Genomic DNA, 56,352 nt, shown 5'->3' on the forward strand with positions numbered 1-56,352 from the left:
CCGGTCAGACCCTGGGCTGTGGCGGCGCCCGCCAGCCAGGCGGCGGTGCCCGCCAGTGCGCTACGACGTGAAATAAGCTTGAAGGGCATGGGTTCAGGTAAGAAAAAAGCCTGGGGCAAGACTAACAGCTGTTGGACGCAAGGTGATGAAGGCATCAGCAATGTTCGCTTGCGCTCAAAGCGATTCAGTCCTACAAAGGCGTTCTGGCCGCCCTCTTAAATTCGCTTATTACAAAAACAGCTGACGAACCACAAAGAAGAACATCTTGAACCTCCCCATCGACTTCTCTACCCTGGCGATTGCCCTGCCACCGGCCTCCCCCCAGTTCATCAATCTTTATGACGAGAGCTCCACGGGCCAGCAACCCAGCGTTGCACGGGAGCTGAGCGACGGCCTCCTCGTCGCAGCCGCCAGCCTCAGCCCCAAGTTTTTGTACAACGAGCTGGGTTCCAGACTGTTTGAAGCCATCACCCAGCTCGACGAGTATTACCCCACACGCACCGAGGCCGCCATTTTTGAGGCCTCTTCACCGCAGATTGCCCAAACACTGACCAGCGTGGGCATACGCAATGCGTGCCTGATCGACCTGGGCGCCGGCAACTGCGCCAAGGCATCAAAGCTGATCCCGCACCTGCAGCCGCGCCAGTATGTGCCTGTCGATATCTCGGTCGATTTTTTACGCAGCGCCGCCAACCAGGTGCAAAACACCTTCCCCGCGCTGGACATCGTCGGCCTGGGCATGGATTTTTCAAGCGGGCTGGTGCTGCCGCAAGAAATACAAGGCCAGGATCGCGTGTTCTTCTACCCCGGCTCCAGCCTGGGCAACTTCCACCCGCATGAAGCGCTGGAGTTCTTGAAACACATCGCCGACCCGGCGCAGGGCAAGGCGCGCGGCCTGCTGCTGGGCATAGACCTGGTCAAGGACACCGCCACGCTCGAAGCCGCCTACGACGACGCGCTGGGCGTGACTGCTTCGTTCAACAAAAACATGCTGCTCAACGTGAACGACATCATCGGCTCTGACTTTGATGTGCGGCAGTGGCAGCACATCGGGCTCTTCAATGTCGAAAAATCCCGCATCGAAATGCACCTGCAGGCAGCGCAAGACCTGACCGTCACCTGGCACGGCCAGACCCGCGCCTTCAGGGCCGGTGAGCGTATACACACCGAGTGCTCATACAAATACACGCTTGAAAGCATGACCGCGATGCTGCAGCAGGCGGGCTTTCGCCACATTGAGCACTGGACAGACCCCAAAGGCTGGTTTGCGGTGTTCTGGGCGGCGGTCTAGGCTCGCATGCGCATGGGATTTGCTATTAATTCAGTAGCTGCTCAAGTGCGTTTTTAAAGGGCTGCAGCCGTTTTATGCCTCAAAAATGGCCTTTTTCAGGCCATTTTTCGGCTAAAAATTGCCCAGTCGATGCTTCAAGCGACCAATGTTAATACCCATATTAACTTTTGCATTTTTTAACGTCTACATTAAATTTTTCTCGTAGGCGTTAAAAACCAGGAGGGCGCCCCGTGACCTGTCATTTGCTGGCCCGATCTGCAATCCCCGTGGTGGCGGAGCGGTGATGGATCCCGGATCGGATCCGGGATGATACCCAACGAGTCGGTGCCGTGCCCTTCACTTCTGCCAGGCCAGACGCAAAAAAAGCCGGGCAGGCAAACAACACCAACCCGGCCTGTATTTTGAGAGAAACGCTTCAAGGCCGCAAATAAGCCCAGCCCTCGGTCTGCTTCTTCATGATCTCGGTGACCCCCGCCGGCACGTAGCTGATCGCCGGCAGCATGTCGTCTTTGGTGAGCTTCTGGCCGCGCATGGTGTTCTCGCAGGCAATCACTTTCACGTTGGCTTTCATCGCATCAGCAATGCGGGAGCCGGTGGGCGATTCAAGCTTGAGCATGCCGATGCCGGGGCCATAGGCGACGATTTCGATGTCGACATTCGCGGCGCCCACGTCCTCCTGCAGGTTTTTGGCATTGTTCAGCGCCAGGTTCCATTTGGCCGGGTCGTTGTCGCTGACTTGGATGACGATGCGGTTGCGTTTGGCTGCGGCCGTTTGCGCCATCAGCATGGGCGCTGCTGCGGCCAGTGAGGCCAGGGTGGCTACCTGCATGAAGAGTCTGCGGTTCATGGTGGGGTCCTGTGAGAGTTACTGTTGAGAGAGTTCTGCGCGATTTTCGGTACTTTTTTGACGCTTTGGGATCAAGTGAGAGCATAGCCTGCTGGCATTGACCTCGCCCGGGGCGGACCCAGAGCCAAAACTATAATCAAAGGTTTAGACAAACCAGGCTTTTAGTCCCTGAAAGCCGCGCCTGGCACCAAGTTGTATTGGCTGCGGGCGGCCCCAACTGGCAGAACATGAGCACATCCACCCCCACGTCCACCGCCCCCATCATGTCTGTTGCAGACATCCGCAAGACCTTTCTGGACTTTTTTGCGTCCAAAGGCCACACGGTGGTGCCTTCCAGCTCGCTGGTGCCGGGCAATGACCCGACACTGATGTTCACCAACTCGGGCATGGTGCAGTTCAAGGACGTGTTCCTCGGCACCGACAAGCGCCCCTATGTGCGCGCAGCCTCCGTACAGGCCTGCCTGCGCGCCGGCGGCAAGCACAACGACCTTGAAAACGTGGGCTACACCGCGCGCCACCACACCTTTTTTGAAATGCTGGGCAACTGGAGCTTTGGCGACTACTTCAAGCGCGAATCGCTCAAGTGGGCGTGGGAGTTGCTGACCGAGGTCTACAAGCTGCCGGCTGACCGCCTGCTGGCCACCGTCTATGAAGAGGACGACGAGGCCTACGACATCTGGACGAAAGAAATCGGCCTGCCACCATCGCGCGTGATCCGCATCGGCGACAACAAGGGCGGCCGCTACAAGTCTGACAACTTCTGGATGATGGCTGACACCGGCCCCTGCGGCCCCTGCAGCGAAATTTTCTATGACCACGGTGCCCACATCCCCGGCGGCCCGCCCGGCAGCCCCGATGAAGACGGCGACCGCTTCATCGAGATCTGGAACAACGTGTTCATGCAGTTCGACATGGCCGCCGACGGCAGCGTCACAAAACTGCCTGCGCAATGCGTGGACACCGGCATGGGCCTGGAGCGCCTGGCCGCCATCCTGCAGCATGTGCACAGCAACTATGAGATCGACATCTTTGCCGAACTCATCAAGGCCGCATCGCGTGAAACGGGCGAAAAAGACCTGGGCAACAAGAGCCTGTTTGTGATTGCCGACCACATTCGCGCCACGTCTTTCCTCGTCGCCGATGGCGTGAACCCGTCGAATGAAGGCCGCGGTTATGTGCAGCGCCGCATCATCCGCCGCGCGATTCGCCATGGCTACAAGCTGGGCAAGAAGACGCCGTTCTTCCACAAGCTGGTGGCCGACCTGGCGCGCCTGATGGGCGACGCCTACCCCAAGCTCAGGACTGACGAAGCGCGTATCACGTCAGTGCTCAAGGCTGAAGAAGAGCGCTTCTTCGAGACGCTGGAAATCGGCATGACGATTCTCGATACGGCCCTGGCCGGCGGTGCGAAAGTGCTGCCGGGTGAAGTCGCCTTCAAGCTGCACGACACCTACGGTTTCCCGCTGGATCTGTCGGCCGACGTTTGCCGCGAGCGCGGTGTCGAGGTCGACGAAGCCGGCTTCAAGGCGGCGATGGACAAGCAGAAAAACCAGGCCCGCGCGGCAGGCAAGTTCAAGATGGACCGCGCGCTGGAGTACTCGGGCGAAGGCCATGCGTTTACCGGCTACGAGCTGCTGGAAGAGCCCGCCAAAGTCATCGCGCTGTATGCCGATGGCGTGTCGGTGCAGTCGCTCAACGCAGGGCAGAGCGGCGTTGTCGTTTTGAGCACCACTCCGTTTTACGCCGAAAGCGGCGGCCAGGTGGGCGATCAGGGCCGTTTGACCGCTGCCGGTTCGACCTTCACGGTCGATGACACGCTGAAAATCAAGGCCGATGTCTTCGGCCACCACGGCACGCAGACCGAAGGCATGCTTAAGGTCGGCGACAGCATCACGGCGCAGGTCAACACGGCTTTGCGCGCCTCCACCGTGCGCAACCACAGTGCCACCCATTTGATGCACAAGGCCTTGCGCGAGGTGCTGGGTGAGCATGTGCAGCAAAAGGGTTCACTCGTGAATGCAGAGCGCACCCGTTTCGACTTCGCGCACAACGCGCCGGTGACGGACGCTCAGATCCGCGAGATCGAGGCGCGCGTGAATGCCGAAATTTTGTCCAACGTGGCCACCGATGCCAGCGTGATGGCGATGGAAGACGCACAGAAATCCGGCGCGATGATGCTTTTCGGCGAAAAGTATGGCGATACCGTGCGCGTGCTGACGATTGGCTCCAGCAAGGAGCTCTGCGGCGGTGTGCACGTGAAGCGCACAGGCGACATCGGCCTGTTCAAGATCGTGGCCGAGAGCGGTGTGGCCGCAGGCGTGCGCCGCGTGGAAGCCGTGACCGGCGAGAACGCGCTGGCTTACCTGCAGGGCCTGGAGGCCACGGTCGAAGCGGCTGCCGGTTCGCTCAAGGCCAGCCCGAGCGAGTTGCAGGGACGCATCGGCCAGGTGCTGGAGCAGGTCAAGTCGCTTGAGAAAGAAATCGCCGCGCTCAAGGGCAAGCTGGCTTCTTCGCAAGGCGACGAGCTGATGGCACAAGCCATTGACATCAAGGGCCTCAAGGTGCTGGCCGCAAAGCTCGAAGGCGCAGACGCCAAGACCCTGCGCGACACCATGGACAAGCTCAAAGACAAGCTCAAGACGGCCGTGATCGTGCTGGCCGCCGTCGATGGCGACAAGGTTCAGATCGCAGCCGGCGTGACCGCGGACAGCACCGGCAAGGTCAAGGCCGGCGAGCTGGTCAACTTTGTGGCCCAGCAGGTGGGCGGCAAGGGCGGCGGCAAGGCCGACATGGCTATGGCCGGCGGAACGGATGCGAGCAAGCTGGGGGATGCGCTGAAGTCGGTTCAGGCCTGGGTGGCTGAACGGGCTTGATCGCGCTGGTACGGCCGGGCTGGCTATTTATGTCATCCCGGACTTGATCCGGGATCCATCCCCGCTTTGTTAAAGGTGGATTGCGGTTCAAGCCCGCAATGACAAACCCCGGAAAGACTTTCACTCGGCGCGAATCCCCGCCTGCTTCACGATCGCACCCAGGCGTTGTGCATCGCGGTTGATCGTTGCACCGAAAGACTCCGCCGTGCCACCTACAGGCTCGAAATACTGCGCTGCCATGGTCTTTTTCATCTCTGGCGATCGCAGGGCCTTGTTGATTTCCGCGTTCAATTTGTTGACCACGTCGGCAGGCGTGCCTTTGGCGGCGATGATGCCAAACCAGGCTTCGACATCAAACTGCGGATAGCCGGATTCGGCAATCGTCGGCACATCAGGCAGCAGGGGTGAACGCTTCTTGCCGGTCACGGCAATCGGCAGAATACGGCCAGACTTTGCATTGTTGATCAGGTGCGGAATGCTGGCAAAAAACAGCGGCACTTCATGCGACAAGACATCGGGCAAGGCCGCGCCGCACCCCTTGTACGGAATGTGCACAAGCTCTATCTGCGCCACCGACTTGAGGTATTCAGCCGCAATATGCTGCGGCGAAGCGATGCCACAGGAGGCATAGCTCACGCTGTTTTTCTTCGCGTAGGCAAGAAGCTCCCTGATATTCTTCACGGGCAGTTTGTTTGCAACTGAACCGCCGGAAGCAACCGAAATACCCACAGGTGATGAGCCGACGTTGGCCACAGGCACAAAGTCCTTCAGCGGGTCAAACGGCAGCTTTTCATACAGCGCGCTCATGACCGACAGGTTGGCCGGCATCATGACCAGGTTGTAGCCGTCCTTCGGCAGGCGTGCGACCTCGCCCATGCCAATGCTGCCGCCTGCACCGGGTTTGTTTTCGACGATGAACTGCTGCCCCATCTGGGTTGACAGCTGCTGCGCCAGCACACGCGCCATGATGTCTGTGACGCCACCTGCGGCGTACGGAACAACGATGCGCACAACCTTGTTGGGGAACGGCACCTGGGCGTGAGCCAAAGTCATTCCGAGTGACAGCGCGGCGAGAAGCCGGCAGGAAGTTTTTAAAAATTTTCTGTACATGGTTGCTCCTGAATAGTTCTTCATTTCCACATTGACGTGACTTGCCCCTGCCCCTTCATACAAGGTTCAGTTGCGATTTCGTTACATGAGGCGCGGCGCTGCACGCGCCTGCTTTTTTACCCGCCCGGCGGAGCGAGCCACTCTTCGTAAAGCGCTGCCCGGCTGACCTGCTGCATCAGGGCCTGCGGCGCAAGGCTGTCCGCAGGCAACTCCACACCATCGCGCAATGCACGGTAGGTTGAATGCAGCGCCTGCACTACAGCCGCCATGCTTTGATGGCCCTGCAGGCAGATGGGTACGCCAAGCCCACCCAGGCGCTCACGGTCCATCAACACCTGGGCTGCATTACCCAGCAACACGGGCACCTTGAGGGCAGCCCGAATTTCAGCGAGTTGCTCCCAGGTTTTGACACCGACCAGAAAGACGGCATCGACACCTGCTGCCTCATAAGCCTTCGTACGCGCAAGGGTGTCGGCCATATCAGTGATTTGGGGTGCGCTGGTGCGGCCGATGATGGTGAGCAAGGGGTCTGTGCGCGCAGCGAGTGCGGCACGCATCTTGGCAACGCCCTCTTCCACCGGGATGAGCGCCGCCTTGCCGCTTGCGCCAAAAGGCGTGGGAAGCAGCGTGTCTTCTATGGTGAGTGCGGCGATGCCTGCGTTCTCAAGCTCTTCTACCGTGCGCCTGACATTAAGCACACCACCATAACCGTGGTCCGCATCGACGAGTATGGGCAGGCTGCTGGCGCGGCAAATGCGTCTGGCCTGTTCTGCCAGCTCACCGAGCGTCAGCACGATAAGGTCAGGCGCAGCAAGCACGGACATGGCAGCGGTGGAGCCGGCAAACATGCCGACCTCAAAGCCGGTGTCCTGCGCAAGTCGCCCCGAGATGGGGTCAAACACCGACGCCGGGTAGACACAGGTCTTGCTGGCCAGCTGGTTGCGGAAAGCGACGCGTGCAGCACTTGCCTTCATGACTTTGCTCCCGACGGGGTGGTGATGGGCGCTCCGCCTTTGAACACAGGTTTGAGAAGATGCGACTTGAAGCGCCACTGGCCGTCGCTGCCGCGCACGCACTCCGCCACTTCATCAGCAATCAATATTGGGGGGCTGGATGGCAGCACAGGTTCGCCGTCGGCCGCATAGAGGCAAAGAATACAGTCCATGTCTGCATGATCTTCGTCACGTTGCAGCACACGCAGATTGGAAACCACATGCCGCGCCTCCCGCGCGCCGCGCCCTTCACGCCAGTTGTAAAAGGCCTGCACGGCGGCCGGGCCGCTCATCACATCGCTGCCAATCGAGAACACGCCGCTTTCTGCGTACAACTGATGGGCATTGCGGCCCCAGTTGTGATCGACCTCATACCAGTAGTCAGCCAGCAGGGCGCCTATGGCCAGCAGCAAATCGGGTGATCTTGAGGAGCGGACGGGCTGCGCCTGCATCTCAGACCTCTCCATCGATGTCGAGGTCATGCAGCGTCTGGCGCGTCAGCGCCCTCGCGGCATCACGCGCTATGGCAATCTTGCCGGCCACGATAGCATCTATCAGCTGGTTTATGTGTTGGCGGCTTTCTTCACCTGCATTGGCGCGCAGGGACAAATTGACATACACCAGTGTTCGCAGCATGGCGGTGTTCCACAGCTGCTGCATCAATGCATTTCCCGCCACCGACAGCAGCCACCTTGACAACTGGCCGCTGAACGACGGGTGCGACGAGGCGTGGCTGCTGATCTCGTCAAAAGTCTGGTTAAGTTCAAGCTTGAGCACTTCAGCCTGCGCCTTGCCTTTGGGCGTGATATTGCGTGCTGCCAGTTCCGCCGCGTATTCAAGCAGTGCCAGACGTACCTGGAAGAGCTCGATCAGCTTGCCCTTGTCCAGCTCGACAATGCTGACGCCGCGCCAGGGCGCACGCTCGGCAATGCCGTCGGCCACGATCTGCTGCAGCGCCTCACGCGTCGGGCCGTTGGAAATGCCGAACTCCTGCTGCAGGGCAGACTCCCGTATGCGCTCGCCGGGTTTGTAGACGCCCTCCATCACGCGCTTGCGCAGCACGTCGGCCAGCCAGTCGGCGCGGGTGGCGCTGGGCATGGTGTCAACGCTCTGGTCATCGCGTTCGTTGTCGGCGCCGACGCTGGTGTTGAAGTTGGTCATGGCTATAGCAGATCCAGAATGTTGATTTATTTGAAGTATCGGTCCTGGTAGTTGTGCTCATCCACCGGCTGTTTCAGCGCCCAGTCACCGAGTTCTTCATGGCGGGCAAACCAGACATCGGGGTGCTTTTTGAAGTACTTGAGGATCTGGTCGAACACGGACACGATCATGGGCCGGCCGCCGAAATGTGCATGCAAGGTCACGACCAGCAGGCTGCCCGGCTCGTTGTTGTAGAGATAGTCGAAGGTGTTTTTGTAAACGTCCATCAAATCGTTCGGGCTGGACCGCAGCACACGGCTGTCGGTAAAGTCGCTGTTGGGCACGCCGGCAATGATGCCGCTTGCCGTCTGGACCTTGTGCGGCACATCGGTGTAGGTCACATCGGCATGCCATTTCAGACCGGCCTTAGCCAGAAAGCCCGCAGTCTCTGGCGTGAAGGCCAGCACAGAACTGAGCCAGCCGGTCGGGCGCTTGCCCCCCACAGAAGTCAGGATGTCGAGTGACTTGCTGATGGTGGCCTGCTGTTCTTCATCAGACATATAGGTCAGCAAACCATCCTGCGTGTAGTTATGGCCACCCAGGTCGTGGCCCGAAGCGACGATCTGCTTGACCGATTCAGGCGCAATTTCGGCGCAACGTGCGTTGGTGAAAAATGTGGCGGGCACCTGGTTGTCGTCAAGGTTGCGGATGATGCGCCAGATACCGTTGCGTGTGCCATAGGTTGACCATGCCTTACCGGCGTGGTCAATGGTGCCAGGTTTCAGGCCGGTAGCCTGTACGGTGTACGAAGGCGCCTTGCCTTCGGACCAGGTTTCGTACATCACGGTCACGGCGATGGCGATGCGCTTGCCGTTGGGCCAGTTTTTGGCTTGGTTCATGGTTGTCCAGTTCAGTAAATAAAGAATGGCTTTATCAGCGCGATCGGGGCAAGCCCCTAAATTTCATTAAAGTTTAATCATTAATAATGATGCAAACTAGCGGGTTTTCCCTGAATCACTGCAGATTGGGATCTACCCATACGCAGTGACGCCAACTTCAAGCCCGCGAAAATCGCAAAAAGGCAAATCGCTTTTGCGCGACCAATCCCGTTTGGCTTGCTTTACAACTCGCCCGTCCGAAAGATGTAACAGCACCATGCAAAAGGGTTAAATTCGAGACTCTTGCAGAACAGCAGGCAGCGGCTCTCTGCAGTTGCTTCACATCCGAAAACAAGCTGCGTCACGCGATGCATCAGGACCCGCTGGCAAAGCGTCATGGGAAGAAATGAAACTGTTTTTTGTAGCCCTGGGCCTCGTATTGTCCGGCGCCTGCATGGCGCAGGCCGGTGACTGGCTGACCGTCATGGGCGACAGGAAAGACCCCGCACTGGACACCATTGAAGTCAATCCCATCCCGGTCAGCATGACGGAAGACCACCGCGTGATGAGAATCCGCGTGAGCCGCTCGATGCAAAGAACCAACTGGGATGGCATCCCCTTCCGCTCCTATATAGCTACCGTCGAATTTGACTGCGCCGCCAGGGTCGGCTATTTCCAGCAGATCAGCTACTACATGCAACCCGTCTGGGCAGGTGAGCCCCACATCAGCACCAATTACACCAAGACCGAGCCCCGTGTCATGCAGTTTCGCGGTGTCACGCCCAACCCGGTGGAGCGCATCATTCGCGCAGCTTGCAGGCCTCTGGCGCGGTAACCGCCAAAACCGGGGCCCATGACCACGTTTTCGGCGATTGAGGCATTTGCGGGCATTGCACTCATGGGCTTCGGGCTTTATGACGCGATTGAAGGCGGCAACCCCATGGAGAAAAGCCGTGGCTGGCTGCGAAGCACTGCCCGGGAAGGACTGGTTTTGGGTTTGATATACATTGCAGTCGGCGTGTGCCTCTTGCTGGACGCCGTTGGGCTCATCAATATCTGAAGATGCCCGTTTGCATACTTCCTATAATTGGCCGGACACGCGGGTGTAGTTCAATGGCAGAACGGCAGCTTCCCAAGCTTCATACGAGGGTTCGATTCCCTTCACCCGCTCCACTCCTTTCCAGTTGCTGACTTCAGCAGTCGCAGACATCAAAAGATCAAAGGACACCATGGCAGCCCTGCGCTGGACGGTCAACTTTCTTTGTGCAGCTGTGATCTGTTTTGTCTTTTTCTATCTGGTCATTTCGCTGTTTATCCTCGGGGCCATCATGTTTGGCGTGCTGGTGCCGGACATGCCCATGTATATCGACACACCCACGCCCACCATCGCCAGCCTGCTGAAGTTCCAGCTCGCCAGTCTCGTGCCATTGGCGGTTTGCCTTTATGTGCGCGCCACCTTCGGCCGCAAAAACGACCTGGCGTTCCTCAAAAAAGCCTGACATAAGGCGGCCTGCAGATGTAAGGCCACGGGCGGCAGCAGCCTGCTGAAGCGCGTGACAAGGCAGTGTTGGAATCACCCCACCATTGGGGAAAGTAGCGGGCCGCAAACGGTAACGACTTATTACAATCCGCAACAGGATCCCCGGTCACTGTTGCAAGGATAGGTCGTCAAAAATGACTGCTCGCGTCTCGAAAAGCTCTGTACACCGCAGGCGCGAGCAATGATGACCATGCCTTCAACCGGTTCCGCCGTCGCAGCAGTTCCCGTGCTGTCGGGCCGGGTACGCCTGGGCGCCGGGATGGTCTGCCTTGACCATGGCGGCGTACTGCTTGCAAGCTGGCCTGATGAAGCGTCCATGGCGTCAAGCATCCAGGCGCTGGACCAGAGGCTGGACATCACCGTCAGGCTGGCAGGCGGCACACTGGTGGCCGACCTCACCCTGCAGGACAACCTCTCGCTTGAAGCCGCGCTTTACGACGGCAGCCTGCCCCGCCACCTGATACCTGAAATTGACAGCCTTTTTGCCAGTGCCGCTTGCCCTATAGATTGGCCGGTCTGGTCCAGCGTGTTCCCCGACACGGCCACTGCTGACGCCGTGATGCAGGCAAAAGTCGGCCGGGCAATGATGGCAGACCCGGATGTGCTGGTCATTGATGCGGCGCAGTGGGACGACAAAGTTCTGGAGGCACAACGCTTCAGCCGGAGTTTTGCGCGGCAGTACCCATGGCGGACGCTGGTGTGGGCAACACATGACCCTGTCCGTGCAGCCACCTTGCGCGACGCCCTAAAGGAGTTTCAGGCGTGAGCACCCTACCCTCATCGGCCATGACGCCAGAGCCCGACATGCAGGAGTTCGCGCTGCGCACACGCAAAAGCCCGGGCCATGCATGGCTGGCACTGGCCATCGTGGCGGCCCTGTTTCTGGTGCTCACATCTGCATGGCGCCAGGGCTGGTTCACGCCGACCTCGCATGTCTACATTGAAGTCGCCGGCGCCAGCGGTATACAGGCAGGCACGCAGGTTCGCCTGAAGGGTTTCAAGATCGGTGAGGTCGATGAAATCAGGCTTGAAAAAAACCTCAGCGTGCGCGTACGGCTGCGCATAGAAACCGAAAAAATGGAATTGCTGGGCGCCAACGCCAGCGCAAAGTTCGGGCGCGACAGTCCGATTGCCGGCAAGTTCATCGAACTGCTGCCCGGCTCACGCGAAGGCCAGCGGCTGGCCGGCGGGCAGACCCTGCCGGTGGACGCAGGCAACGAACTCGACGACGTGATGGCGACCGTCAAGGTGGCGGTCGACAAGCTCTCGATCGCACTCGGAAAGATAGACCCCATTCTGGATGACACACGCAAGCTGACCAACGAGGCCGCAGCCATGCGCCAGACATTGAGCAGTTCAATGACGGCCACGCTGGCCAACATACAGGCGATGTCAGGGCAGTTCAGGCAGACCAGCGAAAGCGCACGCGTGCTGGTCGGCAATATCGACAGCGACCGCGCCAAGGTCGTCGGCGAGGTGCAGGGTTTGCTCAAGACCCTGAACAATGATTTGCCGCAGGCGCTGGACAAGACCAAAGACACGCTCGAAAACGCAAAGTCCGCCAGTGCCGATGTCAGGCAGATACTGCGTGAATCGCGCAACGACATACCTGCCATCGTGCGTTCGGGTCGCACAGCAGCGCAGGACGCGGCCGAGATCACGACAGGCCTCAAAAGCAGCTGGCCGTTTTCAGGCGCGGCGAGCCCGGCAGAGCCCGCAACGCTTCCGCTGGACAGTTTTGAAGGGCGCGGCAAATGAAGCGCCAGCCCTTCACGCGCTTCATGCTGCCTGCGCTGCTGGCAACCTTGCTCGTCGCATGCGGAACCAGACCTCCAGCCAGCAACCCGGCTGCCACATTTGCACAGGCCAGCATGCAGCGCGGCGCCAACGCTTTTGCGCACGGTGACCTGAGCGGCGCAAGGCACGAGTACACGCGTGCGCTGAACGTTTATGAATCGCTGGACGACGTGAAAGGCCGGGCTGGCGCCTTGCTGAGCCTGTCGCGCATCGCCTCGCAATCAGGCAACAACACCGAAGCCCTGGTTGCCGTCAACAAGGTGCTGGCCGAGCCTTCAGCACTGGACAGCGCCACGCTGGTCACGGCGCATGGGCGGGCGGCGGCGATTTACCTGGGCCAGGGCAATACCGCGATGGCCGACCGGCAACTGGCCAGTGCATCAGCCCTGTGCGGCGCAACTTGCCCCGACGCCGATGCGCTGATGGTGCTGCGCGCACGTTCGGCCCTCTCACAACAACAGCCAGCCGCCGCACTGCAGCTCGCCGCTCAGGCACTGGCCATGCCGGCGCTGGCAGCCAGCAGCCCGCCCACGCTCAAACCGCAAGCCGGTGCAGAGCGTGCCAATGCATTGCGCCTGCAGGCACAGGCACAGCTCGCCCTGCAGCAGCCGGGCGCCGCGTTGGCAGTTGCATCGGAAGCACTGCAACTGGACCGCGCCCTGGGTCTCGCCGAACGCGTACTTCTCGATCTCAGGCTGCTGTCGCAGGCACACGCCGCAGCAGGTGCGAGCGACAGCGCCAGGCACTACCAGTTGCTGGCAGACCGGGCTGAATCGGCCGGCAAGGCCTTGCGCGATGGCGCGCAGGCCAACTGACAGCCAGCAGGCACGGCATGGACTGGCTCAAGGCGCGCATCAGGCAGGTCGGGCTCTGGCTCATCGCAGGCGGTCCCCGCGTGGGTATTGCAGGTTATGTGGGCGTCTTGCTGGTGGCCCTGCTGGTGCAGTCATGGGCGGGTTTTCAATACGCAGAATGGAAGCTCTACGACCAGAGCCTGAAGCTGCTCAGGCACATCACGCACCAGCCGGTCGCCAACGATGTGGTCATCATCGCCGCCGATGAAACGAGCTTTCGCGCATTCGACGAGCCCTTTGCCCTGTGGCACAAACGCCTGGGCGCGCTGGTTGACGCGATGGTGGTAGCGCAACCTTCAGTGATGGGCATGGACATCGTGCTGCCGTCCAAGTCATTCAATGCCGTGGTGCCCGACATAGACCGCAGCCTGATGCTGCCGCTGCTGCAGGCGCGCGGCAAACTCAAGCTGGTGGTGGCGCAGACGCTGGACGACGACCTGCAGCCGCGCGCCATCTTCCCGGGTTTTGTGGCGCTCATCGGTGCGCAGAATCTGGCTTCTGCGGTGGTGTGTTTTGACGAGGATTCGGTGGTGCGCCGCGTGATGTCGGCGCAATGCGGCGGCAGCGGCAACCACCAGGGCCTGGCCGAGAAAATGGCGGCCGAACTTGGTGCACCGCTGCGCGGCCAGGGCCTGATCGACTACCGCACCGGCGACGCCTTCACCACCGTATCGATGGCGCAGGTGCTGCAGTGGCAGGCCGAGGGCAATGTGCAAAAGCTGCGCTCCACTTTTGGCGGCAAGCCCGTATTGGTAGGTGTGGTGCTGCCGCTTGAAGACCGCCTGCGCGTGCCGGTCGCACTGTATGCGGCAGAACCCGGCAACACGCGCGTGCCCGGTGTGATGCTGCATGCGCAAATATTGCGGTCGGCGCTCAACAATGGCTACATAGAGGTGGTGCCGCGCTGGGTGGTGTCGGCGCTGACGGCACTGGTCTGCCTGTGCTGGTTCGGGTACGGCTTCAAAAAGAACCTGGCCTACTGGACATTGTTTGCCATGCTGCCCGCCATTGGCCTTTATGCACTGTGGCTGGGTTATGCGCTCTCGCCGGCTGCCCTGCTGCTGTCGGCCAAGCTGGCCTACATGGCGAGGCAGGGGCTGGAGGCCATGCGGCTTGCGCACCAGCGTGCGCGCATCACCCATGCCTTTGCGGGCCACGTGAATCCGCGACTCCTTAAACGCGTGCTGGCTTCAGACCTCAGCGGCGGCGTGGGCGAACTGGCACCACGGCGCCAGCAGGCAGCAGTGATGTGGGTACAGATTCCCGAACAGCATGCGGTCTTTGCCAATGCACATGCAGACACTGCCCTGCGCGCACTCTCGCATTACTTCGATGCGGTACAGCGTGCCGTGCAGCGCGCCGGCGGCATGGTGGACCGCTTTCAGGGCACGGGCGTGCTGGCCTACTTTGGCGCGCCACTGCCGCTGCGTAACCCCCAGCGTGCTGCGCTGGAAGCCGCGCTCGCCATCACGCGTTCGCGGGCGTCCTGGGGTGCCGCCGTCGCAGATGCGCAGGGCGTACTTCCGCAGCTTTCCATAGGCATTGCCGCCGGCCCGGTGGTGACAGGCCAGGTGCCGATGAAAAAGTCAAGCCCCTTTGTTCTGGTAGGTGAGGCTGTTGACCAGGCCCTGCAACTCGCCACAAACGCCGCCAGCGCCGCAAGCAGCGCCGGGTTCAGGGTGCTGGTGTCGGCGCAGGTGGCCGAGAGCGTCGGCCATACGGGCCTTGAACGCCTGCCCGAGGATGCGGGCCACGGCCTGCCTGCCTACACATTGATCGCGAGGTAAACGCCATGAAACGCACCGGTATATTCAAGCCTTACGTCGTCAGCTTGCTTCTGGCGCTGGCCTGCCTGTCACAGGGCATCGCTCATGCGCAGGGGCTGGCCATGGTGCTGGACCGCACGGGCGATGTGGAAGTCACCGCCGCCGGCAAAACTGCCCGCCTCAACCTGCTCGACTACCTGCCTGCCGATACAGAACTGCGTTTGCCTGCAGGGGCAGCTGTCACGCTGGTCTACCTGCCAAGCTCACAGGAATGGCAATTCACCGGCCCCGGCCGCTACCGCCTCCAGGCTGACAAACCATCCGCATTGCAGGGCGCTGCCCCCAGGGCGCGAGCCGTGCCTGCACCCGCATCACAGGCCATGGCCAAACTTGAGCCGGCCCAACGCGAACGCATGGCCTTGGGCGCCGTTGTCATGCGCGGCAACGCTGCGCTGCGCATCGTCAGCCCCAACAACGTCGATGTGCTCAATGCACAGCCCACGCTGCTGTGGCAGGCGGCCGGTGGCAGCAGCGTGCGGGTCACCGTCACGCCTGCCCAATCACAGGCCATATCGGCACAGACAGTGACGTCGGCGCTTCAATGGACAGTGCCTGGAGAGCTCCCGGCCGGCGACTATGAATGGCGTGCGGAAGTGCTTTCCGACCCCAACGGCACATCACGCATGGGGCGCTTCAAAATCATCGACAACACCGACGAGCGGCGCAAAAAAATCGGGCCCGTGCCGGCCAGTTTTCCGCAACGCGTTGCGCACGCGGTCACGCTTGAGAGCGAATCACTGCCGCACGATGCGCTGCTGCTGTGGCGGGCCCTGTCCGCCGAGCGGCCTGAAGAAGAAACCATCAGACAGTGGGCCAGATGAACGCTGACGCAACCAGCCTCACAAGATTGCACGCCGCGGCGCGGCTGCGCGGCGCCGCGCTGGTGCAACTCTGGCTGCACCGCAAACACTGGCAATTGCCGCTGCCACGCGCATTGATGCGGCGTGAACGCGACACACTGCTGTCAGAACTCATGCCCGCGGCCATCGTGATCTCCCTGATGGTGGGCGTCCTTCTTTTCGTCACGTTGCCTTCGGCACTCGGCGGCTCTGCCGCGAGTGCTTTTGCGACCCTGTGGCCGGTGTGGGTGATTTACGGCGCGCCCATGGCTGCGGCGCAAGCACTGGCCATGCAGAGGGCACCCACGCTGGCGCTGGAACTGTCACAGCGCCATGCCCGGGGCGAGTTCGCTGCGCTGGCACACCTGCAGGCTTCACCGGCGGCTTATCCCGGGGTACCGTTGCTGGCTGCGCATGCGCTTGTCGTCGCTGCTGCCAGCTTTCTCATCATTGCGTTGACGCTGGTTTCGGGGTTCCTGGCCTCATTTGTATTGGCCATAGGCGACCTGAGGCAGGCGGCAGATGCGGTGTTCAGCCTGGTCTCACCGTGGAGCTGGTTGCGCAGCCTGCTCACCGCATTTCTTCTGGGCCTTTCCTGCAGCCTGGCCACCATGCTTTACGCCTGGCCGGGCACACAGAACACCGCAGCAGGCGTGGATGCGCATCGGCTCGGCCTGCGCGCCATGATGATCAGTTCAGTCGCGGTGCTTGCGATGCTGCTCGCGCTGGACTGGGTCATCAACCTGCTGGGTTTCGTCAAATGGTGGTGACCGCCATCAGGAAGATTCCCGGGATGTGGCGGCATGCACTCTGCGCGGCTGTCTGCACGACGGCCACGTACGCTGCGGCGGCACAGACGGCTGTGCCGGCAGGCGCCGGAACTGGGGCTGCCGAAGTATTCGTGCAGACCGGCAACTCCCTGATGGCGACCATGGTGCGCTTTTCACCGGATGGTCAACGCGTCGCCACATGCGATGGTGCGGGCCTCGTCGTGGCCTGGGATGCGCTGGCCGGCCGGCAGTTGCGTGAAGTGCACAGACACACAGGCCTGTGCATGGGTCTTGCCTTTACGCCTGACGGAAACATGCTCATATCGTCTGGCGGCGCGCGCTCGGGCAACGATGTAGTGATGTCGCGCGTGGTCACAGGTGAGGCGGTGCAGAACTGGCAGGGCCACAAGGGCCAGGTCCTGGCCGTCGTGGCCACACCCGACTCCCGTGGCGCATGGTCACTGGGCGAACAGGACGGCCTGCGCCGCTGGTCTGCAGACCAGGCCGGGGCCGTGCAGACAATAGTGCCCTTGCTGGCCGGAGAAAACCCTGCCGGCGCGCCCAACTACACCACCATGGTGTTGTCGGCCGACCAGCAAAAGGCGTTCGTTGCGCGCCGCGATGGCAGCGTGGTGATGACAAGCCTGGCCGGCGGCGGGCCTGCCGTACTGCTTGCGAAACTTTCCGAGTCCATCTCTTCGCTGGCGCTGTCGCCGGACGGCACCGTGCTTGCCGTCGCACACGGGACCATCATGGGCTCCACCGACCGCGATGTTGTGCTGCTGGACACCGGCACAGGCCGCGAGATCAGGCGGCTCAAAGGCCATTCCGGAAATGTATTTGCGCTGGCATTTTCACCCGACGGGAAACTGCTGGCTTCGGCTGCGCAAATCGACACCACCATCATGCTGGCTGGCAACCTGCGGGCCGTCAGCGAGCATGAAGCCCTGCGCCTCTGGCGCGTTGCCGATGGCTCGTTGCTGGCCAATGTGCGCAACCAGCGCAACGCACGCGGCGGCACGCCTTTCCTGCGCGGCAGCCTTGATTTTCCGGCGGTCTCTGCGCCGAACACCCAGAACGCCAACCCCCGCGTTGCCCTGGCACTGTGGGACGAAGCAGTGCGCGTCTACGAGTTTGACAATTCACAAACACTGCGTCTGGTGCACACACTTGAGGGCCGGGGATTGTCGCCGCGCCAGATCCGCGCCAGCGACAGGCTGAACCGGCTGGTTGCCACTGACGGCAGGCCCAGAATCGCCGCCCAGGACAACTACCTGCAGGCAGCAAAGTTGCGCGATGAATTCGGCAAACCCGGCGACTGGACGCCTGAACGCGTGCAACGAATCGACACGCTGTACGGCCCGCGGGGCATGCTCAGCCCCGTCAACCATGCGGCCATGTGGGACCTCAAAACCGGGCGGCTGGAGCGCATCATCGACTGGCAGCGCGGCGTGCCCGGGGATCTGTCGCTTGATGCACAGGGTCGTTTTGTTTCGGTGGCCCCGCTGTTCCCCACGACGATATTGCTGCCGCCGCTGCGCACCCACCTGCTGCGCCAGGCCACTGCAGACGAGAAAGGTGAATTGCAGTTCGACCATTTTGGTTACGAGCCCTGGGACGGAAAGCCCGGCGACATATTTTTGCCGGCCGGGGGTTCAGTCGCCCCGAAACCTGCCGAGGCAGCAGATGCAGCAGCCCTTGGGCCGGGGTCTTACCGGACCGACATCATGATTCAGTCGCCAGGCCAGCGCTTCACCGCCATAGCCGGCATTCCCATGGGCGGGCAAACACCGACAGCCACCGCGACACCCCTGACGCCGCGCGTTTTTGTACAGGAGCGCCTGACCTCCGGTGAACGCATGCACCGGCACGACATTGCCATGCCCGGCATTGTTCGCGCCATGGCCATCTCGGCAGACGAGCGCACCTTGTGGGTCACGGGCACCGCCACGGGCCTTCCCTACGACATGGCGCACCAGGCATGGCTGCTGGCCGTCAACCTGGCGGACGGCAGGGTTCTGCGCAAGTGGGACATGGCGGTGAACATCACGGTCGACCTGATCGTGGCACACCCCTCGGGCCAGATGGCCATCACCAATGGCGGCACCAATCTGTCGGTCTGGGACATCCGCCAGGACGCTCGCAAGTATTTCGTCAAGGCCTCGGCCAGCCTGCGACCGGTCAAGGCCCTTGCGCTGACGGCAGACGGAAAAATGATCGCGGCATCAGACACCGCAGGCTGGACCCTGCTCTGGGACTGGCCAGCGAGCAGTGAACCTGTTCCACGCTGGAGCAGGCAACTGCCCTCACCCAGCCCGCACCTGCTGACCTTCATGGCGGGCGACAAGCGCCTGGCGGCCGGTTCATCTGATGGCGCCATCCGCCTGCTGTCGGGCACAGATGGCGGCGAGATCGCCCGCATGATCCGCTTTGACAATGATGAGTGGATCACCATCACGCCCGAGGGCTACTTCGTCGCATCACAGGAGGGCGACCGCTGGGTGAATGTGCGCATGGACGGCAAGGTCTACGGCATTGACCAATTTTATGACGTGTTTTACCGGCCCGACATCGTCGAACGCAGACTGGCAGGCCAGCCCATCGCGCCGCTCATCACGGTGACGCTGCAGGACGCGCTGAAGCAACCGCCACCCCAGGTCGCATTGCGCAAGCCCGAAGGTGCGCTCACGGCCGGGCAGAAGATCAGGCTGGATTTTCGCGCAGACACACAGGGCGGCGGCGTCGGTGAGGTCCGGGTGCTTCACAACGGCAAGCTGCTGGAAGTCTTCAACCGTGCCGTTGTGCGCCCGGGGCTGGCAAGCCGCCCCGCAGATGGCGTTGCGCCCGGCCCGGCCGTGACCGCGCAGGCCCAGAGCCCCGCACGCGCAGAGCAGGCGGTCACCCGCGCATTGCGCCTGGCCGTACAGGCTCAGCAGGATCCCGCCAGCACCCCGAAAGTCCTGCAGCAGCTGGACGGCCAGGTCGATGTGGAACTGGTTGCCGGGGAGAACGTCTTTTCTGTCGTCGGTTTCAACGGCGCCGGCAACCTCAATGCCCGGCCTGTGACGCATACCGTGCAGGCGGCGGGCACCGCAGCAGCGCCGCGCATCTTCGTACTGGCCGTCGGCATCGATATTTTCAAAAATGCCAATGCGGCGCCCACACTGGCCAACGGTGTGAAGGACTCAACGGATGTTGCCAGCGCGTTTCGCGAGCGGCTGGGCGCGACCTATCGTGACTCCCCCGTGATCGTGCGCATGGTGCAGAACCAGCAGGCCACCCGCGCGGGCCTGGATGCGGCGCTGGCAGACCTGCAGCGCGAGGTCCGTTCAAACGATATTCTGGTCTGGTATGTGGCCAGCCACGGCACGCTGGACAACAACGCCGCCTACGGCATCGTGCTGCAGGACTGGGACGGCAAGGAACGCGAAGAAAGCCTTTTTTCGACCAGCGACATTCTTGAAGCCACCCGCCGCATCAAGGCCTTCAACCAGCTCGTCATCCTTGACACCTGCCATGCCGGCGGCGCCAGTTCACTGGTGCGCGGCCTGTACGACGCGCGCCTGGCCGTGCTGGCCCGCAACATGGGCCTGCATATTTTTGCCTCTGCCAGCGCTACGGAAGAAGCCCTTGACGGCTATGAAGGCAACGGCCTGTTCACCCACACGCTGCTCAAGGGCCTGCGCACCGGCGTTGCCGACAAAAATGCAGACCGCATCGTGACGGTCAAGGAACTGGGCGAATACGCCCGCCGTGAAACCATGCTGCTGTCGCAAAAAATCAGGCTCAATCAGGAGCCACTGCTGATGAATTTTGGAAAGGATGTCAACGTCTATGCACTACCTTGAATCTTCGGCCTGGCGCTGCCTGCTGGCTGCGCTTGTCATCGCGATGGCGGTGCCCGTACTGACACAGGCCCAGGCGCCTGCGACCGAGTACGGACTGGTCCGATGGCCGGGCGGCGACATGTACAGCGAGGCCAGCTTTTCATCCAGATCGCTGGGCCCGGTATCACGCGGCGAAAAAGTCGAGTTCCTCGCGCGGGATGGCATCTGGTGGAAGGTGCGCTACCAGGGCAAGGAAGGCTGGATGAACCGTATCGTGATTGAAAAAATAGACAATCCGGCCGCGCCATCAGCAGCAACGGCAGCAGCTACAACGGCGCCCGCAGCAGCGCCAGCCCCGGTGGCAGCCACCGCCCCTGCCGCGCCAGCCCAGTCCGCCCCCAGCCTTTTCAGCGCACTGCAGGCACTTGTGGCACCCGCACCCGAGGCCCCGCCCCTCACCAACACCGGGCATGCCGTGGTGTTCGGTATCTCGCAATACGCACCCAATACCGGCATAAGCGCCCTCAAGGGCGTGCCGCGCGACATGGACAGTGCCGTAGCCATGGCGCAGCTGATGGGCATATCGCAGGACAGGGTCAGCATCTACCGCGACAGGCAGGTCACCAAGGCCGCCATGAGCGCCACGCTGGCGCAGCTCGCCAAAGACATCAAACCCGATGAACCTGTTCTCGTCTACTACAGCGGCCACGGCGGCCGCACGGCCGACCCGTCCAAACCAGGCAGTTGCCTCGAAGGTCTGATCACCTACGACCAGGCCCTGTTCAGCAGCAATGAAATGGCCGAGCTGCTGCGCCCCCTGGCGCGTATCACCGACAACCTGTTTGTGTTTTTCGACGCCTGCCACTCCGGCGGCCTGACCGCCACGCGCGCTGTCGGCGGCCAGCAGCGGTTCACACCGAAGTTTGTGGCGCGCGCCGACGCCTCCAACTGTGCCGAAGTGGCCAACATGCTGCGCACGCCGCCCGGCGGCTCACGCGCTGTCGGCAACAAATACATCTACGCTGCAGCTGCGCGCTTCAATGAGGTGTCACTTGACGACGAGCAGAACGGCGGGCTGGCCACGTCAAGCTTTTTGCGCTGCATGGCCACCGGCAGGGGCCGTTCACAGACAGTGGACGAACTGCGGGCCTGCGCCCAGGAGGGCATCAACATGGCGCTGGCAGGCAACGCACAATTCAAGCCGCACAACATGACCATCACCGGCGACCTGAGTTACCGCCCTGTTCGCGCCGACCTGAGCGCCGCCTTCAAGGAGCAACTGCTGAGCAGCGCTGCCCAGGGGACGCTGGCCAACCGCCCTGCTGGTGCCAAGTCGGCCTACCTCAGCAGCGCGTTGACGACGCAGGGCTGGCCGCAGGTGTACAACCCGCAGCAGGCCTTTGACGCGATTGCAGAGCGCAGCGACAAGGCCCTGCCGCTGCTGGTGGAGGCACCCTCCACCCTGAAGATAGACAGGGAAAACCTGCAGATCAAGGTGCAGGCCCCGGCAGATGGCTACATCTACGTTTTTCAGGCCACCGGTGACGGCAAGAATGCGGTCATGCTGTTCCCCAACACCAGCGACCGGGACAACCGCGTCAGCACCGGGCAATCGCTGAACCTGCCCCGCCCCAGCTGGCCGCTGGTGGCTGGCGGCCCCGAAGGCGACAACCGCCTGATGGTGATTTTTTCAAGAAACCAGCGGGACATAGGCCAGCTGGTCGGGCAGGAGGCCGGGCCCTTCCTGGATCTGGCCGTCTCGCCCATAGGCATGCAGGCACTGGCGCTGGCCGTCAGCCGCTCTGCCCATGCGGAAGAAGCCGATTGTTTAAGTACCGGGAATCGCCCTGCGTATTGCACGGCAGGCTTCTCGGCCACCGTCAAAACCATACGGGAAACACGCTAGCACCGGCAATCAGGCGCAACACATCAAAAGGCCAAAATGTTAAGTTTTAACTTAACATTTTGGCCTTTTTGGGTTGCAGGAGGCCTGGAAACGCGCCAGGCAGGCCCCAAAAGCCTGAAAACTGCCCATTTCAGGCACCTAAAACGGCTGCAGCCCTTTAAATACGCACGTTAACAGCTACGAAAAGAATAGCAAATATGCTGCCCGCGCGGCTAAGGCTTCTCCGGCAACTTGCGAAATTCGTCCCAGACGGCCTTGCCTTCTTCCCTGAGCATTTGCTGCGGCGCCAGCACGCGCTGCGGGTAAGGCCTGGTCATGTCATCGTAGACGTTGAAGTTGCTGTCGGGAAACCCGGCATCGCGCCAGCCGGCGGCGTAGAAGATCTTGTCGATGCGCGCAAAGTAGGCTGCCGCATAGCACATGGGGCAGCATTCGCAGCTGGTGTAGAGGATGGCGCCCGGCAACTCGATCGAGCCCGTCGCGCGGCAAGCTTCGCGGATGGCATTGACCTCGGCGTGCGCTGTCGGGTCACGGTCTTTCCACACGGTGTTGCCGGACGTCGCGATCACCTTGCCATCCCTGACGATGATCGCGCCAAAAGGAAAAGCGCTCCGGTCGATCACACCGACCTGCCGCATGACGCGTATGGCTTCGCGCATGTAGACCCTGTCCTGGTCGGTGATGGCCGAAGTCACACCCCGCGCACCGCCCAGGCGGACCGGTGGATCTGCCGGAGCCTCCGCCGCTGGTGTGCCACCCGAGCCCATGCCACCGGCAGTCGCTGCGGCAGCAGCCAGGAAGTTGCGGCGTTTGACCATGGAAAACGCGAGGTAGTCACCGTCCCCGTCGGGACTGGAACCGGTATGTACAAGAGGAGTGTTGCCATTCATGAGAACCGCCTTTCAGACACAGGGCGCCCGGCACGCGGAACGCGCATGCCCTGTCCCACACAGTCTAGCCCGACCCGGTTTCACACTCCCTATTTTCTGGCGGCGGGGACCCGGCTCATCTGCAGCCAGGTGCTGTCGACCACTTTGTCGAAATCAAAACGCGCATCGTCCGGCAATGCACCCGCCGTCACCAATGAGCCGAATACCCGGCTCATGCCTGCTTTCGAGACAGACAGGTCATCTGCAAGGATCTTCAGCCTGGCGGTCTCATCCAGCGCCCGGCGGGTGAGTGCGGGCGATGACTGCAACTGTTTCGACGCGACGGCAACCGCCAGGTCGGGGCTGGCTGCAATCTCGTCCTGTCCGCGCCTGAGCGCCCGAAGAAAACCTGCCATCAGCGTCGGGTTGCTCTTCGCCCAGTTGCTGTCCGCGTTGACGCTGGTGAACTGCCAGTCGGGAATCCAGCCGGCCACAGCGCCCAGGTTGGTAAAACCTGCGTCCACTGCTTCATAGCTGAGCGGGAAGGGTTGAAGGCCGACGTCTATCTTTCCTTCCTTCAGCAGGCGCCAGCGCGTCGGGGCGCCGCCGACAGCGACGATCTCATAGTCGGTGGCCTTCAGGCCGGCCACCGATGCGATCTCGCGGATCACGTGGGTTGTGCCTTCCTGCAGCGACAGTACGCCAATCCTTGTGCCCTTGAGCTGGGCCAGTGTCTTGATCCCGGGTTTGGTGATGATGAAGTGCGGCAGTTTGCCGGCGTTACCGCCGACCACACGCAGCGACCCGCCCTGGTAAGCATCAGTAATCACGCTTTCAGGCGGCCCCATCGCCACCTGCACCTTGCCCGACTTCAGGTCTTCATTGATTTTTTCAGCGTTGTCGTAAAGAACGATCTCGGCGTCTATGCCTTCTTCCTTCAGGAAACCACGCTCCGCCGCTATCCACAGCGGCGTGAAGAACACAGTGCGCGACACGATTGCCACCTTGAGCGGCTCCGCCACTGCGGCCGACGACATGCCAGCGGCAGAAATGAAGAGACCAGCCAGCAGTGATGCGGTTTTTTTCATGAGGTGCTTTCTGTCGGCGCGTTATAAAAATGATTGCGAAAGCGCCACCGCTTCGTGCAGGACGTCAGCCGAACTTCAGATTCACGTTCTTGGTATAGGTGAACTCGATCAGTTCTGCAAAACACTCTTCGCGGCCGATGCCCGACTGCTTCACGCCGCCGAAGGGCGCACCCATGAAATGCTGGCTGGCATTGTTGATCCACACATAACCGGTGTGTATGCGTTTGGCGGCGCGGTGGGCAGTGTTGAGGTTCTGCGTCCAGATCGAGCCGGTCAGGCCGAAGTCGACGCCGTTGACGTCTTTCCAGAGTGTGTCTTCGTCGCTCCATTTGAAGACAGACATCACCGGGCCGAAGACCTCCTCCTGCGCCAGGCGCATGTTCGGCTTCATGTCTGCAAACACGGTCGCTTCATAAAAGAAGCCGTCCTTGAGCGCTGCATCGTCCGGCTGCCTGCCGCCGCACACCAGCCGGCCGCCATCTTCGATGCCTTTGGCAACGTAGCCCTGAACCTTCTCAAGCTGCGCACGGCTGACCAGCGAGCCCATCGTTGTTTTAGGGTCGGTCGGGATGCCAGGCTTGTGCCGCTCGGGCAGGAGCTTGATGACTTTCTCAAGCACCTGGTCGTGAATCGATTCGTGCAGGAACACGCGGCTGGTCGAACCGCAGCTCTGGCCCGACCAGGTGAAGTTCATGCCGGCAATGATGCCGTTCACCAGTTTGTCGAGGTCAGCGTCTGGGTAAGCGACCAGCGCATTCTTGCCGCCCAGCTCAAGCAGCACCGGTTTGAGGTTGTCTGACGCCGTCTTCATCACGGCCTTGCCGGTCGGCACGCCGCCAATCAACGTGATCTTGCGCACCAGCGGGTGCCGGCCCAGCGCCTCACCGCATTCACGGCCACCACACAAAAAGTTGGCGACACCAGGCGGAAAGATATCGCCCACCAGTTCGGCCAGCCGCAAGGTAGACAGGGGTGCCTGGTCAGGCGCCTTGATGACCACGGTGTTGCCAGCTGCCAGCGGTGCGGCCAGCCGCGCAGCCGCGAACATGAACGGGTGGTTGTAGGCCACGATGCGGGCCACGACACCGAGCGGCTCCTGCACGGTGTAGTTAAAGTTGCCATCGCCCATGGGAATGGTCTCGCCCTTGATCTCCGTGGCCAGACCCGCAAAATATTCAAGGCAATCGGCTGCAAAACCAGCGTCATGCGCGAGCGCCGACACCGGGTTGCCATTGTTCAGGGAATCGAGTTGTGCCAGTGGCATCGCGTGTTCACGCAGCACGGCAGCGGCCTTGCGCAGGTAGCGCCCGCGCTCGACCGGCGGCGTGGCAGCCCATGAAGGGAAAGCGGCGTGCGCAGCCTGCACGGCGGCATCCACATCCTCAGCATTGGCTACCGGCGCGCTGGTAATGGCTTCGTTGTAGGTCGGGTTGATGGTTTCGGCCTGCACACCGGATTTGGGTGCATGCCAGGCGCCGCCGTAGTACAGGCCGCGTTGTGTCGGCAATATGCCGGGAGGAATATCTTTTGCGCGCATGTTTACTCCGAGCGTGTGAGACCTGCGGTCATCGCCGCGCTGTAGCCGGTGCTGACGATCACGTCGAGCACAATGGCTTTGCCGCCCTGCACAACCTTGATGGCTTCTGCGAGGGCCTTCTCAAGCTCTGCGCCAGTCTCTATGGGGCCTATGCCTTCCATGCCCTGGCCCCTGGCCATCATGGCAAGGTCGGGCGCGGGGTTGCTGATGCGCTGGCCAATCCATTTGTTTTCTACCGGCCGGCCGCGCTGGCGCGCGACACGTTCCTGGTGCACTTCGTCATTGAAGAAGGAGCGGTTGTTGACGACGATGATGAGCAACGGAATCTGCGCATTGGATGCCGTCCACAGGGCGTTGACGCCCATCATGTAGTCACCATCACCCATGACCGCAACTGGCAGTCGGTCTGTGCCCTTGAGTGCAAGTGCCGCGCCTATGGAAACCCCGGGGCCGGCCCCCACGCCGCCGCCACCTTCGTAGCCCAGGTAGTCCAGTGGGTGCTCGATATCCCACATCTCGCCACTCCAGCTGAGCGGTGCGCGAATCAGGCTGACCGTCAAACCCTTCACGGCAGCTTTCAGTGCCTTTGACAGCATGGGTACCGTCAGCGGTGCGCCCTGGATCAGGTCTGGCACGGCAGGTACCGGTAGCCGCGAATGCGCTACCTGCTTGCGGGGCTTGACACGATCGGCCAGCAGCTTCACCGCCGGCTCGGGTTCACACATCATGTAGATATCCATGGGCGGCAGGCCCTGGTGATCCATGCTCCAGCCGTTGTGGACGTACTGGTCGACCGACACATTGATGACCTTGCTGCCAATGGTCTCGTTGCCCCAGGCCTGTTTCAGCGTGCCGGCCAGGTCGGTGAAGTCCAGACTGAGCACCACGTCCGCATCCTTGAGCACCGCCATCGCGCCTGGCGACAGAAATGTACCCGCAGGTGCGGCATACAAGGGGTGCGTGGTCGGGAAGGCAGCGCCCACCTTAAGGTCGGTCAGCACCTCGGCATTGAGCTTTTCAGCCAGCCTGATGCGGTCTGCCCAGCCCTCTTCGCTGCGCGACACGCGGCCCATCAATATCACCGGGCGGCGTGCGTTTGACAATAATTCCGCAGCCTCATCAATCGACTCATCTGAAGGCCGGGCAGGCGGCGCAGGTTTGTAGCGTGCGTAATCCGGGAGTTTGGGCCGTGCATCGAGCTTTGACTCCTGCAGCGCGGCATCAAAACAGACATAGACCGGCCCTTGCGGCGCGGTGGTGGCGATCTGCACAGCGCGTAGCAAGGCTTCCTGTGCGGCAGGTATCGAGGCGGGCTGTGCATCCCATTTGATGAAGTGGCGAATCAGCGCCGCCTGGTCCTGCGCCGTATGAATCCAGTCAATCCATGGCCGGCGTTTGGCGGCGTCGACAGGACCCGTAGCACCGAGCACGATCACCGGCATGCGATCGGTCCACGCATCAAAGATGCCCATGGAGCCATGCATCAAACCCACATTGCTATGCAGGATGGCGCACAGCGGCTTGCCGGTGACCTTGGCATACCCCTGGGCAATGGCGACGGCATGCTCTTCATGCAGCACGACGATCATCTGCGGCTTTTCATTGCCCAGGTGATTCACCAGGCTGTCATGCAGGCCGCGAAAGCTCGCGCCCGGGTTGAGCAGCACATAAGGAATGTCCATGGCCCGCATCATGTCGGCAATGGCATCACTGCCCCAGACGGTTTCGTCAGGCACGGATGGTTGTGGAATATCGCGGCGCACCACCGGCGTGGAATGTAGAGGCGGTTTGGAAAGGTCGGTCATGAAAGTCCAGGGATTAAAGGTCTGCGAGATCTAGGGAACGAAAGAACGAGGAATCAGAGAAATGGAAACTTGTGGCGATGAACCACCAGCCGCGGGACTGGCTCTGCCAGACCGCAGGCGACGGCCCCCTCGGGGGGGCAGAGAGCTACGCGAAGCGAGCGAACGTGGGGCAACGGCCGCAGCGCCGGGCCGCCCCAAGCAAGGCCAGCCCCCTCGGGGGGCAGAGAACTACGCGAAGCGAGCGAACGTGGGGGCACCATTTATTCAGGAACGATGTTGGCGGCCTTGATCACAGCAGCCCAGCGCTTCTGGTCAGCGGTGATCAATTTGTCGAAATCCGCGGCCGTGCTGCTTTCCGCAAAGATGCCCTGCTCGGCCAGCTTATTCTGGACATCCGGTGTGGCCAGCGCGCGACGCAGCTCTGCGTTGAGCTTGTTGATGATGGCGGGCGGCGTCTTGCGGGACGCAATCATGCCTATCCAGATGTCGCTTTCGTATTTGGGCACCGTCTCTGCAATCGTCGGCACGCCCGGCAGCAAGGTCACCCGCTTGGTGCCTGTAGTACCCAGGGCGCGTATCTTGCCGCTGCGGATGTGCGGGAGTGCGGTGTTGAGCGGGCAGAACATGATGTCGACCACACCACCCAGCACATCAATCATGGCCGGCGCAGAGCCCTTGTAGGGGATTTGCGTGATGCGCGTTCCGGTCATGGCCTTGAACACCTCCGCCGCCATGTGCTGCGGGCTGCCCGAGCCTGCGGACGCATAGGTGAGGCGATCAGGCCTGGCCTTGAGCTGCGTGATCAGCTGGTCCACATTTTTGGCCGTCACATTGGACGACACCACCAGGACCATGGGCACCCGGCCCAGCAGGCTGATGCCCTGGAGATCCCTGCTCACATTAAATGGCAGTTTGGGATACAGCACCGGGTTGACCGACACCGTCTGGTTGGGGGCGATGGCAATCGTGTAACCGTCACCCTCGGTTTTGGCCATGTATTCGGTCGAGATGTTGCCTGCGGCACCCGGCTTGTTTTCAACGATCACCGGCTGACCGAAAGACTCGGACATCTTCTGGCCCAGCACACGGGCCAGTACATCGTTCGAGCCGCCCGGCGGCAAGGGCACGATGATGCGTATGGACTTGTTCGGGTAGTCGGCCTGCGCATGCGCAAACGGACTTGCGAGCAGGGCACCGGCAGCGAGCGCAGAGCCTGCGACCAGGGATTGGCGGCGATTGATGGTCATGTCTTGTCTCCTTGATTTATGGGCACACGCAGGCATCGTAGTGAATCCCGCGTATTGATTCAATCTTGAACTTTGAATCAATGTGAGGATGGCCCCCACGCTGGTTTTTGGGGTCAGAGCCCAAATTCGCCAAGCCTGCGGCTTGCCCGAAGGGCGCGGTGCATCGCACCGCAGCGAAATTGGCGTCTGACCCCAATAACCAGCTGCCCCCCGAGGGGGCTAATTTCCCTTGGGGCGGCCCGGCGGGAAATTTGATGGCCCCCACGTTCGCTCGCTGCGCGTAGCTCTCCGCCCCCCGAGGGGGCCGCCCGCCTGTGGCCCGGCGAAGCCGGTTCCACGGCTTGAACTTGAACTTGCAAGAAGATTCCGCCCTCTGTTAGAGCCGGCCCTCGCATCAGCAAGGATTTACGCCAGCTTGCCTGGCTTGGGCTCCACGAACTTCGCTCTGGGACGCAGCAAGGTGCCGGCTGCGCGCTGCTCCTGCACATGGGCAACCCAGCCGGCCAGTCGCCCCAGCGCAAACAGTGCAGCCGGGGCCTGGGTTGGCAAACCCATGGCACGCGCGAGAACGACGAGTGCAAACTCCTGGCGCGGAAACAGACCGCTCGCGGCCCGCATCTCGTCGATGAATTGAAATATCGCGCGCGTCTGGCGCGTCTGCTGCGTGCGCTTGCGGGCAATGTCGAGCAACTGGGCCGCGCGGGGATCCCCCCTGGGATAGAGCGGGTGGCCAAAACCCGGTACGCTCAGGCCTCTGGCGTGAAGTTGCCCTGCCCTTTTCACCAGCACCGCCTTGCTGCCCGGCTGTCCCAGAAAATCCTCTATGCGGTCGTACATGCGGCCCACATCAACGCCAGACGTCGCACAAAGCGCCGCTGAAAGGCAACTGTGCAGGGTGCCCCCTGCCGAAGCGACCACACGTGCGCTCAGGGTACCCGGCGGCAGTTCGTGGTCGGCCATCAGGATCAGGATGGCGCGCAGGGCTTCACTGTTTTCTGCGCTGGCAGGAATCGCGAGCGCATGCATCAGGCCTTCGACAATCGACTGGCCTTTTTGCATGGGCCGGTATTTTTGGGTCAGCCCGATAAAGCCGCAACAGGCCACCACAGTCTGCATGATCTCGCGTGCTGCGGGCAGGGTTTGACCTTGCGACAGCCGGTCAGGCACCGAACCGCGACGCATGCCCAGCAGCAACACCACCAGCGAGAAGGATTCGAGCACGTTGTCGCCAGCGCGCAGGGATGCAAGGGTTTGCGCAAGACTGACCAGTTCTGCCGAAGGCTTGCGCACGGGCCAGGCATCTGTCCGGGTGTTGAGGTCGCCCGTCCACAACAACTCTGCAACCGCTTCAAACGACGTACCGGACCGTACCAGGTCCGCAGCCAGCCAGCCACGGTAACGCGGCCCGTCAGGCGTGATCTCCGTGATGGAGGTGGGGAAGATGGGTTCGCCCCAGTTCATGGCCGATGCGGCAACAGCGCCATGACCTGATCGGGCCAGCGAGCGCATTTCAACGCGCGCGATGTCCTCGCGCAGGTAGAGTTTTTCCTTCTGGCCCTTCTGGGCAATGCTGTGTATCCAGCCGCGGCTGACATAGGCATACAGCGTCTGCGCGCGCACGTTGAGCATCTTCATGGCCTCTGCGGCCGATGCGTAGTCGCGGCGAAGAAGCTTTTCCGTATCGTCCATGCAATGACTCCCGTCCGCCGGACTTTAGCGCATCACGATGATGAAGATACCCAGCAGCGCCAGACCGCTTCCGGCCAGGACGGTGGGTGTGATGTCGTCCTCATTTTTGAACAACAGGTAACTCAGGGGAAACACAAGTATGGGCGTACACAGCGTAAGCAGCGTCGCAATCGACAGCGGTATGTAGCGCATGGCGGCAATGCCGAGTATCTGGCCAGAGATCGTGCAGACGCCCAGCGCAGCGTAAAGCCACACCCCGCTGCGGCTTGCGGTTTTGAAGCGCTGCAGCAACTGCATCTTGGCGGGGGTGAAGGCCAGGTGCAGCAACAGGCCGCAGCTTGCACCGAGAAAGCCGCCCAGCACGGGCTCGTTCCATTCGCGCACACCCCAGCCTCTGAGAAAATTGCCCACCGCATAAGCCAGTGCACTGCCCAGGCCCAGCACCAGAATGGACTTCGGCAGCAGGCCTGCGTGTACCTGCTCAACAGCAACAGCAGCAGGAATCTTTTTTATGAAAGATCCTGGCGTATAACTCACCAGCATCAGCCCAAGCACCGTGATCACAATGCCCAACACCACCAGCAGACTCAAGCGCTCGCCCATCAGCAGCCAGGCCATCAATGCGGTAAACAGCGGGCTGCTGATCTGGAAGACACTGGCCTTTGCAGGGCCGAAGCGGATCACCGCTTCATAAAAAAACCAGCGGCCAAAATAGGTCGCAAAAACACCTGCAGCCAGAAACATCCAGAAGGCGTGTGCATTCCAGCCCGCACCTGTCTGGCGCAGTGACAACTGCACAAGAAACGCAAGGCCGGAGAACACGACGTTGACGGTGGTCGCGACCAGAAAGCCAAGGCCCAGATCTATGCGCCTGGATGCAATCTTGGTGACGAGAATGCCGGAGGTAAAAAACAGCAGCGCGCCCAGCGCCAGCGCATAACCCAGCAGCGCATCAGACATCCCGGTCCGCCTTGTCGGTGCCCGGAAGCGGGGTCAGATCTTGAAGGCTTCCAGCGCCTCGGGGGCAAACAGCTCTTCAGGCTCCAGCAGTCGCTTTGAGAGCCCCTGTTCGAAGTGGTAACGCAGGAAAGTGCGCAGGGTTTCCTCATTTTTCTCGAAACCATAGGGCCAGAAGTCTTCGCCCATCTCACGCTTGACCTGTTCGACGTGCGATGTCAGCCAGGGCAACATGGCCTTGAGCGCAGCCGTCTCGTACAGGTCTTCATAGGTGCGCTTTTGCGACTCTTCAAGCGCCTTCATCATGGAGCGCGCCACCCAGCGGTTGGCTTCGTACACATCGCGGCGAATGGCCACCGTGTGCATGATGGGGAATATCTTCGTCTCCCTGAAGTAATTGCGCTCAACCTACTCGTAATCCTCAAACAGCCGTTTGACCTTGCCCCCGCCTTTGAGGAAGCTCGACGGCATCCGCGCCGTATACAGCGCATCAATCTCGCCATCGAGCAGCATCTGGGCCAGCGTCTGCTGGGGGCCAATGCTCTGCACCTTGATATTGGGCGGCAGGTCGAGCTTGATCTTTTCAGAGCGCCCTGGTTCTTCTTCGCCACCGGTGAAATAGGTCACGCTGTCTACCGGCACGCCGTAGTGATCGGACAGGATGCCGCGAATCCACACTGGTGCGGTCATCTGGTATTCGGGGTTTCCAACTTTTTTGCCAATCAGGTCTTTTGCTTCGCGAATACCCGAGTTCGCATTGACATAGATACACGAGTGTCGAAAGAAACGGGAAGGAAAGACAGGAATCGCCACAAACGGCCGCGGGTCCCTCGACATCGACACGCTGTAGGATGACAGCGACATCTCGGCCACGTCAAACTCCTTGTGCCTGAGCATGCGGAAGAAGGTTTCCTCCACCGGCATGTTGAGATAGTTGAGGTCAATGCCATCGGGCTGCACGCTCCCGTCCATGAGGGCACGGGTGCGGTCGTAGTTCCAGCAACCGAAGGTAAGTTTGAGTTTTGACATTTAGGCGCGAGAAAAGAGAAAAAGGTAGTGAAAAATAATCAGTGAACTGTACGGCTTGCCCGCCGCTCATTCAGGCTTGATGCCCGAGGCAACGATGGCTTTGGCCAGGCGTTCGTTTTCGCCAACGATGGCCCTGCCGTAATCAGCGGGTCCGCTGCCGATGGGCTCAATGCCGGCGTTGCTCAGTGTCTGGATGACTTCGGGCATTTTTGCGATCTGCGCCATTTCACTGCTGATGCGCTCTATCGCACTGGCGGGGGTACCTGTCGCAGCGAGCACGCCGACGATGGGCGCAAAGTCAAAACCAGGAATGGTTTCTGCGATGGCCGGCACATTCGGCTCCTGGCTGGAGCGCTGGGCGGCGTTGTTGGCCAGCAGTTTGACCTGGCCGCCCTTCACAAAACCGACAAGCGAAGGCAATGCCGAGAACAGCACTTCAACCTGCCCGCCAATCAGCGCAGGCACGGACTGCCCCGTTCCCTTGAAAGGTACGTGCGTGATCTGCAGGCCCAACGAGGCTTTCAGCGCCTCCATGGTGAGGTGGTGCGTGCTGCCGATACCGGATGAACCGTAGTTCAAGGTTCCGGGTTTGGCCTTGGCCAGCGCGATGAATTCCTGAAAAGTGTTCGCGGGCACCTTGGGGTGAACGGCAAGGTAAAGCGGCGCCCGGGCTGCCAGCGATACCGGCACGAAGTCGCGCTTGTAGTCGTAACCCAGATTTTTGTAGATGGCCGGGTTGATGGAGAACATTGATCCATCGGTGACCAGGAAGGTATAGCCATCTCTGGGTGAGGTGGCAAGCACCTGCGCCGCCACAACGCCGTTGGCGCCCGGGCGGTTGTCAACCACCACCGACTGCCCCAGCCTGTCACCCAGCCGCTGCGCAAAAATGCGCGCCACCGTGTCGGGCAGCCCGCCCGCAGCGTAGGGCACCACAAACTTGATGGGACGGTTGGGGTAGGCACCCTGCGCGCTGGCAGCAAGAGGCAGCAACGAAACTGCCGCGAGCACGATGCCCGCCAGCGTGAAAAGGCGGCGTGATGTTTTCATGTATTTGTCTCCGGTTGTTTTATCGTGATGTCCAGCGTAAAAAGCAAGGCAGCAAGGCAGTCAGTAACTGCTCTGGCGAATCAGGTTGAATACGAAGGCTCCAGTGCCGGCTCCTTCTTGTCCCACACATAACTTCCGGAGAAGGCCCGCCAATCGCTGGTTTTGGGAATGATGGCCTGGTAGGCCACCACACTTGAAGGAATACGCAGATCGCCGGTGCCGATAGCCGGAGCGCCGGACTGGAAGGCGCGCACGGCTTCAAGCATCTGCTTGCGGAATTCCACTACCGCCATATCGCTGGCGCCCAGGCGCTCGTGTGTGCGGTCGGCAATGGGACCCATGGTGACCCACATGGCGACGTCCTGATTGGGGAAACCCGTTATGCCCGTGAAGTTGCCAGCCTTCATCGCTTCGCGGTCCTGCCAGAAATTGTTGGCGCGATTGCGCAACGGCATATATTTATCATCAAGGTCGTGCCCGACTTGCTGACCGAGAAACTTGCGCCATGTATTGGTGTCAGGGGTGGTGTCTGGATGGCCCCAGGCAATGAAATAAAACGCCGTGTTCGTATCGTCCATCGGCACATTGATATTGGCAACGTTGTACAGGTTGTTGGGCGGGATCAGCACCGCCGAAGGTGCAACAAACACGGTGGACCGGATGTAGTCACTGACTGCCGCATTCTTGATGGGCCGGCGGATAGCCGCATAACGGAAACCGTAGCCACCTCGCTCGACCTGCATGCGCGGCGCCTTGTCGGTCGACGGGCGCAGCCAGTTGGTGTCGGTGGCTTCTGCGCCTTCAACGCGCGCAGGCACCATGTCTGACGAGTGCAGGCTGGAGCTGTGCGCCGAATCAATGGCGCCTTCAAGAATCTGCGCCCAGTTGCAGGGAATCAGGACCTTGGCAATCGTCACCCGGGCATCTGCGGTGGGTGCCCAGGCAGGCGGAACAAACTCGGGCATGGTTTCTTTCGGACCCATATAGGCCCATACAAAACCGGCCCACTCCTGCACCGGGTAGGCCAGATGCTTGACCTTCTGCGCAAAGCCGCTGGCCGCCGGCTCGGACACCATCTCAACCACATTGCCCTCAACGTCCATCTTCCAGCCGTGATACAGGCAGCGCAGGCCGCAGTCTTCATTACGACCAAAGACCAGCGAGACGCGGCGGTGCGGGCAGTATTCATCCATCACGCCGACGCGGCCATTGGTGTCGCGAAAAACCACCAGGTCTTCGCCGAAAACACGGGCCTTGACAGGCGTACCGTCGGGCTCGCTGACTTCTTCAATCAGGCAGACGGGTGTCCAGTGCCGGCGCATGAGCTGGCCCATGGGGGCCTTGCCTTCCACGCGGCACAGGAGTTGATTTTCTTCGTGGGTCAACATGTGTCATATCCTTCAGGCGGATGAAATGAAATCTTCCCGAAACAACTTGCAAATGCAGTTCAACGGGATTATTCTTAGGAGACTAAGATTATCCCCGTGCATGGGGTTTGTCAAGAATATTCACGGAGACAGCGATGATCGTTAACCCTGAACCCGGAGATGATTCCGGTGCCCCCACGCCGTTAGAGCCTGATTTCTTCAAGCTCAAGGTAGCACAGAAAAAGAAATTGGCAGAGGGTGTTTACCTGTTCGAACTCAGGCATCCACAGGGGGTCACTTTGCCCGCTTTTACAGCCGGGTCACATCTCACGGTGCAAGTGCCCGTGGGGGTCAGGCGCAATTACTCCCTTTGCAGCAACCCCGCCGACCGGGACTTCTACCAGATCGCCGTCAAACGCGACGCTGCGGGTCGTGGCGGCTCCATCAGCATGGCTGACGACGTCAATGAAGGCGACCTGCTGTCTGTCAGCGCACCCCGCAACAATTTCGAACTTCATCCGCGAGCCAGCAAATTCCTGTTCGTGGCCGGCGGCATTGGCATCACCCCGGTGCTGTCGATGATACGTCACCTGAAAACACAGGGCAATGACCAGTTCAGGCTGATTTACTGCACGCGCGACCCTGAAAGCACTGCTTTTCTTGAGGACCTGAAAAGCCCCGAATTTGAGGGCAAGGTGCAGGTTCATCATGACCATGGCGACATCAACAATGCCCTGGATTTCTGGCCGGTGTTTGAAACCCCGACGAACGCGCATGTGTATTGCTGCGGTCCGCGCGGGCTGATGGATGCCGTGGCTGACATGTCCGGGCACTGGCCATCGGGCGCTGTGCATTTTGAAAGTTTTGGTGTGGATGCCAGCGCCTATGCGGCGAACGCGCCTTTCAGCGTGCGACTGCAAAAAAGCGCTACCACCGTGCAGGTTCCCGCTGACAAATCCATTCTTGAAGCGCTTCGTTGCGCCGGTATTCATGTCACGAGCTCCTGCGAAAGTGGTACCTGCGGCTCGTGCAAGACCACTTTGCTATCGGGTGAGGCTGAACACCGCGACATGGTGCTCAGCGATGAGGAAAAAGAAAACCACATCATGGTCTGCGTGTCGCGTGCAAAATCAGCTGAACTGGTCCTGGACCTATGAGCACAAAAGCCGGAAAAATCAAGATAGGCGTCGCGGGACTGGGCCGCGCCTTCACCCTGATGCTGCCCACCTTTGTCGGCGACAGGCGCGTCAGCCTCACAGGCGCGACCGACCCGATTGCGGCTGCCCGCACCCAATTTGAAAAGGATTTCGCTGCACCCACGTTTGACTCACTGGAAGCCATGTGCGCCAGCCCGGATATTGACGTGGTCTACATCGCTTCACCGCACCAGTTTCATGCCGACCATGCGTGTATCGCGGCCTCACACGGCAAGCACATACTGGTCGAAAAACCAATGGCGCTGTCCATCGACGAATGCACACGCATGATTGAAGCCGCCCGCAAGGCAGGCGTGCACCTGATCGTCGGCCACAGCCACAGCTTCAACACCCCCATCAAACGCACGCGGGAGCTGATTGACAGCGGCGCATACGGCAAGGTGAGGATGATCACCGCGATGAATTTCACCGACTTCCTGTTCCGTCCACGCAGGCCTGAGGAGCTGGATACACAGGCGGGCGGGGGCGTCATTCACAGCCAGGCCACCCACCAGATAGACATTGTTCGCCTGCTGGCTGGTGGCATGACCACATCTGTGCAGGCCCACACCGGCGCCTGGGATGCAACACGACCCACCGAAGGGGCCTATAGCGCCCTGCTGGGTTTTGAAAACGGTGCGTTTGCGACTGCGGTCTACAGCGGCTATGGTCACTATGATTCCGACGAATTGATGGGCAACATCGGGGAAATGGGCCAGGCCAAATCAGCCCGGGACTATGGCGCCGCGCGCAAGCGCCTGCAAACCGCGCAGACTGCCGGCGACGAAGCCCGCCTGAAAGCAGCCCGCAACTATGGCGGCAGCCTGTACGCAGGCCAGTCCGCCCAGCCTGATACCCCCCTGGCCCACCAGCACTTCGGCCACCTTGTCGTGAGCTGCGAAAAAGCTGACCTTCGCCCCACCCCCTCAGGCATCGACATATTTGCCGACGACCAGCGCAGCTTTGAAGCACTGCCGCAGCCGGCCGTTCCCCGCAGCGAGGTCATGGATGAGCTCTACGCCGCAGTTATTGAAGGCAAACCACCCCTGCACAGCGGGGAATGGGCCAGGGCTACGACCGAGGTGTGCCTGGCCATCCTGGCATCTGCGCGAGGCGAGGCCTTGATCCGTCTGCATCATCAGGTAGCATTACCTGGTCATGAAAACAGAAACACATAACATCCTGAGACACTGGAGGGAGGCGGTTCCAAACGATCGCCTGGCCCACCTCATACGAGATACCGAACGGGCCTTCAGGCGCGCCCTGCAGATCAGGCTGGCCGAGTACGGCGTTCCCTTTGGGCACTGGAGTTTTCTGCGCATCCTCTGGGAATCAGACGGGCTGACGCAAAAAGAGCTCAGTGTACGTGCGGGAGTGATGGAACCCACAACCTTTGCGGCCATGAAAGCCATGGAAGCGCAGGGTTACATCGTGCGCAAGCAGTTGCCCACCAACAAGAAAAACATCTACGTGCACCTGACCGAGACCGGGCGGGGCCTGAAAAAACGCCTGGTGCCGATGGCTGAAGACACCAACCATATCAGTACACGGGACGTCAGCGCAGAAGACCTGGCCACGACGCGCCGGGTACTGCTCACCATGATAGACAACTTGGCTAAGGACGAGCTGGAACGCGCCGAACTCGAGCAGGCCGTCAAGGACAGAAAAAAAGCCAGCGGCAGGGCTGGCTGATTTTTTTCAAGCGGCGCGGGTTCAGTCCAGAAGGCGGCGCTGCTCCATCCAGTCGATATAGCTGGTAGCCGCCAGTGCCAGCAGATCTGGCTGCCCAACAAAATAGTGTGTCGCGCCCTTGATGCACTGCATGGTCTTGTCTGCGCTGCCCGCTGCATCGTATATGCGTTGCGTATGTGGTTGCGGCACGGCATCGTCGGCGCTGTGCTCTATGGCCAGCATGGGAACCGAAATGCCGGCGGCGCTTTTTTCACCGTGCGCGTTGGTCTCGGGAGACCACTGGGACATCCATGAGCGCAGCGTTGAAAACCGTGCAGATCCGACGGGCCCGTTGTTAACGGTTTCCGGATTGCCCATGAAGCAGGTCCCGATCGGCCTGTCGTTGGGATCAATCGACGCATCCAGGAATCGCGGCTCGGCCATGGTCCGGTGCGTGACGAAACCACGCTCCATTTCAAGCCCCCCCTTTCTGCGAAGGTCTTCCAGCACCTGCTTGACCCAGTCTGTGCGCCTGCGGATGCGGGCCTGCTGGCCAGCACGGAATTTTTTCAGGAATTCAGCGGTATAGGGCGGCTTGATATCCGGGTTGTAGAGGTTGAGTTCGGGATCCACACGGTCCGGGTCGTTCTCATCAATCACGGACGGGTCAATCCAGTCGGCCAGCACGACGGCCCGCGATATGTGCGCCGCCTGAAAGATGAAACCATCAGCCGGAATCAGGTCGGCCGCAATGATGTTGCAGGGGTCGCCGGCCGGCGTGTGTGTGACACTGGGATTTTCTGCTTGGGATTGGTAGAACAGCGACAGGGATCCGCCGCCGGACCAGCCGGCCATCACGATCTTTTCGTAGCCCCATACCTCCTTGGCGTGGCGTACGTAGGCGCCAAGGTCGACCACCACGTTTTCCATGATGAGGGCGCTGTCATTTCGGGCATAGCGGCTGGCGGCGCACAGCACATGCACGCCACGCTCGGCCATGGCACGTGGCATGGGCAGCAACTGCAGCGTAGACGCCGGGTGCATGTAGATCACCAGCGTTCTGGACGGCCTGCCCTTGGGAAGGTAACGAATACCTTCAAGGTTGATCACGCCCTGATTGCCGGCAAAACCATAGACCTCCTTGAAGGTCGTTTTTTCGGCAAACTTGACGTGTACCCACTCGGCCTGGACTTCAAACTTCTGCACTGACATCAATGATTTTCCTTGAATTGGGGAATTCGATAAGTGGGTTCAGGCCGCGGTCGTCTCTTTGAGAAGGGCATTCTTCTCCCGTACCCACTCGTCGCAGGCGGCACGCGCATTTTTGCGAAAGGCCGCCAGGTCTTCCGCACTGGTGGTGTTGACCGTCAGTTCCAGACGTATGCCATTGGGATCAAAAAAGTAGATGGAGCGAAACTGGCCTTCATGCAGCTTGGGGCCCAGCACCTCAACGCCAGCCGCTTCCAGGCGCTTCTTCGCTTCATCCACCTTGGCCTCGGATTCGACCTGCAGCGCCAGGTGGTTGACCCAGCCCGGCGTGTTCGGAGAAGGTTCGGCCGCGGTGTTGTCGCCCAGGTCAAAAAATGCAACGCAACTGCCGTCTGTCATCTCGAAAAACAGGTGCGCAAAAATCCCCCGTTCGCCCGTACTGACCACGTCGCCACGAACCACATGGATCAAGGGCAGGCCCATGATGTCTTCGTAAAAGTGCCTGGTCTCTTCCGCATCGCGGCAGCGATAAGCCACATGATTGAGCCTGTTGACAGCTACAAAATTTGCCATGGTTTTCTCCTTGATTTCTAGGCAGCTGCACGCTGCGTGGGTAGGTGTTGTGTGACCTGCTCAAGCCAGGCCTTGTCGCTGGACAGGGACGCCAATTCAGCCAGCGCCTCATCCCGGGTTTGCGTCCATCGCTCGACGACCCGGACGTCTTCACCGTCATCTTCCTGCCATGAAAACTCCAGCCTTATGCCATTGGGGTCCATGAAGTAAACCGACCATGTGCCTGCACCCACCGGTATGGGGCCAATGATCGGTACGTCCGCAGATTTGAGCCGCTCCAGCAACTGGTTGAAGCGCTCCTGGGTTGACGTGAAGGAGCAGTGCTGCATCGCAGCGATGGCGTCACGGTCACCCTTTTCCTTTGCACCCTTGGGCATTTCAAAAAAAGCCACCATGGTGTCGCCACCTGCATCAAAAAAATAGTGCCGCAGGTTCTCGAAAGGCGGGTTGCCGCGGTTGCCGGTTCCGGTGCCGAGGCCGGGCGGGACCTTCAACGCATGCACCAGCGGCATGCCCACAACACGGGTATAGAAATCGATGGTCATTTTCATGTCATCGGTATTGAGCGCCAGGTGGTGGATGCCGCGCGTCATCGGCCTCTCGGAATGGCGAAGCCGGGTTGAAGCCTGTGTCATGTAGCCCCCTTCTTTCAGGATTGGGTTGAATCGGTTTGCGCCAGATTGAAATACAGCTGCCCGAGGTCGGGGCGCAATGCCAGGCTGGCGCTGGGTTCGGTCAGCGCAATGCGGCCCTTGATCATCACGTAGGCCTTGCTGGTAAATGGCAGGGCGATATCGAGCTTCTGCTCCACAAGAACCATGGTCAGACCCGCATCGCGCAGGGTATTGAGCGTACGACGAATCTCTTCCACCACCTTGGGGGCGAGGCCCAGAAAAGGCTCGTCAAGGAGCAGCACACGCGGCGAAGACATCAGCGCGCGGCCTATGGCCACCATTTGCTGTTCACCGCCAGACAACGTTCCCGTCAGCTGGTGGCGACGCTCTGCAAGACGCGGAAAGAGCTTGTAGACATATTCAAAGCGTTCCTGCACGGTGCCTGCATTGCGCCCGGCAAGCCTGACGGTGCCGAGCCGGAGGTTGTCTTCGACCGACATCGGCGCGAACATGCGCCGCCCCTCGGGCACCTGCACCAGGCCATGACCAACGATATCGTGCGTCGGCATCTTCATGAGGTCCTGGCCGTCCATCATCACCTTGCCGCTGCGCTCGCGCAAGGTACCGGACAACGCTGCAAGCAATGTGGATTTTCCGGCCCCATTGGGGCCGAGCAATGCAATGGTTTCACCGCGCGCGATCTGCATGTTCACGCCCTGCACGACCGGGCCATGTCCGTAACCGGCATAAAGATCAGAAATTTCAAGCATCGCCCAGAGCCCCCACATCGCCAAGATAGGCCGACACCACAGCCGGGTCTGCCTGCACCTCTGCAGGTGTGCCCTGCGCAATCTTTCGCCCGAAATTGAGCACCACCACACGGTCAGCCAGCGCCATGAGGAAGCGCATGTCGTGTTCGATCAGCAGCACGGCAATGCCGCGACCCGATATCTGGCGGATGATGTCCGACAGCCTCTCGCACTCATGTGGCGTCAGTCCTGCCGCAGGCTCGTCAAACAGCATGAGCTTTGGCTCTGCGGCAAGGCCACGTGCGATTTCAAGCAGTCGGCCCTGACCGAAAGACAGCGTTCCCACATCAGCATCGCGCCACTCGCCCAGGCCCACAAAATCCACCAGTTCATCCGCCCGCCTGGCGGAATCGGCTTCAGCTTGCGCAGCGCTTCGCAGGCCAGCCAGCACCTTCCAGAGCGATCCGTGAAAACGCGTGTGCATGCCGACCATGACGTTCTCACGCACCGACATGCTGGCAAAAGGCTTGTTGTGCTGGAAGGTGCGCACAATGCCGCGGGCCGCCATGGCGTGCGTGGGCAGGCCGTTAAGCGCCTCCCCGTTAAAACTCAGGCTGCCGGTCGAGCAGGGCAGAGCGCCTGCAATCATGCTGAATGTCGTGCTCTTGCCCGCACCGTTGGGGCCAATCACGCCGAGGATTTCACCGGAACGCACTTCCAGGTCGACGTCGGCGACAGCCTGCAACCCGCCAAAGCGTTTGCCCAGGCCCTGCACGGCCAGCAATATATCGCCACTCATGACTTGCTCCTGCTGCTGGCGGCCAGACGCTTCGCATTGAACCAGTCCCAGATGCCAATCACGCCCTTGGGCTGAAACAGGACGACGGCCACCATGAAGACGCCAAACACCAGCGCATGGTGATGGCCGATGATGGGCGACAGCACCAGCGGCAGCATGTACAGCAATACCGCCCCGATGATGGCGCCGGCATGGCGGCCACTGCCGCCCACAATCACCATGAAGAGCAGCAGGAAAGAGTTCTGCAGGCCAAAGATGGGCGGATTGACCGTGTTGTCCACAAACGCGTAAACCATGCCGGCAATGCCTGCGAGCGCACTTGTGATGGTGTAGGCAACGATCTTGGTGCGCTCCACATTGATGCCCATGGCTTTTGCCGCTTCAGAGTCATCACGCACTGCCCGGCAGGCACGGCCAAACCAGGAGCGGTCAAGGCGCCAGAGGATGGCCAGCGTTGCCAGCATCAGTACAACAATGACAGCCGTGTACCAGGGACCGCTGACCTGCTTGCCGAACACATCGGGCAAACGGTAATTGGCCAGGCCGCCGGCAGACCCGGTCACCGACCCGCCTTCATCAAGCACCACGATGAAAAGCTGTGCAAATGCAAGGGTTGCCAGCGCAAGGTAAAAACCCTCAAGCCGTGTTGCCGGTATGGCCACGATCAGCGCCAGCACGATACAGATGGCGACACCCGCCAGAACGGCCAGCGGCAAGGGCATGCCGACCTGGAAGATCAGGATCACGATGGCGTAGGCCCCTATGCCGTAAAACGTGAAATGGGAAAACGCCACCTGCCCCGCAATGCCGAACAGGAAGTTGTAACTGAGCGCCAACGTGACCCAGAGCAGCACCTTGCGGTAAACGTCGGTCTGGTAGGAACCGAGCATGAAACCGATGGCGCACAGGATGACTGCGGTGACGAGAAAACCAAGAACCTGCTTCATGCCCTTGCCTCCCGCGCGCGCAGCAGGCCCGTGGGCCGCAGCAGCAGGAAAAGTATCAGCAACACCAGCGGCACACCCATGGCGAGCCCCGGCGGTATGGGTGCGTAACGCACCGTCAGCTGTTCGACAAACGCCAGGATGATGCCGCCCAGCAAGGCGCCTTCAACACGGCCCACGCCGCCAATGACCAGCGCGGTAAAGCCCTGTATTGCCAGCGGCAATCCCATCAGGTAATGCGCGGATACATTGGGGGCCACCAGCAGGCCGGCCAGGCCTGCGACCACACCGCTGGCTGCAAATGCAAATGCGGTCACATGGCGCAGGTTGATGCCCATAAGCGAGGCAGCGCGTCGGTCAATGGCAACAGCTTCAAAAGACTTGCCAGCCAGGGTACGTTCAAAGAAATACCAGACGGCGGCAAAAACGGCGAGCGTCACCACGATGATGAAAAAGCTCTGGTACGACCCTGCAACGGGCCCCAGTTCCAGCCGGCCGAAACCAAATGCCGGCGGCACCGGCTGCGGGTCGGGGCCGATGCCGAGGGAGACGATTTCGCGAAACACCACCAGCATGCCCAGCAAAGCGAGAATGGGCGCCAGCGGTGGCGCACCGCGCTCGACCAACGGGCGCACCGTCAGCCGCTCGGTGAGCCAGCCTACGACAAACATGGCCAGCAACGTCAGCGCCATCCCGACGGGATAGGGCAAACCGGCCTGCGTCAACAGCAGGAAGCCGCCAAAGGCTCCAAGCATGGACCATTCACCGACCGCAAAATTGATGATGCCTGTAGGCCGTGTGATCAGCAAGTACGAAAGTGCTGCCAGCCCATAGATGCATCCACTGGCCAGCGCACCGACGACCAGTTCCAGAAAATCATTCACGTGATGCCTTTATTACTGATGGTTCAGTTTTGAAGCAGGTTGCGGCGTACCCCAGGGGCACCGCAACCTTCAAACATGCAGTCCGCGCATGCAACCATGCGCGAACTCATTGGTTCCTGAGGCAGCCCGTCAGGCCGCCTCCCACGATTTCAGTTGGCGCCGACGTGGACGACCTTGCCCTGCTTGTCGCCCTCGTAAACACGAACCACCATGCCATTGGTGTCAAATCCGGTGCGCTTGCCGTCTGCAAAGCCGTAAGCGGCATCGGTGCTGCCCATCACGCCCTTGAAGCCTTTGGTCGCCTGCATGGCCGCACGCACTTTTTCCTTGTCGGTACTGCCTGCGCGCTTGATGGCATCAGCCACCATCATCACGCCGTCATAGCCGTAACCGATCAGGTTGTAGGGTTCCTGACCAGTGTCCTTTTTGTAGGCCTCAACAAAAGTCCTGGTCGCAGGTTTGGCCGGGTCAAATGCATCGACAAAAGTGATTCCGTCGATCAGGCCTTTGGCAGCCGTCATGTACACAGGAACTGACATGTTGTAGTTCGCAAGCACCGGGGTTTTCAGGCCGAGCTGGCGATAGGACTTGAGAATCAGCAGGTTGGGACCCGTGGTGATGCCGGTCATGAACAGCGCCTCCGGGTTGGCTGCACGCACCTTCTGCATCTGTGGGTCGGCTGTGGTGGCGCCGCCGGGCACGATCTCTTCAGCCACGATCTGTATGCCGGCAGCTTCCAGGCCGCTCTTGAAGAACTTGTTCGTCAACTGCCCGAGGTCGGAGTTCTCGCCGATCAGCGCAACGCGCTTGTAGTTCTTGTTCTTCGCATACGACAACAGGGTCTTGATCTGGGTCGAGGCCAGGGGCCCGGTCTGCCAGAAGTTGGGGTTGTCCACCTGCGTCGTCAGCGTGTCACCGCTGTTGGAAGGCGTCATGTGCGGCGTCTTGCTTTCCTTGGTGACTGACTGGGCCTGCTGCGTCGCAGGCGTCAGCGACACGGACAGGATGAACACCGCACCGGCATCGACCAGTTTGCGCGCGACAGTGGCGGACACGTCAGGCTTGGCCTGGTCGTCCTCCACCAGCAACTCGATCTGCTTGCCCAGGATGCCGCCCTTGGCATTGAGTTCCTTGACGGCAAAGGTCACGCCTGCGGCAACCGGCTCGGCATAGGCCTTGGCCACGCCCACCTTGTCGGTGATCATGCCGATCTTGATGGTGTTCTGCGCAAATGCAGGCATGGCCATCATGGCCGTACCGACGGCAGCAACTGCCATGATGGAACGGGTGAAGTTGAAGAGTTTGCTTTTCACTGGGTTGTCTCCTTGTAGTTAATCAAAAGTCATCGAACAAAACCTTTTGCTGCCGTGACAGGTTAGGCATAGGCCGGGGCAACGCGAATAGAGAATTGCCCTATGGATTCAACACACGCCTCAATCAGATCGCCGGGCTTCACGGGGCCCACGCCTTCAGGTGTGCCGGTCATGATGATGTCGCCGGGCATCAGGGTGTAAAAGGAGGATGCAAACTCGATCAGGCGTGCAATGTCGTAAACCAGAAAGCTGGTGTTGGACTTCTGGCGCGACTCGCCATTCACAGTCAGCCAGAGATCCAGGTTATTGGGGTCGCGGACCTCATCAGCCGTCACCAGCCAGGGACCGGCCACCGAATAAGAGTCGATGGACTTGCGAAAGCACTGGAACTCCGGGCCACGCAGCGTCATGTCCAGCGTGACGCAGTAGCCCGCGATGTAATCCATCGCATCGGTCGCCTTGATCTGGTTACCCTGCTTGCCTATCACGATGCCGAGTTCCACCTCATGGTCATTGCGGCGCTCGGGAAAGCGCAGCACGATGTCGTCACTGCAACCAATCAGCGAGGTGCCGGCCTTGAGGAACATGCCCCAGTCGCCGATGGACGTGATGTTGCGGCCATGGCCGATATTGGCGTCTGCCTTGCTCTCTTCGACGTGCGCCTTGTAGTTGATGGGTGCGCCAATGATCTTGCCGGGGTTGGCGACAGGCGAATCAAACTTCACGCCCGTGATCGCATGGCTCGCACCCTTTTTCGCCTCTGCTTCGATCGCACTGCGCAGTTGCGGCAGCGCTTCAATCAGCAAATCCTTTTGCGGCAGGGGATAGTTTTGTGCGGGGATCAGCCCCAGCACGGGCGTGACGTCAATAACCTTGTCACCCTGCACCAGGCCCAGCCTGCCGCCGTTGAATCTGCAAATCCTCATTTTTGATTTCCTGTATCGGTTTCTTCACGCAGGTAGCCCATGCAGGCCACCAGTTCGCGATCACTCATGAAAAACAGTTTGGCGCTGCCACTTGTGGCGGTGTGTTCAACCCACTGCCAGAGGGGGACGGTAAAAACATCGTTGCGGCGCCATGCGATGCTGCTCTCGCCAATCACCGACGTGCCCTCGCCTTCGGCGACCACACAAATCGCACTCGAGGTGCTGCGGGACTTCCGTGTCGTTTTGCCCTTCTCCAGCCCCATCAGGTAGCAGTCCAGCGTCGGCAGGACCGGGCCGCCGCTGGTGGCATCGATATAGCGCAGCATGCGGCTGCCGTCATCGCGCGGCGCGCTCGCAGCGAGCGCCGCAGCAGCACGTTCCGCGCTGTAACGGAAGCGGCTGGGCTTGAACGGCCCGGTGGGCGGAACTGTCCCGTCACATGAGTCCGGGCGAAGCGTCGCGCCGTCGCTCGGCACTGCAGGCGGCCGGGTGGCGGGCGGCGTATGCGTCACCAGGCCAGGCGCATTCATTTCAAAAAACATGGTGTCCAGGTGGTGCGACAGCGGCAGGTCAAGCCCATCGAACCAGACCATGCGGCCCTCGCCCGGATGGGTGTGTTCGTGCCAGGTCCAGGACGGCGTCAGCACAAGGTCGCCTTCATTCATGGCGCACTGTTCGGCATTGACGGTGGTCACCGCGCCGCGGCCCTCCATCACAAAACGCAGCGCCGCCAGCGTGTGGCGATGAGCATGTGCGACCTCGCCGGGCAACAGGGTTTGCAGGCCACCCGAGATATTGCGCATGGTGGCCACCGACTGGCTGGCTTCGGGGTGTGTAAAAAGAAGAACCCGGCGCTCGGCATCGGCCATGGCCACTTCATCAACCGCACGCTGCACCAGCGGCTCCATCGTGGCCCACGACCAGAGATGCGCCGCAACCTGCGTCCGGGGCTGGCGCGTCGTGATGCGGTGATACCTGTCCCAGAGCGGCTGCGATTGCACCGTATCCAGAGTGGCGATGAAGTCGGCATAGGGCGCCGGCGAAACTGCTTTGTCCATTTGTCTCCACGTGGAAATGCGTGTGGGGGCACTGTGCCGTGCCTTTTGATGCGGCCAGTCTAGTGCGATGTCATATAAATTCCTAATCAAACTGTTTATCAATAAAATCAGTCTGGCTGATATCATAAAAATCACAGGTTAACCCTTAAGGGCTTACCTTTACCCGGGACACGGAAATGGATTTGGTCGACTTCGACATGAACCTGTTGCTGACCTTTGATGCGATTTACCGGCATCAAAACCTGTCAGCAGCCGCGATTGAACTGGGCCTGACCCAGCCTGCCGTGAGCGCCGCACTCAAGCGCCTGCGTGAGCGTTTTGACAACCCGCTGTTTGTACGCACATCCCACGGCATGCGGCCCACGCCCTATGCGGACAGCATGTCGGTCAAGATCACACGGGCGCTGGACATCGTGCGCGAAGTCGACCAGCCGGACGATTTCTCCCCGCAAACAACGACGGTGAACTTTCGCGTCTACATCAACGACATCGGCATGCTGTTGATGATGCCGCAGGTGATGACCTACCTCGGTGAACACGCACCCGGTGCGCGGCTCTCGATTTTTGATTTCCGGCCGGACGAGGTCATCCCTGCACTCGACAGCGGCGTCATCGATCTGGCGATAGGCTACTTTCCCGGCATGCCCAACTGGGCGCACCAGCAGGTGGTGCGCAATACCTCCTATGTCTGCGCGGTGCGGGGCGACCACCCCTTTATCAAAAACAGTTTGTCGCTGGATCAATTTGTGAATGCAAAACACGGCATGTACTGGACCAGCGGATCACCTCACAGCGCGGTAGAGGAAGCTCTCTCCCGACTCGACCTGACGCGCGACGTGATGCTGCGCCTGCCGCGTTTTTCTGCGCTGCCGTTTTTCATCTCACAGTCGGACCTGATCATGACCATTCCGGAAGATCTGGGCGTGGGCTTCAGCCGCATGATCAACATCAAGCTCTTCAAGCCGCCACTCAAGCTGCCCAACTTCGAGATCCGCCAGTACTGGCATGAGCGTCATCATGCCGACCCGGCCAACAAGTGGCTGCGCAACATCATCAAGCGCGAGACCGCAGACATGCTGCTGCTGCGCAAATAAAAAGAAAAAGGGCACCGGCGTTGCCGCCAGTGCCCTTTTTATCGAATGCGAAGAACTAGTGCAGCTTGACGCCGGTCTTGGCCTGCAGCGCTTCCATGGTCACGCCGGGGGCCAGTTCAACGACCTTGATGCCCTCAGGCGTCACGTCCATCACGGCCAGGTCGGTGATGATGCGGTCGACCACGCCCACGCCGGTCAGCGGCAGGGTGCACTCGGGCAGAATCTTCATGTCTTCGGTGCCGTCTTTTTTCTTCGCGACGTGTTCCATCAGGATGATGACGCGTTTGACGCCCGCCACCAGGTCCATTGCACCGCCCATGCCCTTGACCATCTTGCCCGGAATCATCCAGTTCGCCAGGTCGCCTTTTTCGCTGACCTGCATGGCGCCCAGAATGGACAGGTTGATCTTGCCGCCGCGAATCATCGCGAAGCTGTCATGGCTGCCGAAAATCGACGAACCCTTGAGCGTGGTCACCGTCTGCTTGCCGGCGTTGATCAGGTCGGCATCAACCTTGTCTTCCGTCGGGAAGGGGCCTATGCCCAGCATGCCGTTCTCGCTTTGCAGCCAGACTTCCTTGTCGCCGGTGAAGTTGGCCACCAGCGTAGGGATGCCGATGCCGAGGTTGACATAAAAACCGTCTTCGAGTTCCTGTGCCGCACGCGCGGCCATCTGGTCTTGGGTCCATGGCATATCAGCTACCTGCTTTCTCTGTGATGGTGCGCTTCTCGATGCGCTTTTCAGGGTTGGGGTTGCACACGATGCGGTGTACATAAATGCCCGGCAGATGCACGTGGTCAGGCTCCATCGCGCCCAGTTCAACAACCTCTTCGACTTCAACAATGCAGATCTTGCCGGCCATTGCCACTGCCGGGTTGAAGTTGCGCGCCGTGAAGCGGAACTGCAAATTGCCCGAGGTGTCGGCACGCCATGCCTTGACGAGGGAAACATCAGGCACCAGCGCGCGCTCCATGATGTAGGTCTCGCCGTCGAATTCGCGCACTTCCTTGCCTTCGGCAATCAGGGTGCCCACACCGGTCTTGGTGAAGAAGGCGGGAATGCCGGCGCCGCCCGCACGCAGGCGCTCTGCCAGCGTACCCTGCGGCGTGAATTCAAGGTCCAGCTCCTTTGCCAGGTACTGGCGCTCGAACTCCTTGTTTTCGCCCACATAGCTGGCAATCATCTTTTTGATCTGCCTGGTTTCCAGCAGCTTGCCCAGTCCAAAGCCGTCAACACCGGCATTGTTCGAAATACAGGTGAGGTTTTTCACGCCGCTGTCTTTCAGCGCTTCGATGAGCGCCTCGGGAATCCCGCACAGGCCGAAGCCGCCGACGCCCAGAAGCTGGCCATCCTTGACGACACCCTTGAGCGCCTCTGCGGCGGAGGGATAAAGTTTCTTCACAAATGTCTCCTTTAAGGAATCTGCCTACTGACAAGCCAGTACGATACTACCTAATGAAATACGTAGTTTTTCGTAAAGGGTAAATCCTGTGAAGGTGGATACAAAAGTGGATTACCAGTTGGCATTTGACCTGGCGCCGGTCGGGCTGGTGTTGTCGCGTAACCGTTCGATTGTGGACTGCAACCAGCATTTGTGCGAGATGTTCGGCGCCTCGCGCGAGCAGCTGATCGGCCAGTCATTCATGGTGCTGTACCCCAGCGCGGACGAGTACGAGCGCATAGGCGCGCGCATGCTGCCCTTCCTCAATGCCAAGGGCATTTACGCCGACGACCGCATCATGAAGCGTGTGGACGGCCGCAACAAGGGCGAGACCTTCTGGTGCCACGTCACGGGCCGGGCGCTGAATCGCAATGCCCCGCATGAATCCGGCATCTGGACCTTTGAAGACCTGAGCTCACGCCGTCCCGTCACGGCGGAACTGACGGCCCGCGAGCGTGAAGTGGCGGCCCACCTGATGGAAGGCATGACCTCAAAGGAAATAGGCCGCGCCCTCATCATCAGCCACCGCACGGTCGAGATATACCGCGCGCGCCTGATGCGCAAATACAAGGCATCGACCACAGCCGACCTGGTGCACAAGCTGCTGGCGGGCTGACGTCACCCAGAAAGCAAACCTATAAGGGCGCCAGGCCCCAGGCATCAGGCGGCGGGCTCTCACGTTTTTTGAGTTCCGCCCTGCTCTTGTCTATCTTGCCGGCAGTCAGTTGCGCCGTGTATTGCAGGCGCCTGAGGTCCTTGGGATCGGGGTTTGCCGCAGGGCTGAAGCTGAAACAGCAAAGCGTGCCGTACACCTTACCGTCCTGCAGGACAATCGGCGTGCTGATGTGGGTCCCGATGCGGAAAGGCAGTGCTTTTTCAAGCGCCGCAGACGCCGGCTCTCTGGAAGCGTCGGCAATATAGGGCGGCAAACGGCCATCAACCACACGCTGGCACCAGCTTTCTTCAAGCGGGTTGCTGTCGCCCGCCGCGATGATGGCGTTTTCCGGCTCGCTGTCTACATGGCGGAAAACGCGCTCCCCATCCAGGAACTCGGAAACAAACACCACATCCATGTGCATTTTGTCGCGCAGCAGGCGCAAGACTTCAGGTACGGATTTTTCGATTCCTGAATCGGACTCGTCCGCCGTGGCAACCATGAGCTCGGACACCTTGACCATGAGATCGTCGGGTTCGTACCCCAGATCCTTGATAGAAAACATTGACTCTCCAAAAAATAAGGCTTTTGTTTATACATGGACACCTGCGGCCTTCAAAAGTTCTGCCAGCCGGGATTGATACAAAACGTAATCAGGTGGCGCAGCGGGCACTGATGAATTCGCGCAGCAAACGCAGGCCGGGTGTCAATTGCCTGCGCCCCGGCAGGACCATGTAGATGTGGGACGGCTCGCCCTCCCATTCCGGCAGCAGACGCACAAGCCGGCCGGCGGCAAGGTCAGCTGCGATATCAATCCGCGACTTGTAGGCAATGCCGCGCCCTGCCATCGCCCAACGGCGCACGATGTCGCCATCGTTGGCGATATTGCCGCCGCCCACACGCACGGTCACCTGTTCACCGCCGCGTGAAAACTTCCATTTGTCGTACACGTCTTCGCCCAGCATGAAGCACAGGCAGCTGTGTTGCGCCAGATCCTGCAGTGAAAGCGGTGCGCCGTGCTTTTCAATATACGCAGGCGAAGCGCAGAGTACGCGGCGGTTGTTCAAATCAAGAGGCAGCGCCAGCATGCTGGAATCTGGCGGCTCGCCCTGGCGGAAGGCGGCATCCACCAGGTCGCTGTAGACATTGTTGACCCTGTCTGCCACATGCAGCCGGTACTGGATGCCGGGGTGCAGTTGCTGGAACTCGTCCAGCCACGGCAGCAGGATGTTGCGGCCAAAGTCAGACGAGGCGGCCAGTTGCAGCATGCCGCTGACCTGCTGCCGGCCGCTGGCCAGTTCAAGCTGCCCGTCCCGCAAAGCCGCGAGCGCCGGTTTGCAGTGCGCGAGGAACACCTCGCCTTCACGGGTCAGCCGCAGGCTGCGGGTGGAGCGCACAAACAGCGGCGCGCCCAGTTCCTCTTCCAGCCGTTTGAGGGCGGCGCTGGCCGCGGCCGGCGTCAGGTCCAGGCTGCGCGCGGTGGCCGACAGACTGCCCGTATCGACCGTGCGGACAAAAATTTCAAGATCTTGGAGTGCCTTCATTTACAAATTTTATTTGCAAATGCCTTCAATTGCCACGTGATTTATCTTCACTTTCAAACGTCATACAGTTCACCATCTGCTCAAAACACTCAACTCAAAAGGTCAACCTATGAAAGCCATCGGATACAAACAGCTGCACGCACTCAGCGCCAGCGAAGGCCTGACGGACATCACCCTGCCCGACCCAACCCCTGCGGGCCACGACATCCTGGTCGAAGTGAAGGCGATTTCGGTCAACCCGGTAGACACCAAGGTCCGCATGAGGGACGGGGCGGCACCCGGCCAGGATTACAAGGTGCTGGGTTATGACGCCAGCGGCGTTGTGAAGTCGGTCGGCCCGGATGTCACACTGTTCAAGGCAGGCGACAAGGTCTGGTACGCCGGCTCCATCGCCCGGCCCGGCACCAACAGCGAGCTGCACCTGGTTGACGAGCGCATCGTCGGGCACATGCCCACATCGCTGGGTTTTGCCGAAGCAGCCGCCCTGCCGCTGACCAGCATCACCGCCTGGGAAATGCTGTTCGACCGCCTGGCCATTCCCCAAGGCAATGGTGCCGCCGGTAAAAAACTGCTGATCATCGGTGCATCCGGCGGTGTCGGCTCCATCATGACGCAGTTGGCGAAGCAACTGACGGCACTCACCGTCATCGGCACCGCCTCGCGCCCCGAGACCCGGGCCTGGGTGAAAGAGCTGGGCGCCCACCACGTCATAGACCACAGCAAACCGATTGCCGAAGAGCTGAAAGCCATTGGCATCCCGGCGGTGGACTATGTCGTCAGCCTGACGCAGACCGAATCGCACATCCAGCAAATCGTGGAAGCGCTCGCCCCACAGGGCAAATTCGGACTGATTGACGATCCGCAAAACATCAACATCAACCTCTTCAAGCGCAAATCGCTGTCCGTGCATTGGGAGCTGATGTTCACCCGCCCGGTGTTCGGCACGCCGGACATGATCGAACAGCACAGGCTGCTCAATGAAGTGGCAAAGATGGTGGACGACAAGCGACTGCGCACCACCGTGACCGAAAAGTTCGGCAGCATCAACGCCGCCAACCTGCGCAAGGCCCATGCGCTGCTGGAGTCGGGCAAGGCGCGCGGCAAAGTGGTGCTGGAAGGCTGGACCTGATTATTTGGTGCATTTCAGCATATGCCGGGGCATATGCTTAAATCGGACTTCTCAAAAACCATTTTTCAGTGCGGGAAAGGCTGAAAAATGGCTCTTCCAGGCATCAAATATGGCTGCAGGCCAATAGATATGCACGTGAGCAGCTATTGAAAACATAGCACTTTCAAACGCTGTCCATTGCAGGCGAGTCACCAGAAATTGCTGGCCTCACGCCTTTTTCGGTCCATCTACCACCTCCGCGGCAGACCGGAAGGCCTCCACTGCCGTCGGCACACCGCAGTAAACGCTCGCATGCAACAGCACCTCCTGGATTTCCTCCGGCGTAGCGCCGTTGTTGAGCGCGCCGCGTACATGGCCCTTGAGTTCATGCTGCTTGCCCATGGAAGTCAGCAGGGCGACGGTGATCAGGCTGCGGGTTTTCAGGTCCAACCCAGGTCGCTGCCAGACATCGCCCCAGGCGTTGCGGGTGATGTAGTGCTGCATGGGCATGGTGAACGGCGTGGCATTGGCGAAGGCGTTGGCGACAAAGTCCTCGCCCATCACCTGCTTGCGGGTTGCCAGGCCGGCGTCGAAATCCTTGTTGTGGCTGTCGGGTGCGTCTGCGGCCATGAATGCTCCAGAAAAATCCCGAGAATAGTGCAAATGACAAAGCCCGCCCGGCAGGGACCGGAACGGGCTTGGCGATCAAGCCTTCGATATAACGGCCGTTCAGGCGAGGTCGTAGCGGTCAAGGTTCATGACCTTGGTCCACGCCTTCACAAAGTCGCGCACAAACACTTCGTTCGAATCGCTGCTGGCATAGACCTCGGCCAGTGCACGCAACTGAGAGTTGGAGCCAAAGACCAGGTCAGCCACCGTGCCTGTGAGCTTGAGCTCATTCGTCTTGCGGTCGCGGCCTTCCAGCACAAACTCTGTGTCAAGAGACTTCTGCCACTTCGTGTTCATGTCCAGCAGGTTGACAAAGAAGTCGTTGGTCAGCTCATCCTCCCGTTTGGTGAACACGCCGTGTTTGGCCGCGCCCGCATTCGCACCCAGAGACCGCAGGCCACCGACCAGCACCGTCATCTCGGGCGCCGTCAGGGTCAGCAGGCTGGCCTTGTCGACCAGCAACTCGGCAACCGCAGCTTCATGCCCCTTGCGAACGTAATTGCGGAAGCCGTCAGCCACCGGTTCCAGCACGGCAAACGACTCCACATCGGTCTGAGCCTGTGAGGCGTCGGTGCGGCCCGGCGTGAAGGGAACGCTCACCTTGTGGCCAGCCTTCTTCGCGGCGGCCTCGACGGCGGCAGTGCCGCCCAGCACGATCAGGTCGGCCAGCGAGACCTTCTTGCCGCCCGATTGCGCGGCGTTGAACTCCTTCTGCACCATTTCAAGCTTCGCCAGCACTTTGGCCAGTTCAGCCGGCTGGTTGACTTCCCAGTCCTTCTGCGGTGCGAGGCGAATGCGCGCACCGTTGGCGCCGCCACGTTTGTCACTGCCGCGGAAGGTCGAGGCCGAAGCCCAGGCGGCCGTGACCAACTGCGAAGTGGTCAAGCCCGAAGCGAGGATCTTCGCCTTCAGCGCGGCCACGTCCGCATCATTGACCAGCGGGTGGTCGACTGCAGGCACAGGGTCTTGCCAGATCAGCTCTTCCTTGGGCACCAGCGGACCAAGGTATCGGGCAACCGGGCCCATGTCGCGGTGCGTCAGCTTGAACCAGGCGCGTGCAAAGGCATCGGCAAACTCCTGCGGGTTGGCCATGAAGCGGCGCGAGATTTTTTCGTAAGCCGGGTCCATGCGCATGGCCATGTCGGCCGTGGTCATCATGGGGGCATGGCGTTTTGCCGGGTCGTGCGCGTCGGGTACGGTGCCGTCACCCGTGGTGCCCACAGGCTTCCACTGGTGTGCGCCGGCCGGGCTCTTCGTCAGTTCCCATTCATAGCCGAAGAGGTTTTCGAAGTAACCGTTGTCCCACTTGATGGGGTTTTTGGTCCAGGCGCCTTCGATGCCGCTGGTGGTTGTGTGCACGCCGTGGCCGGACTCAAAGCTGTTGACCCAGCCAAAGCCCATGTTCTCGATGCCTGCACCCTCCGGCGCGACGCCGAGATGTTTGGGATCGACCGCACCGTGGGCCTTGCCGAAAGTATGGCCGCCGGCGGTGAGGGCCACGGTTTCCTCGTCGTTCATGGCCATGCGGGCAAAGGTTTCGCGAATGTCGCGGGCCGAGCCGAGCGGGTCAGGCTTGCCGTTCGGGCCTTCGGGGTTGACGTAAATCAGGCCCATCTGCACCGCAGCGAGCGGGTTCGCCAGCTCACGGTCGCCGCTGTAGCGCTCGTCACCCAGCCAGGTGGTCTCCGAGCCCCAGTTGATGTCTTCCGGCTCCCATACGTCGGGACGGCCCCCGCCGAAACCGAAAGTCTTGAAGCCCATGGACTCCATGGCGACGTTGCCCGTCAGGATGAAGAGGTCCGCCCATGACAGCTTGCGCCCGTATTTGGCCTTGATGGGCCAGAGCAGGCGACGCGCCTTGTCGAGGTTGCCGTTGTCCGGCCAGCTGTTGAGCGGCGCAAAACGCTGCTCGCCGCTGCCGCTGCCGCCGCGGCCGTCGAAGGTGCGGTAGGTGCCGGCAGAATGCCAGGCCATGCGGACAAAGAAGGGACCGTAGTGCCCATAGTCTGCAGGCCACCAGGACTGGGAATCGGTCATCAGCGCATGCAAGTCCTTGATGACCGCATCAAGATCCAGGGTTTTGAATTCTTCCGCATATTTGAACTCGGGGCTCATGGGATTGGACAGCGAGGACCTCTGGTGCAACACCTGCAGGTTCAACTGTTCGGGCCACCATGCCGAATTTTTGGTGCCACGGGGCGTGGGCTTTGGCGCGCCGCCGGAGAAAGGGCATTTGGCTTCGCTTTGCATTTGTTGTTCAGACATGGGGGTCTCCTTGCTTGGGTTGACAGATCAATGGCAGATGAAAGGGTTTCGAAAGGGTTTCGGCTACCAGTCTAGGTTTCACAGCAAAATAATCAAAGGCAATAAAAAGTATTTATTTGATAGCTTTTATCAATAGGCATTTGATGGAGCGCTTTTTGGAGTCCAGCCAGACTGAAGTCCATGCTTTACCCTTGGGGGCAGAGACATTTATAAATCCGTTGAAGGAAAACCTCATGACTCATATCAATACCTCGCGTGCAACGCCCCGGTATCCAGCCCCCGAACTGAAAGACCTGCCCGAAGACATCAAGGCCAAGGTGCTGGAGGTGCAGGACAAAGCCGGCTTTGTGCCCAACGTCTTTCTGGCGCTGGCACGGCGCCCTGCCGAATGGCGCGCATTTTTTGCCTACCACGACGCCATCATGCTCAAGGAAGAAGGCTCCAACCCCAACGGGTCATTGACCAAGGGCGAGCGCGAGATGATCGTCACCGCCACCAGCGCGGCCAACAAGTG

At 60.7% G+C, this 56,352-nt stretch carries 54 protein-coding genes and 1 tRNA gene (2 of these 55 running past the window's edge); 21 read left to right on the forward strand and 34 right to left on the reverse strand.

All coding sequences use genetic code 11. From position 1 onward, the window contains the following. On the reverse strand, positions 1–89 hold the 5' end (the start) of the coding sequence (locus HYX42_RS22565; protein WP_293407480.1) for a TlpA disulfide reductase family protein. It extends 448 nt beyond the left edge of the window; the window shows 89 of its 537 coding nt (coding positions 1–89); its start codon is at positions 87–89; the stop codon falls past the left edge of the window. A 176-nt stretch (positions 90–265) separates the two neighbouring features. Between HYX42_RS22565 and egtD the strand changes: the two genes are divergently transcribed. After that, a complete protein-coding gene (gene egtD, locus HYX42_RS22570) occupies positions 266–1,291 on the forward strand; it encodes an L-histidine N(alpha)-methyltransferase (protein WP_293407482.1) in 1,026 nt (341 codons plus the stop codon). Positions 1,292–1,706: 415 nt separating this feature from the next. Here egtD and HYX42_RS22575 read toward each other — a convergent pair whose 3' ends face one another. Further along, positions 1,707–2,138 (reverse strand): DsrE family protein, encoded by a 432-nt coding sequence (locus HYX42_RS22575; protein ID WP_293407484.1) that lies wholly within the window; start codon positions 2,136–2,138, stop codon positions 1,707–1,709. 227 nt (positions 2,139–2,365) lie between these two features. On the opposite strand from HYX42_RS22575, the gene alaS reads away from it, so the two are divergent. After that, positions 2,366–5,011: an alanine--tRNA ligase gene (gene alaS / locus HYX42_RS22580; RefSeq protein ID WP_293407486.1), complete on the forward strand. Its 2,646-nt coding sequence runs from the start codon at positions 2,366–2,368 to the stop codon at positions 5,009–5,011. Positions 5,012–5,131: 120 nt separating this feature from the next. On the opposite strand, the gene HYX42_RS22585 is transcribed toward alaS, so the two are convergent. The 5 genes from HYX42_RS22585 to HYX42_RS22605 form a co-directional block, all read right to left on the reverse strand. Next, positions 5,132–6,121 carry a tripartite tricarboxylate transporter substrate binding protein gene (locus tag HYX42_RS22585; RefSeq protein WP_293407488.1) on the reverse strand — a complete coding sequence of 330 codons (990 nt, stop codon included), beginning with the start codon at positions 6,119–6,121 and terminating at the stop codon, positions 5,132–5,134. Positions 6,122–6,237: 116 nt separating this feature from the next. Continuing rightward, complete coding sequence (locus tag HYX42_RS22590) at positions 6,238–7,095, reverse strand: isocitrate lyase/PEP mutase family protein (RefSeq protein WP_293407490.1); 858 nt, start codon at positions 7,093–7,095, stop codon at positions 6,238–6,240. After that, positions 7,092–7,595 (reverse strand): nuclear transport factor 2 family protein, encoded by a 504-nt coding sequence (locus tag HYX42_RS22595; protein WP_293407492.1) that lies wholly within the window; start codon positions 7,593–7,595, stop codon positions 7,092–7,094. Before HYX42_RS22595 ends, HYX42_RS22590 begins: the two co-directional genes overlap by 4 nt. Then, positions 7,567–8,274, reverse strand: a complete 708-nt coding sequence (locus HYX42_RS22600; RefSeq protein WP_293407494.1) for a GntR family transcriptional regulator — start codon at positions 8,272–8,274, stop codon at positions 7,567–7,569. The genes HYX42_RS22595 and HYX42_RS22600 overlap by 29 nt, the downstream gene beginning before the upstream one ends. A gap of 26 nt (positions 8,275–8,300) precedes the next feature. Beyond that, positions 8,301–9,152, reverse strand: coding sequence for a polysaccharide deacetylase family protein (locus HYX42_RS22605; RefSeq protein ID WP_293407496.1), 852 nt, complete (start codon positions 9,150–9,152; stop codon positions 8,301–8,303). Positions 9,153–9,537: 385 nt separating this feature from the next. On the opposite strand from HYX42_RS22605, the gene HYX42_RS22610 reads away from it, so the two are divergent. The 12 genes from HYX42_RS22610 to HYX42_RS22665 all read left to right on the forward strand — a co-directional run bounded on the left by HYX42_RS22610 (position 9,538) and on the right by HYX42_RS22665 (position 22,490). Beyond that, positions 9,538–9,966: a surface-adhesin E family protein gene (locus HYX42_RS22610; protein WP_293407498.1), complete on the forward strand. Its 429-nt coding sequence runs from the start codon at positions 9,538–9,540 to the stop codon at positions 9,964–9,966. A gap of 18 nt (positions 9,967–9,984) precedes the next feature. Further along, complete coding sequence (locus HYX42_RS22615) at positions 9,985–10,191, forward strand: hypothetical protein (RefSeq protein ID WP_293407500.1); 207 nt, start codon at positions 9,985–9,987, stop codon at positions 10,189–10,191. A 39-nt stretch (positions 10,192–10,230) separates the two neighbouring features. Beyond that, positions 10,231–10,304 (forward strand) — tRNA-Gly (locus tag HYX42_RS22620). Positions 10,305–10,360: 56 nt separating this feature from the next. Further along, positions 10,361–10,630 carry a hypothetical protein gene (locus tag HYX42_RS22625; protein ID WP_293407502.1) on the forward strand — a complete coding sequence of 90 codons (270 nt, stop codon included), beginning with the start codon at positions 10,361–10,363 and terminating at the stop codon, positions 10,628–10,630. 225 nt (positions 10,631–10,855) lie between these two features. After that, the gene (locus tag HYX42_RS22630) at positions 10,856–11,437 is read left to right on the forward strand and encodes a hypothetical protein (RefSeq protein WP_293407503.1); all 582 of its coding nucleotides are present in this window, start codon (positions 10,856–10,858) and stop codon (positions 11,435–11,437) included. After that, the gene (locus HYX42_RS22635; protein WP_293407505.1) at positions 11,434–12,429 is read left to right on the forward strand and encodes an MlaD family protein; all 996 of its coding nucleotides are present in this window, start codon (positions 11,434–11,436) and stop codon (positions 12,427–12,429) included. Before HYX42_RS22630 ends, HYX42_RS22635 begins: the two co-directional genes overlap by 4 nt. Then, the gene (locus HYX42_RS22640) at positions 12,426–13,283 is read left to right on the forward strand and encodes a hypothetical protein (RefSeq protein ID WP_293407506.1); all 858 of its coding nucleotides are present in this window, start codon (positions 12,426–12,428) and stop codon (positions 13,281–13,283) included. The genes HYX42_RS22635 and HYX42_RS22640 overlap by 4 nt, the downstream gene beginning before the upstream one ends. Before the next feature lie 17 nt (positions 13,284–13,300). Continuing rightward, the gene (locus tag HYX42_RS22645) at positions 13,301–15,109 is read left to right on the forward strand and encodes an adenylate/guanylate cyclase domain-containing protein (protein ID WP_293407508.1); all 1,809 of its coding nucleotides are present in this window, start codon (positions 13,301–13,303) and stop codon (positions 15,107–15,109) included. A gap of 5 nt (positions 15,110–15,114) precedes the next feature. Then, positions 15,115–15,969: a hypothetical protein gene (locus HYX42_RS22650; RefSeq protein ID WP_293407509.1), complete on the forward strand. Its 855-nt coding sequence runs from the start codon at positions 15,115–15,117 to the stop codon at positions 15,967–15,969. Beyond that, complete coding sequence (locus tag HYX42_RS22655) at positions 15,966–16,757, forward strand: ABC transporter permease (RefSeq protein ID WP_293407510.1); 792 nt, start codon at positions 15,966–15,968, stop codon at positions 16,755–16,757. Before HYX42_RS22650 ends, HYX42_RS22655 begins: the two co-directional genes overlap by 4 nt. Before the next feature lie 23 nt (positions 16,758–16,780). Continuing rightward, positions 16,781–20,605 (forward strand): caspase family protein, encoded by a 3,825-nt coding sequence (locus HYX42_RS22660; protein WP_293407512.1) that lies wholly within the window; start codon positions 16,781–16,783, stop codon positions 20,603–20,605. Then, positions 20,592–22,490, forward strand: a complete 1,899-nt coding sequence (locus HYX42_RS22665) for a caspase family protein (protein ID WP_293407513.1) — start codon at positions 20,592–20,594, stop codon at positions 22,488–22,490. Before HYX42_RS22660 ends, HYX42_RS22665 begins: the two co-directional genes overlap by 14 nt. Before the next feature lie 212 nt (positions 22,491–22,702). Here HYX42_RS22665 and HYX42_RS22670 read toward each other — a convergent pair whose 3' ends face one another. The 11 genes from HYX42_RS22670 to HYX42_RS22720 all read right to left on the reverse strand — a co-directional run bounded on the left by HYX42_RS22670 (position 22,703) and on the right by HYX42_RS22720 (position 35,149). Beyond that, positions 22,703–23,380 carry a nucleoside deaminase gene (locus tag HYX42_RS22670; RefSeq protein WP_293407514.1) on the reverse strand — a complete coding sequence of 226 codons (678 nt, stop codon included), beginning with the start codon at positions 23,378–23,380 and terminating at the stop codon, positions 22,703–22,705. A gap of 89 nt (positions 23,381–23,469) precedes the next feature. Further along, positions 23,470–24,447 carry an ABC transporter substrate-binding protein gene (locus tag HYX42_RS22675; RefSeq protein ID WP_293407515.1) on the reverse strand — a complete coding sequence of 326 codons (978 nt, stop codon included), beginning with the start codon at positions 24,445–24,447 and terminating at the stop codon, positions 23,470–23,472. 64 nt (positions 24,448–24,511) lie between these two features. After that, on the reverse strand, positions 24,512–25,984 hold the full coding sequence (locus tag HYX42_RS22680; protein WP_293407516.1) for an aldehyde dehydrogenase family protein: 1,473 nt from the start codon (positions 25,982–25,984) through the stop codon (positions 24,512–24,514). A 2-nt stretch (positions 25,985–25,986) separates the two neighbouring features. Then, entirely contained in the window at positions 25,987–27,789 is a 1,803-nt protein-coding gene (locus HYX42_RS22685; protein WP_293407519.1) for a thiamine pyrophosphate-binding protein, read from the reverse strand. Positions 27,790–28,049: 260 nt separating this feature from the next. After that, positions 28,050–29,036, reverse strand: a complete 987-nt coding sequence (locus HYX42_RS22690) for a tripartite tricarboxylate transporter substrate binding protein (protein WP_293407520.1) — start codon at positions 29,034–29,036, stop codon at positions 28,050–28,052. A gap of 405 nt (positions 29,037–29,441) precedes the next feature. Then, a complete protein-coding gene (locus tag HYX42_RS22695; protein ID WP_293407522.1) occupies positions 29,442–30,725 on the reverse strand; it encodes a citrate synthase in 1,284 nt (427 codons plus the stop codon). 24 nt (positions 30,726–30,749) lie between these two features. Beyond that, complete coding sequence (locus HYX42_RS22700) at positions 30,750–31,685, reverse strand: DMT family transporter (RefSeq protein WP_293407524.1); 936 nt, start codon at positions 31,683–31,685, stop codon at positions 30,750–30,752. Between the two features lie 33 nt (positions 31,686–31,718). After that, positions 31,719–32,048, reverse strand: coding sequence for a hypothetical protein (locus tag HYX42_RS22705; RefSeq protein WP_293407526.1), 330 nt, complete (start codon positions 32,046–32,048; stop codon positions 31,719–31,721). Between the two features lie 42 nt (positions 32,049–32,090). Further along, positions 32,091–32,711, reverse strand: coding sequence for a hypothetical protein (locus tag HYX42_RS22710; protein WP_293407527.1), 621 nt, complete (start codon positions 32,709–32,711; stop codon positions 32,091–32,093). A gap of 66 nt (positions 32,712–32,777) precedes the next feature. Beyond that, positions 32,778–33,761, reverse strand: coding sequence for a tripartite tricarboxylate transporter substrate binding protein (locus HYX42_RS22715; RefSeq protein ID WP_293407529.1), 984 nt, complete (start codon positions 33,759–33,761; stop codon positions 32,778–32,780). Between the two features lie 80 nt (positions 33,762–33,841). After that, positions 33,842–35,149, reverse strand: a complete 1,308-nt coding sequence (locus HYX42_RS22720) for a Rieske 2Fe-2S domain-containing protein (protein ID WP_293407531.1) — start codon at positions 35,147–35,149, stop codon at positions 33,842–33,844. 134 nt (positions 35,150–35,283) lie between these two features. On the opposite strand from HYX42_RS22720, the gene HYX42_RS22725 reads away from it, so the two are divergent. The 3 genes from HYX42_RS22725 to HYX42_RS22735 are packed head-to-tail and all read left to right on the forward strand — an operon-like array spanning position 35,284 to position 38,016. Further along, positions 35,284–36,285 carry a PDR/VanB family oxidoreductase gene (locus tag HYX42_RS22725; protein WP_293407533.1) on the forward strand — a complete coding sequence of 334 codons (1,002 nt, stop codon included), beginning with the start codon at positions 35,284–35,286 and terminating at the stop codon, positions 36,283–36,285. Continuing rightward, complete coding sequence (locus tag HYX42_RS22730; protein WP_293407534.1) at positions 36,282–37,502, forward strand: Gfo/Idh/MocA family oxidoreductase; 1,221 nt, start codon at positions 36,282–36,284, stop codon at positions 37,500–37,502. Before HYX42_RS22725 ends, HYX42_RS22730 begins: the two co-directional genes overlap by 4 nt. Continuing rightward, positions 37,483–38,016, forward strand: a complete 534-nt coding sequence (locus HYX42_RS22735) for a MarR family transcriptional regulator (RefSeq protein ID WP_293407536.1) — start codon at positions 37,483–37,485, stop codon at positions 38,014–38,016. Before HYX42_RS22730 ends, HYX42_RS22735 begins: the two co-directional genes overlap by 20 nt. A gap of 21 nt (positions 38,017–38,037) precedes the next feature. Here HYX42_RS22735 and HYX42_RS22740 read toward each other — a convergent pair whose 3' ends face one another. The 10 genes from HYX42_RS22740 to HYX42_RS22785 form a co-directional block, all read right to left on the reverse strand. Continuing rightward, entirely contained in the window at positions 38,038–39,207 is a 1,170-nt protein-coding gene (locus HYX42_RS22740; protein WP_293407538.1) for an alpha/beta hydrolase, read from the reverse strand. A gap of 39 nt (positions 39,208–39,246) precedes the next feature. Continuing rightward, positions 39,247–39,777: a VOC family protein gene (locus HYX42_RS22745; RefSeq protein ID WP_293407540.1), complete on the reverse strand. Its 531-nt coding sequence runs from the start codon at positions 39,775–39,777 to the stop codon at positions 39,247–39,249. A gap of 17 nt (positions 39,778–39,794) precedes the next feature. Then, the gene (locus HYX42_RS22750) at positions 39,795–40,412 is read right to left on the reverse strand and encodes a VOC family protein (protein ID WP_293407542.1); all 618 of its coding nucleotides are present in this window, start codon (positions 40,410–40,412) and stop codon (positions 39,795–39,797) included. A gap of 14 nt (positions 40,413–40,426) precedes the next feature. Further along, positions 40,427–41,161: an ABC transporter ATP-binding protein gene (locus HYX42_RS22755; protein ID WP_293407544.1), complete on the reverse strand. Its 735-nt coding sequence runs from the start codon at positions 41,159–41,161 to the stop codon at positions 40,427–40,429. Then, positions 41,154–41,939 carry an ABC transporter ATP-binding protein gene (locus tag HYX42_RS22760; RefSeq protein ID WP_293407547.1) on the reverse strand — a complete coding sequence of 262 codons (786 nt, stop codon included), beginning with the start codon at positions 41,937–41,939 and terminating at the stop codon, positions 41,154–41,156. Before HYX42_RS22760 ends, HYX42_RS22755 begins: the two co-directional genes overlap by 8 nt. After that, on the reverse strand, positions 41,936–42,886 hold the full coding sequence (locus tag HYX42_RS22765) for a branched-chain amino acid ABC transporter permease (RefSeq protein ID WP_293407549.1): 951 nt from the start codon (positions 42,884–42,886) through the stop codon (positions 41,936–41,938). The genes HYX42_RS22760 and HYX42_RS22765 overlap by 4 nt, the downstream gene beginning before the upstream one ends. Continuing rightward, entirely contained in the window at positions 42,883–43,767 is an 885-nt protein-coding gene (locus HYX42_RS22770) for a branched-chain amino acid ABC transporter permease (RefSeq protein WP_293407551.1), read from the reverse strand. The genes HYX42_RS22765 and HYX42_RS22770 overlap by 4 nt, the downstream gene beginning before the upstream one ends. A gap of 149 nt (positions 43,768–43,916) precedes the next feature. After that, positions 43,917–45,080: an ABC transporter substrate-binding protein gene (locus tag HYX42_RS22775; RefSeq protein WP_293407553.1), complete on the reverse strand. Its 1,164-nt coding sequence runs from the start codon at positions 45,078–45,080 to the stop codon at positions 43,917–43,919. Between the two features lie 62 nt (positions 45,081–45,142). Beyond that, positions 45,143–46,006, reverse strand: coding sequence for a fumarylacetoacetate hydrolase family protein (locus HYX42_RS22780; protein ID WP_293407555.1), 864 nt, complete (start codon positions 46,004–46,006; stop codon positions 45,143–45,145). Then, positions 46,003–47,064: a cupin domain-containing protein gene (locus tag HYX42_RS22785; RefSeq protein ID WP_293407558.1), complete on the reverse strand. Its 1,062-nt coding sequence runs from the start codon at positions 47,062–47,064 to the stop codon at positions 46,003–46,005. The genes HYX42_RS22780 and HYX42_RS22785 overlap by 4 nt, the downstream gene beginning before the upstream one ends. A 176-nt stretch (positions 47,065–47,240) precedes the next feature. Between HYX42_RS22785 and HYX42_RS22790 the strand changes: the two genes are divergently transcribed. Continuing rightward, positions 47,241–48,158, forward strand: a complete 918-nt coding sequence (locus HYX42_RS22790; protein WP_293407560.1) for a LysR family transcriptional regulator — start codon at positions 47,241–47,243, stop codon at positions 48,156–48,158. 55 nt (positions 48,159–48,213) lie between these two features. Here HYX42_RS22790 and HYX42_RS22795 read toward each other — a convergent pair whose 3' ends face one another. Both HYX42_RS22795 and HYX42_RS22800 read right to left on the reverse strand, forming a co-directional pair. Then, the gene (locus HYX42_RS22795) at positions 48,214–48,849 is read right to left on the reverse strand and encodes a 3-oxoacid CoA-transferase subunit B (protein WP_293407562.1); all 636 of its coding nucleotides are present in this window, start codon (positions 48,847–48,849) and stop codon (positions 48,214–48,216) included. Between the two features lies 1 nt (position 48,850). After that, positions 48,851–49,558, reverse strand: a complete 708-nt coding sequence (locus tag HYX42_RS22800) for a CoA transferase subunit A (RefSeq protein WP_293407564.1) — start codon at positions 49,556–49,558, stop codon at positions 48,851–48,853. Between the two features lie 106 nt (positions 49,559–49,664). Here HYX42_RS22800 and HYX42_RS22805 point away from each other — a divergent pair, with 106 nt between their 5' ends. After that, positions 49,665–50,213, forward strand: coding sequence for a PAS and helix-turn-helix domain-containing protein (locus HYX42_RS22805; RefSeq protein ID WP_293407566.1), 549 nt, complete (start codon positions 49,665–49,667; stop codon positions 50,211–50,213). 19 nt (positions 50,214–50,232) lie between these two features. Here HYX42_RS22805 and HYX42_RS22810 read toward each other — a convergent pair whose 3' ends face one another. Beyond that, entirely contained in the window at positions 50,233–50,817 is a 585-nt protein-coding gene (locus tag HYX42_RS22810; RefSeq protein ID WP_293407568.1) for a GAF domain-containing protein, read from the reverse strand. A gap of 88 nt (positions 50,818–50,905) precedes the next feature. Further along, on the reverse strand, positions 50,906–51,796 hold the full coding sequence (locus HYX42_RS22815; RefSeq protein WP_293407570.1) for a LysR family transcriptional regulator: 891 nt from the start codon (positions 51,794–51,796) through the stop codon (positions 50,906–50,908). 109 nt (positions 51,797–51,905) lie between these two features. Between HYX42_RS22815 and HYX42_RS22820 the strand changes: the two genes are divergently transcribed. Beyond that, positions 51,906–52,925, forward strand: a complete 1,020-nt coding sequence (locus HYX42_RS22820; RefSeq protein WP_293407572.1) for a zinc-binding alcohol dehydrogenase family protein — start codon at positions 51,906–51,908, stop codon at positions 52,923–52,925. Positions 52,926–53,132: 207 nt separating this feature from the next. Here the strand turns inward: HYX42_RS22820 and HYX42_RS22825 are convergent, their stop codons facing one another. Continuing rightward, positions 53,133–53,534, reverse strand: a complete 402-nt coding sequence (locus tag HYX42_RS22825) for a carboxymuconolactone decarboxylase family protein (protein WP_293407575.1) — start codon at positions 53,532–53,534, stop codon at positions 53,133–53,135. Positions 53,535–53,633: 99 nt separating this feature from the next. Further along, positions 53,634–55,823, reverse strand: a complete 2,190-nt coding sequence (gene katG / locus HYX42_RS22830; protein WP_293407750.1) for a catalase/peroxidase HPI — start codon at positions 55,821–55,823, stop codon at positions 53,634–53,636. 248 nt (positions 55,824–56,071) lie between these two features. Here katG and HYX42_RS22835 point away from each other — a divergent pair, with 248 nt between their 5' ends. Continuing rightward, on the forward strand, positions 56,072–56,352 hold the 5' end (the start) of the coding sequence (locus tag HYX42_RS22835; protein WP_293407577.1) for a peroxidase-related enzyme. 340 nt of this gene lie beyond the right edge of the window; 281 of the gene's 621 nt are visible here — the first part of the coding sequence; it begins with the start codon at positions 56,072–56,074; its stop codon lies off the right edge, out of view.

Source organism: Polaromonas sp., assembly GCF_016185115.1.
GTDB lineage: Bacteria > Pseudomonadota > Gammaproteobacteria > Burkholderiales > Burkholderiaceae_C > Polaromonas.

Excerpts from the sequence above, each read along its gene's own strand:
- HYX42_RS22575 (WP_293407484.1), bottom strand. The coding sequence starts at position 2,138 with ATGAACCGCAGACTCTTCATGCAGGTAGCCACCCTGGCCTCACTGGCC.
- alaS (WP_293407486.1), top strand. The coding sequence starts at position 2,366 with ATGAGCACATCCACCCCCACGTCCACCGCCCCCATCATGTCTGTTGCA.
- HYX42_RS22585 (WP_293407488.1), bottom strand. The coding sequence starts at position 6,121 with ATGTACAGAAAATTTTTAAAAACTTCCTGCCGGCTTCTCGCCGCGCTG.
- HYX42_RS22590 (WP_293407490.1), bottom strand. The coding sequence starts at position 7,095 with ATGAAGGCAAGTGCTGCACGCGTCGCTTTCCGCAACCAGCTGGCCAGC.
- HYX42_RS22595 (WP_293407492.1), bottom strand. The coding sequence starts at position 7,595 with ATGACCTCGACATCGATGGAGAGGTCTGAGATGCAGGCGCAGCCCGTC.
- HYX42_RS22600 (WP_293407494.1), bottom strand. The coding sequence starts at position 8,274 with ATGACCAACTTCAACACCAGCGTCGGCGCCGACAACGAACGCGATGAC.
- HYX42_RS22605 (WP_293407496.1), bottom strand. The coding sequence starts at position 9,152 with ATGAACCAAGCCAAAAACTGGCCCAACGGCAAGCGCATCGCCATCGCC.
- HYX42_RS22610 (WP_293407498.1), top strand. The coding sequence starts at position 9,538 with ATGAAACTGTTTTTTGTAGCCCTGGGCCTCGTATTGTCCGGCGCCTGC.
- HYX42_RS22615 (WP_293407500.1), top strand. The coding sequence starts at position 9,985 with ATGACCACGTTTTCGGCGATTGAGGCATTTGCGGGCATTGCACTCATG.
- HYX42_RS22625 (WP_293407502.1), top strand. The coding sequence starts at position 10,361 with ATGGCAGCCCTGCGCTGGACGGTCAACTTTCTTTGTGCAGCTGTGATC.
- HYX42_RS22630 (WP_293407503.1), top strand. The coding sequence starts at position 10,856 with ATGACCATGCCTTCAACCGGTTCCGCCGTCGCAGCAGTTCCCGTGCTG.
- HYX42_RS22640 (WP_293407506.1), top strand. The coding sequence starts at position 12,426 with ATGAAGCGCCAGCCCTTCACGCGCTTCATGCTGCCTGCGCTGCTGGCA.
- HYX42_RS22645 (WP_293407508.1), top strand. The coding sequence starts at position 13,301 with ATGGACTGGCTCAAGGCGCGCATCAGGCAGGTCGGGCTCTGGCTCATC.
- HYX42_RS22650 (WP_293407509.1), top strand. The coding sequence starts at position 15,115 with ATGAAACGCACCGGTATATTCAAGCCTTACGTCGTCAGCTTGCTTCTG.
- HYX42_RS22655 (WP_293407510.1), top strand. The coding sequence starts at position 15,966 with ATGAACGCTGACGCAACCAGCCTCACAAGATTGCACGCCGCGGCGCGG.
- HYX42_RS22660 (WP_293407512.1), top strand. The coding sequence starts at position 16,781 with ATGTGGCGGCATGCACTCTGCGCGGCTGTCTGCACGACGGCCACGTAC.
- HYX42_RS22665 (WP_293407513.1), top strand. The coding sequence starts at position 20,592 with ATGCACTACCTTGAATCTTCGGCCTGGCGCTGCCTGCTGGCTGCGCTT.
- HYX42_RS22670 (WP_293407514.1), bottom strand. The coding sequence starts at position 23,380 with ATGAATGGCAACACTCCTCTTGTACATACCGGTTCCAGTCCCGACGGG.
- HYX42_RS22675 (WP_293407515.1), bottom strand. The coding sequence starts at position 24,447 with ATGAAAAAAACCGCATCACTGCTGGCTGGTCTCTTCATTTCTGCCGCT.
- HYX42_RS22680 (WP_293407516.1), bottom strand. The coding sequence starts at position 25,984 with ATGCGCGCAAAAGATATTCCTCCCGGCATATTGCCGACACAACGCGGC.
- HYX42_RS22685 (WP_293407519.1), bottom strand. The coding sequence starts at position 27,789 with ATGACCGACCTTTCCAAACCGCCTCTACATTCCACGCCGGTGGTGCGC.
- HYX42_RS22690 (WP_293407520.1), bottom strand. The coding sequence starts at position 29,036 with ATGACCATCAATCGCCGCCAATCCCTGGTCGCAGGCTCTGCGCTCGCT.
- HYX42_RS22695 (WP_293407522.1), bottom strand. The coding sequence starts at position 30,725 with ATGGACGATACGGAAAAGCTTCTTCGCCGCGACTACGCATCGGCCGCA.
- HYX42_RS22700 (WP_293407524.1), bottom strand. The coding sequence starts at position 31,685 with ATGTCTGATGCGCTGCTGGGTTATGCGCTGGCGCTGGGCGCGCTGCTG.
- HYX42_RS22705 (WP_293407526.1), bottom strand. The coding sequence starts at position 32,048 with ATGCACACGGTGGCCATTCGCCGCGATGTGTACGAAGCCAACCGCTGG.
- HYX42_RS22710 (WP_293407527.1), bottom strand. The coding sequence starts at position 32,711 with ATGTCAAAACTCAAACTTACCTTCGGTTGCTGGAACTACGACCGCACC.
- HYX42_RS22715 (WP_293407529.1), bottom strand. The coding sequence starts at position 33,761 with ATGAAAACATCACGCCGCCTTTTCACGCTGGCGGGCATCGTGCTCGCG.
- HYX42_RS22720 (WP_293407531.1), bottom strand. The coding sequence starts at position 35,149 with ATGTTGACCCACGAAGAAAATCAACTCCTGTGCCGCGTGGAAGGCAAG.
- HYX42_RS22725 (WP_293407533.1), top strand. The coding sequence starts at position 35,284 with ATGATCGTTAACCCTGAACCCGGAGATGATTCCGGTGCCCCCACGCCG.
- HYX42_RS22730 (WP_293407534.1), top strand. The coding sequence starts at position 36,282 with ATGAGCACAAAAGCCGGAAAAATCAAGATAGGCGTCGCGGGACTGGGC.
- HYX42_RS22735 (WP_293407536.1), top strand. The coding sequence starts at position 37,483 with ATGAAAACAGAAACACATAACATCCTGAGACACTGGAGGGAGGCGGTT.
- HYX42_RS22740 (WP_293407538.1), bottom strand. The coding sequence starts at position 39,207 with ATGTCAGTGCAGAAGTTTGAAGTCCAGGCCGAGTGGGTACACGTCAAG.
- HYX42_RS22745 (WP_293407540.1), bottom strand. The coding sequence starts at position 39,777 with ATGGCAAATTTTGTAGCTGTCAACAGGCTCAATCATGTGGCTTATCGC.
- HYX42_RS22750 (WP_293407542.1), bottom strand. The coding sequence starts at position 40,412 with ATGACACAGGCTTCAACCCGGCTTCGCCATTCCGAGAGGCCGATGACG.
- HYX42_RS22755 (WP_293407544.1), bottom strand. The coding sequence starts at position 41,161 with ATGCTTGAAATTTCTGATCTTTATGCCGGTTACGGACATGGCCCGGTC.
- HYX42_RS22760 (WP_293407547.1), bottom strand. The coding sequence starts at position 41,939 with ATGAGTGGCGATATATTGCTGGCCGTGCAGGGCCTGGGCAAACGCTTT.
- HYX42_RS22765 (WP_293407549.1), bottom strand. The coding sequence starts at position 42,886 with ATGAAGCAGGTTCTTGGTTTTCTCGTCACCGCAGTCATCCTGTGCGCC.
- HYX42_RS22780 (WP_293407555.1), bottom strand. The coding sequence starts at position 46,006 with ATGAGGATTTGCAGATTCAACGGCGGCAGGCTGGGCCTGGTGCAGGGT.
- HYX42_RS22785 (WP_293407558.1), bottom strand. The coding sequence starts at position 47,064 with ATGGACAAAGCAGTTTCGCCGGCGCCCTATGCCGACTTCATCGCCACT.
- HYX42_RS22790 (WP_293407560.1), top strand. The coding sequence starts at position 47,241 with ATGGATTTGGTCGACTTCGACATGAACCTGTTGCTGACCTTTGATGCG.
- HYX42_RS22795 (WP_293407562.1), bottom strand. The coding sequence starts at position 48,849 with ATGCCATGGACCCAAGACCAGATGGCCGCGCGTGCGGCACAGGAACTC.
- HYX42_RS22810 (WP_293407568.1), bottom strand. The coding sequence starts at position 50,817 with ATGTTTTCTATCAAGGATCTGGGGTACGAACCCGACGATCTCATGGTC.
- HYX42_RS22815 (WP_293407570.1), bottom strand. The coding sequence starts at position 51,796 with ATGAAGGCACTCCAAGATCTTGAAATTTTTGTCCGCACGGTCGATACG.
- HYX42_RS22820 (WP_293407572.1), top strand. The coding sequence starts at position 51,906 with ATGAAAGCCATCGGATACAAACAGCTGCACGCACTCAGCGCCAGCGAA.
- HYX42_RS22825 (WP_293407575.1), bottom strand. The coding sequence starts at position 53,534 with ATGGCCGCAGACGCACCCGACAGCCACAACAAGGATTTCGACGCCGGC.
- katG (WP_293407750.1), bottom strand. The coding sequence starts at position 55,823 with ATGCAAAGCGAAGCCAAATGCCCTTTCTCCGGCGGCGCGCCAAAGCCC.